Consider the following 50,073-nt stretch of genomic DNA (forward strand, 5'->3'; position numbering starts at 1 on the left):
CCGAACACAGCAGTCAAGCTTTGTGAGCCGATGATAGTGCCCACCAGCGTGAAAGTAGGTATTGCCAGATTTTTGTTCTTTTAAAGAAACCCTCCAGGTTAAACTGGAGGGTTTTTTTATGCGCGGTCGGGCCGGTTCCGACCGGCCTCGTCCGCTCCGATCGGTCACAGCCCACCGGTGCCTACGGCCGGTAGGAACCGGCCCTACAGATGCTCGTAGGGCCGGTTCCCACCGGCCATCCACCTGTCTGGTCCACCGAGATCGGGTGTAGCTCCCCCTGCGCATTCGGCCGGTAGGAACCGGCCCTACAGATGCTCGTAGGGCCGGTTCCCACCGGCCATCCACCTGGCTTGTCCACTGAGATCGGGTGCAGCTCCCCCGGCGCATACGGCCGGTAGGAACCGGCCCTACAGATGCTCGTAGGGCCGGTTCCCACCGGCCGTCCACCTGGCTTGTCTGCTGAGATTGGGTGTAGCTCCCCGGCGCATACGGCCGGTAGGAACCGGCCCTACAGATGCTCGTAGGGCCGGTTCCCACCGGCCGTCCACCTGGCTTGTCTGCTGAGATTGGGTGTAGCTCCCCGGTGCATATGGCCGGTAGGAACCGGCCCTACGTTCGCTCGTGGGGCCGGTTCCCACGGGCCGTCCACTTGGCTGGTCCGCTGAGATCGGGTGCAGCTCCCCGGCGTATACGGCCGGTGGGAACCGGCCCTACGTATGTTTGCTTGCGACGAACACGCGGAACACTCGCCGATTCACTAGCGATCCGATAGGATGCTTGCTCGCGTTCCAACACGCTGCGTCTTATGGAAATGAGTATTGATGGAAACCCGTTTACTGGACTATCTGCAACGAATCCTCAACGCCAAGGTTTATGATGTGGCGGTGGAATCGCCGCTGGACCCCGCCGCTCGACTATCAGCGCGTCTGAACAATCAGATTTGGCTCAAACGCGAGGATAAGCAGCCTGTCCATAGTTTCAAGCTGCGGGGAGCCTATAATAAAATGGCTCATCTCACGGCCGACGAACTCGCTCGCGGCGTGATCTGCGCCTCGGCAGGGAACCATGCGCAAGGCGTTGCTCTGAGTGCTCGCCAGCTCGGGTGCCGGGCCGTGGTCGTGATGCCCGTCACGACGCCTGCGCTCAAGTCCGATGCGGTAGCTGCCCTCGGGGGCGAGGTGACTCTGTACGGCGACAGCTATTCCGATGCGTACACCCACGCGATGGAACTGATGGGGAAGCATCAGTATGTCTTTGTGCATCCCTTTGACGATCCCGATGTGATCGCGGGCCAGGGAACGATCGGGATGGAAATTTTGCGGCAACACCAACGCCCGATTCACGCCGTGTTTGTGGCGATCGGTGGTGGCGGGCTGATCTCAGGTGTTGCGTCCTACATCAAAGCGGTTCGCCCGGAGACAAAGGTCATCGGCGTGCAGATGTCGGACTCCAACGCCATGATTGAGTCCATCCGCGCCGGACATCCGGTTCCGCTCGCTGATGTGGGTCTGTTTTCTGACGGGACAGCGGTCAAGCGAGTGGGCGACGAAACCTTTCGGCTCGCCCGTGAACTCGTCGATGACTTCATTACCGTCGATACCGACGAGGTCTGCGCTGCGATCAAAGACGCATTCGAAGACACCCGCAGTATTCTTGAGCCCGCCGGCGCGATGGGGATTGCTGGGATGAAACGCTACATCTCCCAACACGATCTCGAAGGGGAAGAACTCGTTGCGATCACCTGTGGCGCCAACATGAACTTCGATCGGCTGCGTTTTGTTGCCGAGCAAGCCGAGGCGGGAGAAGGTCGCGAAGCATTGTTTGCCGTCACGATTCCTGAGGCGCGGGGCAGCTTCATGCGGTTGTGCCAGACGATTGGCCAGCGAAATGTGACCGAGTTCAGCTACCGGCTCTCGGATCGGAAGGAAGCTCATGTTCTCGTCGGACTGACGATCGAAAATCATGACGAAGTCCCTGAGATCAGCCAGGCACTCACTGCGGAAGGTTTTTCGACTCTGGATCTCGTCGATGACGATCTTTCCAAGGCACATCTGCGTTACATGGTCGGCGGGCGCAGCCAGCTCGGCGAGAACGAGCGACTCTATCGCTTCGAGTTTCCCGAACGGCCCGGTGCATTGATGCGGTTCCTCTCGGCGATGCACCCCAATTGGAACATCAGCCTGTTCCATTACCGCAATCAGGGCGCCGATTACGGACGCATCTTGGTCGGGATCCAGGTTCCTGATGAAGAATTGCCCGCGTTCGCCGAGTTCATCGACTCACTGGGCTACCGCTGTACCGACGAATCGAACAACCCAGTTTACCGATTGTTTTTACGGTGAACGGCTTGCAAACTGGCGTCGTCGTCCCCATCCTCCAATAGGTCTCTTTGCTTGCGTACGATTCCCGATCTGCCCGACCGAACCAGCGTGTTGGTTGTTTCCTACCTGACGATCCGGCGCGCGATCGGGATCAGTGGCCTGGCGCTGCCGGTAGTATTGTTGGTGGGCGGCTGGCTCGCGGGAATCCCGATCCAAGAGAATATGAGCAGCTACTACCACACCGGGATGCGGGATATCTTCGTGGGAACTCTGTGTGCGATCGGCGTTTTCCTGTTTTGCTACCAAGGCTACGGATGGGCGGAAAACTGGACCGCGAACCTGGGCGGCGTCTCCGCTCTTGGCATCGCGCTATGCCCCTTGGACTTCCACAGCGACCCGTTGATGCAGAAGTCGGTCCATGGATACCTGCATACCCTCAGTGGTGGCGTCTTCTTTCTGACGCTGGCTTTCTATTCCCTGTATCACTTTCCACGCGAGTCACTCCTGGAAGCGGAGCCGCACCTCTGGGAGCGAAAGTGGATCTACCGGACCAGTGGCGTGGTGATCCTGCTGAGCATGTTCACCATGGGCGTCTACTTATTCTTACTCAATAGGCACTGGAAAGAGATCCTGAACTCCTACCACTTTCTATTCTGGATGGAATCCATTGCGGTCTGGTCGTTCGCTGCCGCGTGGCTGGCCCGAGGCCGCGCCATCATCGCCGACATCGCCGTCGATGTACTGGCGTACTCGAGTGAGTTGCTACTCAAGAAAAAGCATACCAACGGGAGCGCCCGCCAAGAGAGAGACGAAGCCTTGCCAGAGGATCCGTGAGGCGAAACCCAACTGGCCCATCGCTGAGTTTCTCAGTAGGGCCAACGTCGCACGAACCACAGCGGCTTCCGAATCCGGTCGAACCAGCTGAACTGGACGCGGATGTACGCCGAACGCAGGGTCACGCGACGGGTCGCGATATTGAAGTGCCCGAATGTATCAACGAGACAGCACGGAAACGCGATGTTGCGAATGCGGTGACAATCGACGCTCCAGAAAGCCGCAGTCAGCGTCTCATCCTGCCCGGCGATTGGAGTAACCACATAGGAGGTCCAGAAGGTGTCCGTGAACTCAGGATCGGACAGTTTGGCAACTGGATCACCAGCGGGCGAAAGAACATGCCATCCAAAGTCGCGACCGTAGTCAGCGTCCACAATCGACAGGCGGTCTGATAAGGATAGCTTGTTTGCCATACGAACTGAGTAATTTTGGCTCATCCGACGGAAGCGTGCGCAGAGCACAGGGGAAGGGTTTTTCTAGGGATGGCTCTCGTACTCCAATAATCTTGCCAAGTCACCGACCCTTCATCGCCCGGTGGATTGCAATCCATGCCGTGCCAACAACGCCAACCAAGCCACCAAAGCAAGGCGGTTGAGCCGCAAACATGTAGGACTCTGCCCCCATGTCGCCGGTGAACGTCATGCCGAGCCAGATTCCGAATAGTGGAAAAGCGACCATCCCCAACAGGTACGGCCGTGGCGGCATCAGCGCAAAGAGCGGCCAGAGTAGGTACAGGAGTGCGAAACCCAAAAATGCAGCAGGACGTGCGTCGCGGCCCATGAGTGCGACACCGCGGTGAAGCAAGAACATGACCACGAAGGCAATGACAAGAGACGCCACGGCTGTACCAACGGCCTTCGCATGACGTTCGGGCTCAGGTTCGTGTCGCGGCGGGGAGTATGCGTTGTCGTTCGTCAATGGCGATGACCAGCTTCGGCTGGCGGCTAGTGATCGCCGTAGGTTGGTGCGGACCAATCGGCAGGGAGTTTGCCTTGGGGACGGACCAGGTAGGCGTCGTCGGGAATGGGATGATCATCGGCCTGGAGCAACGGGAGGTCGTCAGGCAAATTTTTGAGCTGAAAATCTTTGTACTGGATCTTCATCTCAGGGCCGACGTGGACCTGTACCGCCAAGACACCTTCGAGTGAACGGCCTGATTCGTCGAAGTCGATCAGGTCGGTCGTCAGCTTGCCGTCGATCCAGTGCTGGTGGTGGTTGCCCTGAACGAGCACGCGGTAATCGTGCCATTTCTCGGTGTCGAAGTCGATTGAATCCGGGGCGATGGCGGGTGCGATCTCGGAGTCACTGCCCAAAGTCGTGCCGACGACCCAGGAACGTCCCTCTGGATCGACGACGACTTTCTCGCCGGTGTGTGACAGAATACGGCGTCCCCGCTCCTCATACAGCATGCCGTTGTACTGGGGTGTGTTGGCAACGACATCGCATTGATACCCCGTGACGACGTCCAATCCGATATCGGGTCGGGAGATACCGCGGTACTGAATCCCACTATTGCCTCCTTGGCTGACCTTCACCTTCACACGTAGATCAAAATTTCGCACCGTGGAGTCTTTCCAGGTGATGAAGTGGTTTCGTTTCAGTGAGCCGTCCGTGACTCCCGTCAGGGCCCCGTTCTGGACCGACCAATATTTGGAATCACCGGACCAACGACGCAGTGTTTTGCCATCGAATACGGCCACAACGCCATCTGCGTCGACTCGAGCACCGACGTTTGCGGCGATCTCTGGATGAGGCACCGTCGACTGGCTGAAGGGGGCCTTGAGTTTATCCAGCGGCCCACCGAGCTCCTTGACCCGCTCGGCCAGTCGCTGGCGCATGTCGTTCAAGATGGAGGCGTGATCCGGGTCGCCGGCGAGATTGACGAGTTCATCGGGATCGTTTTTCAGATCATGCAGGAACTCGTAGTTGTCGTCGTCAAAATAGACGACGTATTTAAACCGTTCGTTGCGCAGACCTTCAAAGGCGGGGATCCGATTGCGGACGGCGAAGTGTTCGTGGAAGGATTCCGTGCGCCAGTCTTGAGGTGGGTTACCCGCGACGACAGGTGCGAGGCTGTGACCTTGATATCGCTCGGGAATTTCGGCGCCGGCCCAGTCCAAGAAGGTGGCAGGCAGATCGAGGTTCAGACCGATCGCATCGGTCGTCGTCCCGCGCTGAGATTCAGCGGCTCGTGGGTCCATGACGATCAGGGGCACTCGCAGTGCTTCTTCATAGTGCGACCATTTTCCAGCCAGTCCTCGGTTGGCCATGTAGTAGCCGTTGTCGGCGGAGTAAACGATGATCGTATTGTCAGCGAGTCCCTGTTCGCGAAGCGCCTCCTGAAACCGTCCGATGGCATGGTCGATACCGCTAACCATGCGGTAGTAGGCACGCATGTTCGTTTGATATTTCTCATCGGTATTCCAACGCCAGAAAAATCGCTCGCGATTGATAGTTGTTTTGAGAAAGTCAGGCAGTGCCTCGAAGACCTCCGTCGCATTGAGTGGTGGCGGAGCGATCGTGACATCTTCGTACATCCCATTGGACGATTCAGGCCAGGGATAGTGCCCGATACCAGGTCGGCGGTCGCCGTCTTCGGCATGGCAGGCATTGAACCACAGATTCAACGCGAACGGCTTGTCTTTGGGTTGCTCGCTGAGAAATTCGATGCCGCGGTCGACGATCAAATCAGTTTCATGACGCAAGCTTCCGTCGGGCTGTTTTTTATAGTACGGGTTGCGTCCGATCGCTTCGAACTCGTCGAAATGTTCCTCCCGCTGAAAGCCTTTTGGCATTTTTGCATGCCACTTGCCGAAGTAACCCGTTCGATAACCGTGGTCTCGCAGGATGTCCGAGTAGAGCTCAGCGACGGCATCGGGACGCGTCAGTTCGGGGTTCGCCGAGGTACCGTAGCTGCGCCCGGTCAAGCCGGAAAGGATTGTGGTACGACTAACCCAACAGATCGATTGGCTGACAAACGCGTTGCGAAAACGCACGCCATCAGCGGCAAGCGAGTCGATGTTGGGGGTCTGAATGACTTCGTTGCCGTAGCACCCGAGTGTGCTGGTCGTTTGATCATCGGCAAAGAAGAACACGATGTTGGGCGGTCGTGAACGGTCGGAATCGACACTCGAGCGAGCGGATTGTTCGTCAGCGGGCGCAGCCCCTGGAAGGAAGAAACAGGCGGCGACGATCCATGGAGCAAGTTTCACGAAAGGCTCGGGGCGAAAGGGGCAGGGTAGGGCACATGAGAGGTTTGATTTTAACAGAAACTCAGGGCTGTGACGGTCCTGTCGCCATAAACTCAGTGCAGCTTCGCGAGGCTGCCCCGAGAACGATTCCGGTAGACAAGAAACCGGTCTGCAAGGAACGGGCGGACAGGGAGCCTGCAGACAGGGAAGGCGTTGTTGGGGACCGCGAAGGCAAGGGCTCCACCGAGCCACTCGATTGAGCGGCCGGATTTGCTCAGGGTGTGTCCCGCTATCGATCCGCGTTGCAGTATCGGATGGGGTAACCCGGATAATCGTGTCGTCCCGGCCGCCCGGGTTGCAGTGAAATGGCCGATGAGCAAAACGAAAACTTGCTCTGCGCACCGGTTCGACTTACCATGCAAGGTTAATGGCGGGGTCAGATTGGCCGAAAACGATTGGATTCCCATCTGCATTTGATGAGACTTTCCTTGGCCGCCCTCTCGTTTCCTTTCTCGCGAGTTCACACGTGAGCCTTTCCGACGTCGATCGACTTCTGCTGCAGCGTTGCTTAGACCGTGAACCGCGGGCGTGGGAGAATTTTGTCGATCGCTTTGTTGGCTTGGTTGTCCATGTCGTGCACCGGACGACGGCGGGTCGCGGCGTTAAGATTGATGAAGCAACGCGAGATGACTACGTCGCGGAAGTCTTCTTGGTACTGATCCGGCACGATTTTGCGGTCCTACGCCGGTTCCGCAGACAGTGCTCGTTAGCCACCTATCTAACTGTGATCGCTCGGCGTGTGATCGTCCGCCGGCTGCATCAAAGCCAGCGTGATACGGTGGTGGATGGGACACGTGTGCCACCCCAGGTCGCCACCGATCAACAGGTTGCCGGCAGTTCGATCACAGAGATTCAGCGGATCGATAATGCCGAGGAGATCGAGCATCTGCTCAGTCGCCTGGATGCCCGCGAAGCACATGTGGTGAGAATGTATCATCTCGAAGGCAAGACCTACCACGAGATCAGCCAGGCGGTAGGCGTTAACGAGAACACGATCGGCCCGTTACTGCACCGAGCCCGGCAAAAGATGCACGGCCAATCCTGAGTAGTTTCCCGCTCGCCCCACAGCGAACCCAACTAGTTCGTTGGATCGGCGCTGCGATACATTGCGATCCAGTCTTGGATCTTGTCGCCGCTCATGTAGCCGATCTCGTCGTCGAGAATGTTCCCTTCACGCACCAGCATCAGCACGGGAATGCTCGAAATACCATATCGCTGGGCCAATTCCGGGCTCTCGTCGACGTCGATTTTCAGCACCTCCACATCGGCGGGGAGCTGACCAGACAAAGCCTCGAGTTCACGATCGACTTCGCGGCAAGGCGGACACCACGTGGCTCCGAATTTAACGAGGACTAATTTATCGCTGTCAATATCAGTATCGAATTGGGCGGGAGTCTTCGCCGGGGCCGGTTGCGGTGACTGAGGCGGTTCGCAGCCGGTCCCTGCCAGTGCGATGAAGCCCAACAGGGTAGCGGCGATCAGGAAAGAATGGGATGGTGACAGTTGAGGCTTCATTATAGACCGTCCGAATCAAACTCGAAATTGGGGGCGGTGGCACTGGTCGGTTTACCAGAATCATACACCATGAAAATGAACTTTCAGCGATTTGCTCCGCCGAATTTCCGCTGTTCGGACGTCATGGAGTCAATCGCGGTGACGGGAAAATGTGCCGTTGAGCCATTATCAAGATAACGATCCTTCCACTCGTTCCACATTGAAAGCATCCATGCCTGATCCTGTTCGCAATCATACCGCTCCCCAAGAGACCTCGTCGCCAACGAATTCGTCGCATTGGTTGACCGCGTTGCCGGTCTACAACGAGGTTAAATACCTCGACGACGTGCTCGATCAAGTACTGCGGCATAGCGATCGGATCCTAGTGGTCGATGATGGCAGCACGGATGGGACCGCCGACAAGCTCGATGGGCGGCAAAAAGCGATGCCCGATCGCATTGACGTCATCCACCATACCCAGAACCGTGGATACGGTGCGGGTTTGCAAAGTGCCTTTGGATACACGCTCGATCATGGTTACGCGGGCTTGGTCACGTTGGATTGCGACGGCCAACACCAGCCGCACCGAATTCCGAGTTTTATCGAGGCAGCGGCAGCTGCGGACATCGTTTCAGGCAGCCGTTACCTGAAAAAATACGAAGGCGATGACGAACCGCCTGCGGAGCGCATGTCGATCAACCGGCGGATCACCGCCGAGTTGAATGAGCGGTTGGGGTTCGAGCTGACCGACGCGTTCTGCGGGTTCAAAGCCTACAGTGCTGCTGCGCTGCGAGCGATGACGATCACCAACAACGGCTACGCCATGCCACTGGAGCTGTGGGTGCAAGCGGCTGCCGCGAAGCTGCGGGTGATTGAGCTTCCCGTACCACTGATCTACCTCGATCTGGAAAGGTCTTTCGGTGGCTCACTCGACCAGGCAGAAACCCGGTTGAAGTACTACAACGAGGTATTGGAGGGAGCGATCGAGTCGGTTCGTCAGGAAGGGCGGTTGCCCGATACGGTCTGCTGAAGGCGATCGGGCGCGGCTCAAACGGCCGAGCCAAGATGACTAGGATTCCCGCACCGCATCAATGACACGCTGAGCAACCTCATCGACGTCACCTGCTGCCGAGACGACGACGCCTCGCCCGCCCGTCGCAGGGAGCTGGTGCAAGAACGCTTGGCGAACCCGCTCGAGATAGTCGCATCCTCGCGCCTCCATGCGGTCCACTTTTTCACCGAGTCTCCCGTAGGCCTGATCGACTGTTAGGTCCAGCAGCAGCGTGAGGTCGGGGTGCAAACCGCCGCAAGCGAGGTGCCCCATCTGCCAGAGCGTTTCCGCTGATACCTGTGGAGTGCCCTCAACATCGTTGGTGCTCTGATAGACCACATTGGCGAGCAAAAAACGATCTGAGATGATAGTTTTGCCGGCCTCGAGGGCTGGTCGCAGCACCGTCTCGATCATTTCACAGCGACTCGCCATGAACAGCATCGCTTCGGTGCGGCGGTGCATCGTCAGGTCTCCATCGAGCAACATCCCGCGAAGTTGCTGCCCGATCTCGGTCGTGCCAGGGTCCCGGACGACGAGCACATCGGCGCCTTGGCCACGCAGCCACTCCGCGAGCCGTTCGATCTGGGTCGACTTGCCGACACCGTCGATACCATCGAGCGAGAGAAAGCGTGGAAGCGTCATAGGAACTTGCTAAGCGAGGGAGACTACTGCGCCGGATTCGAAAAGTTGCCTGAAGCACCGACGATTGGCAGGTGCTCGTACTGCGTCACGACCCAACCGCCATTGGCTTGATCGGCCTGGCCGTCGCGTTTTTCCAAAGTAAGGAGTAGTCGCCGGGGCACACGAAAATTATGCAAGCCACCTCGCTGGTTGCTGACTTCGACTTTCACTGTCATATCCACGTCCGCCTGCATCGGGACTGTCTCCTCGATCAGGCGAATACTGCGGATGCTGCCCACGTCGGCTTGACTGAATTCCCACTGCGGCAGCTCAAGGAGCGCTCTTCGGCGAACACCTTCGTCCCCGATGACGGCGACAGCCCGCTGGTGATCATTCGCTTCGACTGCGTCGGCCGTTTGATAAATCAAACGCTCGATCTGCTCGCGATCGGTAACCCAATTCTCCGACACAATCCAAGCAACAGGAATCAGGCAGGCAAGAATGGCTCCCGCGATGGCGAGTTGTTTCCGTCCCGATTGCAACCATCCATAGATCAAACTCGCAGCTAGGATTCCTAGCATCAGAGTGATGAGCAGGGGGCTTTCGGCGATCAATCGTGTCATGATGAGAGAGACTCGTCGGCAAGCGATTTTTCGTGCAGAACGCCTTCGGAATCATCTTGGATGTAGGTTTTTTCTTTATAGAAATAACCCACAGGAACGAAGATCACAGCGGCGACGAAAATGCATCCCGTCCAAAACCAGAAGTAGGCGGCTCCTTCGAGCAACACCCGGCCACCGATGGCGTAATTACGGGAGAACGTAGCCTCCGTTCCGCCACCCCGGGCCTGATCGATGTCGGCTTTTGCTGCGGCGATCTTTTCCGGATCCCCTTGGCCGAGCAATTCGATCTTACGTCGTTCCAGCCAGCTGTAGGCTACCTGTTCCTCGTCGTCATTGGGACGCTGCAGAATTCCTGTCAGGGTTTCGTCCCACTTCGTGCCATCGATACCGTCGGCGCCTGTGGAGACAAGCTGGTAGCGATCGCGTGAAATCAGCTTGTATTCGATCGGGTTTCCATGCGCGTCTTGAAGACCTTCGAGCAAAGAGCTGATCTGCGCGACACTCGGCAGACTATCGCCCGATTCGCTTGCTCCAGCGAAGAACGATTGCTCAATCTTGTCCGCAGCATCTTCAAAGATGGGCTTCGATGCGTTGGACATCGATTGCATCAGCCCCTCGTTATCGATGCTGATTACGATGTCGTCGTCACCGCCGGTCGCACCGTCTGGCCCAGCAATCGAGAGTTGTCGAATTTTGGCATCGGCGCTCTCCACGGGCAGGACGGTGGATGTGAACTCACCGTCGGTGATCGTGGCGCCGGGGGTGAGTTTGTCGGGGGTAAGATCGCTGACCAATCCCGTCACAGCGGGGGTTTGGATGAAGTGGTTGACCGAGGCGGTGAAAACATTCCCCAGCGAAACAGAGAGCAGGAACAACGCCATCACAATCGATTTCATGCTCTTGGGCGACTGGGTGTAGGCGAATTCCAATCCGGTGATCGAGACCATCACCTCCGAAGCGGTCAAAACGATGTACGCCAGGAACAGCCAGCCCAGGGAGGGCTCCAATCCCGAGTCGATTCTCTCCTGCAGGATCGACACGATCGCGAAGCCGCCCGCCATCACAAACAAACCGATCGAGATCTTGCGGATCGGTGTGAGCGTGAAGACACGGTTGATCGCGGGATAGATCAAGAACTGAAAGAGCGGAATGAGCATCAGAATGAAGAACGGATTGACAGCCTGAATCTGCGATTCGAGCCAGGTCATCCCGAGGAAGGTGCGGTCAAGATTCTTCGATTGCAGTACCCAGGAGGAGCCCGTTTGATCAAACAGCGCCCAGAAGACGGCGATGAACGAAAAGATGATCATCAATTTCAAGATCGCCGAAATCCCTGTCCAACTGAAGGTTTCCCGGATGAAGGCCATTCCGCCCGGCGGGATGTGAACAAATTTCTTTCGGCCAAGCCAGAACAGAAATGTTGCCACCGCCATCAGGACGCCCGGAATTCCGAATGCCCAGTGCGGCCCATAGTGTTGGAGTACCCAGGGTGTCAGCAACGAGGAAAAGCATGCCCCCAGGTTGATACTGAAATAGAACCATTGGTAGACCTTGGTGAGCAAATGCTGATTGGACTGCCCAAATTGGTCGCCGACGTTGGCAGACACACAGGGCTTGATGCCCCCCGACCCAATCGAGATCAACAACAGACCGATGAACAGCCACATGCCCGCGCTCACCGGTGGCGTCCCCATCAGGGCCAGCGCCGCGTGGCCGATGCAGTACACAATCGAAAGGTACAGGATCGTGCGATACTTGCCTAAGAAGACGTCGGCCAACAACGCACCAAAGACGGGAAAGAAATAGGCCGCGGCGGTGAAAGTGTGGAAATGCTCGGTCGCTTCGGCATTACTCATCCCTGCGCCCGTCGACGGTGCAGAGTTGCCCATCCAGTGCAGATATTCGACCATGAAGATCGTCAAAATGGCCTTCATGCCGTAGAAGCTGAATCGCTCGGCAGCTTCATTGCCAATGATGTAAGGGATCCCGCTGGGCATCCCCGGCTCAGCAGACGGACGAGTGCGATAAGCCAAAGACGATTCCCCCGATTTCGATTCGAGATCGGAGTCCGGAGTGGCTGGGTCGTCTGCGGGTGATGACATCGAGATCCTCTCGGAGGAATTTTTACCGCCTACCCGAACAGGGGTCTGACCCTTGGGAGGCGAAATCATTTGACATGGTTTTCAACAGCCTCGCCGGAGAGGGTCAGACCCCTTTTCGGATAGGCACTTCGGACGCCGGTGACAGAACCGAAGGGACATGGTTGCGTAAACTTAGCAAAAAACGAGCGTCCGCGAGCAAATGCTACTTGGGACAGCGAGATTCGGGTAGATTAATTGCCATGTCCAACGCATCCACCGTCGATACCGCTACTGCGAGCACCACAGAAACGGCCGTAGGGCAACGAGAAGATGCTTCGACGACAGCTTCTCCCGACGCGGTCTCGCGGCCGCTCGATACGACCATCGAGGTCGTGACGCCGGAGAATATCGCCTTTGAGTACCAGTTGGCGGGTCCGTTTCGGCGGTTGCCCGCTTATCTCGTTGACCTGTTGGTTCGCTACGGCATCATGCTCTGCATCGTATTGACGTTGTGGTTTGTGGTCGGAATGCTGGCCATCGAGGTGCTCGGGGCGTTCGCCATTAGCGTTACTCTCGTCAGCTATTTTCTCATCAGCTGGTTCTACGGCGCCGTCATGGAGACCTATTTCAATGGGCGGACGGTTGGGAAATGGATGTTCGGGATCCGGGTGATCGATGTCGATGGATGCCCGATTACCGGTCGCCGGGCCGTCGTCCGCAATCTGTTGCGGGTCGCCGATTTGGCCCCCATGTCGGCGCTCCCTCAAGTCGCGATGGAGGTGCCCCCTGTGTTCTTCATCCCGACAGGAATCATTGGCTTGATCAGCGTCATCTGCACCCGGCGAATGCAACGACTCGGCGACATCGCCGCTGGTACGATGGTGATCGTTGACGAGAAATCTTGGCGGTTGCCGATCACAAAGATTGACGATCCCCGCGCCGCGCCGCTAGCGTCGTTCATTCCCGGAGACTACTGCGTTTCGCGGAGCATGGCCCGAACGCTCGCCGTTTACGTCGAGCGGCGGCACTATTTAACTCCCGGTCGCCGAGCCGAGATCGCTCGCCACCTGGCCATTCCTCTGATTGAACGCTTTGATTTTGTCTCCAATGTCGATTTTGACCTGCTGATGCTGGCGCTCTACCATCGCACATTTCTCGCAGATCCAGCCGATGAACCGGCAAACTTAGGGCCGTTGGCGGGGTACAGCCCCCTGCGACGTGACCAACAACAGCCCGCCCCGGCACGCATTGCAGCCGAGTAACAAGCATTGCCCCCAAGCTCAACATCCCCACCATTTCGAATAGGAAATCATGCAAGTCCAACACTTCTGTCAAGCGATGGCTGAGCAGGCACCTCTGCGACTGGCCGAAGATTGGGATAACGTCGGGCTACTGTTAGGAGATCGCTCCGCACCGGCGTCGCGGGTGATGACTTGTCTGACCGTCACGCCCGACGTCGTCGACGAAGCCGAAGCAGAGGACGTCGATCTCCTGATCGCCCATCACCCGCTGCCGTTCCAGCCCCTGCGAAAAATCACCACCGATGCCGCTGCAGGGAAACTCGTGTGGAGACTATGCCGAAATGCAACGGCTCTCTATAGCGCCCATACCGCCTATGACTCCGCGCCGGGCGGCATTAACGATCAATGGTGCGAGTCCTTGGCCTTGAGTAGGTTGGGAGTGTTGATTCCGGCAGGGGAGAAGCTTCCCGCGTCGCAGCTGTCCGCTGAGGATGGGGCAGGGCGGTATGGAGAAATTTCTGCAGCACGGCCCGCACACGAAATTTTAACAGCCGCGGCTGTATTTTCTGGCGCGACGCGGACGCGGATGGTGGGCGACTGCGATCGCGCAGTCCAACGAATTGGCATCGCCTGTGGCAGTGGTGGCAGCTTTGTTGGCGCCGCCCACCGCCTCGGTTGCGACATGCTGCTGACGGGCGAAGCCACCTTTCACACCTGCTTGGAGGCGGAAAACACGGGATTAACGCTCGGCATGCTTGGACACTATGCTAGCGAACGGTTCGCGATGGAGAGTCTGGCCCAGCGTTTGCAAACTCTGCCATCGCTAGTCAAAATCCATGCCAAATCGGCTCAATCCGATGACTTTCGCGTCTGGGCGAGTCGTCGCGAGCGTGATGTGATCGCAGTTGACCCAATTTCGCCAAACCCGTAACGTGGAACATTGGCACGGTTTACGCAAGAATCTATCCGAAATCCCTGAGCCGACAGTGTCCACTGCAGGTTTTTTCGAGGTTTTCCGATGGGTTCTTCACCGCAGGTTTTTGCTTCCTTTCGGCACCACCGCGCCGCTTCGCCCACGACATTCTTCACCCTTAAAAAAACTCTATGTCCATTTTCGAGCGTCTCTGGGACCTCCTCGGTCTCGTTTTCGGCGGAACCTTTGAACGGGTCGGCCAGCTTGCCACCAGCGTTTTTGGCTCGGCCAATGCGCGGCATGTCGCCAAGCTACAAGAACGTGTCGAACAGATCAACGCGTTGGAATCGAAGTACGAGGCCTTTTCCGATGAGGAGCTGCGCGCCCAGACGGAGTTGTTCCGCAAGCGGCTGCGCGAAGGCGAAACGCTCGATGATTTGCTCGTAGAGGCCTTTGCCGTCTGTCGCGAGGGCGGCAAGCGATTTCTCAACATGCGTCACTACGACGTTCAATTGGTTGGGGGCATGGTGTTGCATGCTGGCGGAATCGCGGAAATGGTCACTGGGGAGGGGAAAACCCTCGTGGCGACGTTGCCGGCCTACCTCAATGCCCTCGAGGGCAAGGGCGTTCACGTCATCACGGTCAACGATTACCTAGCCCGCCGCGACATGGAGTGGATGGCACCATTGTGCATGAACCTCGGACTGACGATTAACGCCATTCAGTCCGGTATGAGCACCGCCGAAAAACAGGCCGCCTACCAGTGCGACATCACCTACGGAACCAACAACGAATTCGGGTTCGATTATCTGCGTGACAACATGCGGCCGGCCGCCAAGGGCGACGACCGCTTCCCCAGTGATGCGCAGCAGTGCCAGGGCCCGCTCAATTTTGCCATTATCGATGAAGTCGACAATATTCTGATCGATGAAGCCCGTACGCCCCTGATCATCAGCGGTCCAGCCGATCTCGATCTCGGTCGCTACGCCGAGGCGGATCGAGTCGCCCGGCAGCTGCAAAAGGAGCTGCACTTCACCGTCGATGAGAAACAACACAATGTGACGCTCACCGACGATGGCGTTCGCGCCGCCGAGGAACTCGCCGGTGTCGAGAGTTTCTACACCGCAGGGAACATGGAGTGGCCGCACCTGATCGATAATTCGCTCAAAGCCCACTATCTCTACAAACTCGACGTCAACTACGTCGTCAAAGACCAACAGATCGTCATCGTGGACGAATTCACCGGCCGCCTGATGGAAGGGCGTCAGTGGTCCGATGGATTGCACCAGGCTTGCGAAGCCAAGGAAGGGGTGCCGATCAAGCAGGAAACGCAGACGTTCGCCACCGCGTCGCTGCAGAACATCTTCAAGATGTACAAAAAGCTATCGGGCATGACCGGCACGGCAATGACAGAGGCCGACGAGTTCTGGAAGATTTACAAACTCGACGTGGTCGCGATCCCGACACACCGAGAGCTGCAGCGAATTGAACATGCTGACTTGATCTATCTCAACGAGAAAGACAAGTTCCGCGCGATCGCCGATGACGTCGAACGCGCTCACAAGTGGGATGTGCTGTCCCTCAAGGACGGTTCTGAAATCTGGGGTAAGATCCAAAGCGAGACGGAGGACGCCGTCTCCATGATTGCCAAGAACGAGAAACAGCCCGAAAGCATTCCGCGGGCGAAAATCACGCAGGTCGAACGCGCCGGTCGGCCCGTTCTCGTTGGCACAGTCAGTATCGAGAAGAGCGAACGGCTCAGCCATATGCTCGAAACCCGCGGCATCCCACACGACGTTCTCAACGCGAAACAGCACGGCCGGGAAGCGGATATCGTTGCCCAAGCCGGCCGGATCGGCGCCGTCACGATCGCGACGAACATGGCCGGACGCGGTACCGACATTATCCTCGGTGGTAACCCCGAGACGATGGCATGGGCCCAATTGCAACACACCTATCCGACCCGGCTGGAAGTGCCCGACGACGTCTGGAAAAAGCTCGTTGACGAGATCGATGAGAAGGAACAGATGAGCGCCGAAGGCGAGGTGGTTCGCGATCTCGGTGGCCTCTACGTGCTCGGCACCGAACGACACGAATCACGCCGGATCGACCTGCAGCTTCGTGGTCGTTGCGGTCGTCAGGGCGATCCCGGCGGCAGTCGGTTCTTCTTGTCGCTCGAAGACGACTTGATGCGGATCTTTGCTGGAGATTTCGTCAAAAGCGTGATGGAACGCATGGGTATGCAGGAGGGCGAAGCGATCGAATCCTCGCTCGTTACCCGCCGGATCGCGGCAGCTCAGAAGAAGGTCGAGGAACGCAACTTCGAAATTCGCAAAAGCCTGCTCGAATACGATGAGGTCATGGACGAGCAACGCAAACGCGTCTACCGCTATCGACAGAATCTGCTCGATGGTCACTCCTCACGCAACATGATTCTCGGCCTGATCCGCTCCGAGATCGATACCCACGTGGAGACTTTCCTCGATCCGAACTATGGGATCGAAACCTTCGCGACTTTTGCCGGCGGGCAACTGCAGTGTCAACTCGATGCCCGCGATTTCTCGAACATGGATTTCGAGATGGCCGATAGCTACGCCAAGGATCAAGCCGAGCGTAAATCAGAAGTCACCATCGCCGAAGCTGTCGAAGAAAACCTGCCCAGCGGCATGGAAGACGAGTGGAACTGGAAAGCGATGGCCACGTGGGCAAACACGCGTCTGCAGACCAATTATCAAGACCACCAACTCAAGCGACTCGAACGCGAGGAAATGGTCGACGATTTCATCGCGAAAGCCCATGCCCTGATCGAGAGCACCGATCTTAGTGAAGGCGAACCACTCCTCGACGCCGAGTACGGCCTCCGTGTTCTGTGCGCATGGATGCGAAACAAGTTTGGTATCGAAACCACACCGGATGAGTTCCGCGATACCGAGGATACTCGCAAGGTGTCCGAAACACTGATGCAGCGCGCCGAAGCGGCCTACACCGAGAAGGAAGCCGAGTACCCCGTGCTGACAGGGATTTCTCGATTCACCGAGAACCAAGGCTCGCAAGTCTCGCTCGACCGAGAAGGTTTGATCGAATGGGTCAAGGGTCGCTTCGAAACCAATCTGTCAGTGGATGAGATCAAACTCAATCGCGACGATCTGAAACAGCAACTGATCCAGCACAGCAAGTCGTCGGCAGGTCAGTCTCTCGACGCCCAAGAACAAGCCAATGCGAAGGTCGCTGAGATCTTTTCAGCCGCGGACGACGAATCCACCGCCTTGCTGGCCAGTGGCGACAGCGGGCGACTGGAGAGGCTCGTCGAGTGGCTCGGCAGTGAACTGAATCACGACACCACGGTCGAGGATCTCGCACGAATGGATCGGGGCGAATTGATGCTCGCAGTGCAAGGCGCCGTCGACGACCGGTTCTACCCAGAAATGCGGCGAATGGAACGGCAGATTCTGCTCAATATCGTTGACGATGCATGGAAAAATCACCTGCTGACGATGGATCATCTCCGCAGCAGTGTGGGGCTCAAGGGCTACGCCCAAATGGATCCCAAAGTCGAATATAAACGCGAAGGGATGCGGATGTTCGAAACGATGTGGGGATCGATCGGCGAGCGTGTCTCCGAACTGATCTTCCGCATGGAATCATTCAATGAGGCCTTCATTCGCAGCACGTGGGTGGATGCCCGGCCACGTCACGACGACGCCAACCAGGCCGGTTCGGTCGCCAGTATGGCGAGCGACACCGCCGCACAGCGAGCCGCATCAGGCAGCGAAGGACGTGGCGAAGGAGAGGAAATCAAACCAGAGCCCATTCGCAAAGACGAACCTCGCGTCGGCCGAAACTCGCCATGCCCGTGCGGCAGTGGCAAAAAGTACAAATCCTGCTGCATGAGAAAAATGGCTTAGCGACGCGCGATCAACCGGTGAGACATCTCCCCGTGGCCGATCCTGCAAAAGCTGTCAGTTACCAGCAGGCGTGCTCGTTCATGTGCTTGTCACACGAGCGAGCAATGCTTTGAAATTAGAAACGACAAAACTTGGATGGTTGTCGGACAAGCCGACTGCCGATCCGCTAGGAAGCACGGATGTTCCTCAACGTTCTCTACGCGACTGCCCTGACGCTACTCTCTCCGGTCATCCTCTATCGGCGTGTTCGCTACGGACGATACCGCCGCGGTGCCTCTGAGAAGCTGCTCGGGCTATCACAGCAGCGAGCGAGCGAACTCCTTGCCGGTTGTGAGGAATCCATTTGGCTGCACGCCGTCAGCGTCGGCGAAGTCAATCTGCTGCCTGAGCTGGCGCGGCTGTTGGCGATCCGCTCGCCGCAGGCGGCAGTCGTGATCAGCACCTCAACGGATACCGGCTACGATCTCGCCGTCAAACACTTTGGACACGAGCGAGTGTTCTTTTGCCCGCTCGATTTCACGTGGGCGGTCCGCCGCACATTGCAACACCTCAAGTGTCACCAATTGGTGCTCGCAGAGCTCGAACTCTGGCCGAATCTCATCTCCTCGGCAACTCGGTCAGGTTGCCCGATCAGCGTGATCAACGGACGGCTCAGTAAGCGGAGTTCCGACCGGTATCAGAAGTTTTCCGGGCGACTCCGCAGCTCGTTCGCGTCGCTCACTGCGGTCGGATGCCAAGACGAAATAACCGCTGAGCGGTTCATCGCTTGTGGCACCGAGCCGGAACGCACTCGGGTGACCGGCTCACTGAAGTTTGACAATGCACCGCGTTCGCGAGATACACCGGAAGTCGCCGCGCGAATCAACTGGGCAGGCGTCGACGCTTGGCATCGGGTTTGGTGCTTTGGCAGCACCCAGGCGGGCGAAGAAGCCATGGCGATAAGAGTCTACCATCGCTTGAGAGCTGATCATCCCGAATTGCGACTGATCCTCGTCCCACGCCATCCCGAACGGTTTGATCAGGTCGCCGAATCAATCGTCAGCGCGAGCGACCGGGTGATTCGACGCAGCCAAAATGAAAGCCAATTCGCTGATTCATGGGATAGCGACGAGGTTATCCTCATCGATACGATCGGTGAACTGCGACACTGGTGGGGCGTGGCCCAGATTGCGACCGTTGGTGGTAGCTTCGGCGACCGTGGTGGGCAAAACATGCTCGAGCCCGCTGGGTACGGCTGTGCCGTTTCCTTTGGCCCGAACACGAAAAACTTTGCGACGATCGCAGACCAGCTGATCGAGGGTCGCGGCGCTGTTCGTGTCGCTGATGAGCAGGAACTGGAGTCCTTCGTCCGGCGCTGCCTCGAGGACATCCCCGCAGCAGACCGTCTCGGCCACGCAGCCCAGGAAATCGTTGACCAACACCGAGGTGCCTACGACCGCACGCTTGAGCTGCTGGGAATGCGCTCGATCCCGCAGGACGCCCAACAAGATGTTGCCTGATAGCGCCGCGTCAATTGGCAGGGCAGGGCGGTTAGCCTTGAGGGCGAACGATCCACCACACCCGCTGTAGGATCAATGACTCGTCTACCCCGGCCTCTCGCATTTGCGAGGCGAGCGTTTTGACGTCCTCGGGAACATCGCTGAGCCCAGCGAGATTCGCGATGTGTTCGAGCCGGCTATCGAAGTCGGGTAACTTACCCATCCAGGCTGGCATCACAATCGTCGCTCGAACTGGCAGCCCTGCCACCATCGCTGGCGACGGTTCGGGCAGCTCAGCGGGCAGGAATTTCTTCGGGCCACGCAGCGCGTCGATGCTGAGGTCGTCACGGCCCAAGGGCTGAGCGAGCAGGGCGTTGGTGGGGTCCACCGAACCAGTGCTCGGCAGTTCATTGAGCACGAGACTCAATCGATCGCTCCGTGAGGAGGGCATGGAAGCAGGCGGCGCCGCGGCGAATGATTCAACCGCCGTGACAGCGTGAACCCACTCATCACTGCTCGCCGTGAGCAGACCGCTCGGCGTCATCGCCTCAGGGGTGCTGCGGCCGACGATAGAATTCGTCGTGATCAGTGAAATCGTACGGAGCAGATCAAAATCGCTGGCGATGAGATCGTCCGTCAACTCAGCGCGGAGATTCCGCAAATCCGAACCTTCGGCCGTACCCGAAAGATCATAGGGCGTCGACGTCAACGGACGCCCATAGACCAGTTTCCACATAGCTCCTACGAGACCGTCGGCGAGCGTCCGAGACCCCACGAGTTGCTCAGACCACTGCATGCTGTCGTCTGCTTCGGCCAGCCGACGGCGTCCGTCGAGCTGGTCGTAGAACCATCCCGAGGGTGCATTTGTCTGCCATCCCAGCGATGGAGAGAGATTGGCGGCGAACTGCCAATAGTCCTGTTGGGAGTCCGCTGTCTCGCCGCCGGTGGACGGCAAATCATGACAACGGATACAGCGGGCGTCGGTGCCGAGAACGAGGGACGCGGAACTGACAACGGATTCGTGTTGGCTGAGCGGGCGCAGTAACTGGCCGATCGCTGAAACAGTCGGCGCGTCATTGTCCTGGCCCTTGTCCTTGGGAGGCTCACGGAACCAGGAGGCCACCAAACGATCAAAACCGCGGCCTTGGCGGAGCGATTTGGTGACTTGGGTCATCATCTGCTTGTCAATTGGCCGCGTCAGACTCGATTCTGGCCGAGACGAGATGGCTGCCAAGACCGGACCGGCGAGCGATTTCGTATTTCCGCTGGTGGCGAGCCGGGACCGCATCGCTTCGCTGTCCCCGATCGCCTCCGGACCAACCTTCACATGCAGTCGCCCCGCCAACCGCTGGGCCGTTTCCTCGGGCGGCAGCAACTTCGTGGGCTGCACGCCGACGCGTTCCCAGTGCTGATTGAGATGTTTTGAAAGCGAGGTCGAGACCAACGTCAGCGGCCGGACAGCCGGCTTGGCGGCAGGAACCGGCTCGATCCGCGGCTGCGATTGTTCGCCGAGCATCTCGAGTGGATCCCGATGCCTCGGCTCGGAATCGGGTGTCGCATCAGCGAGTGCGATGGGTGAGGCTGGTGAGCGATTTTGCTCGTTAGCACCGCCTGATTTGCCACTTCGGGCCTCTGCGTCTTGGGGCGATTGAACGCCATTACCCGCACCGGGCTCGCTCGAGTTTCCTGCAACGCCGGAGTTCTCAGCGACTTCGACGCCGTTGCGGTTCTGGATCCCGACGGCCACGCCCACACATACCAATAGCGTGGCGGCGGTAGCGGCGGCGATTTTCCAGCCGGGAATGGTTTGACTGCGAGTGGATCTTCGGTTCCTCGAGACGCGGGAACCCACCCCAGACTGGGACACCCGACTGGTGATGATTGGCTGCTGCAAGCGACGGAGAATCACATCACTCTGATCCGGAGGGGTTTGCCCCACCAGCACCTCCTCGAGCAACGCATCGAGCACTGCGTCGGCGATTTCCACATCGCCGGCACTCTCGTCAGATGAACTGCGGTCAGTTGGTTCGGGAAGTGTCATTTTGGTCCGCCTCGCGGGACGGGGATCGTGATCAGACGGTGCGGGACAGACTCATCCGTTGTACACTATCCATGAGGGGCATCGATAGTTTTTTTCAGTCGTTCACCCACACAATCTCGTAATTGTGCCTTGGCCCGCTGCATTAAATTACGGGCACCATGGTCGGTAATACCGAGCGACGCACCGATTTTAACGCGTGGGATATTTTCAACAAAACGCATCCGCAAGGCTTTACGAGCCCGGTCGGTGAGCAACGCTAAGCACTCACGCAGGGCGTCGACCGCCTCATCACCCGTCAAATCTTTGCCCGCCCACTGCTGCCAGCTCTCGTCCAGCACGGCTTCAGACGCAGTAATTCGCATCCGACCGAGCTTGCGGTGGTTGGAAACCAGGAGGTTGTAGGCGGTTCGGCGGAGATATTCCGACGTCGCTTTGTCTGAATGTTGAACGAAGTTCTCGCGGCGAAGTACCCGCAGAAATGTCTCCTGCGTCAAATCGTCCGCTGTGTTGGTGTCACATCCGAGGGCACGAAGGTATCGCCACACTCCGTTTTGGTGCCGCTGTATTAGTTCGGCCGTCGAAAGTTCACTCACGCAAGCAATTCATTGATCAATTTGCCACCTCCGGCGATCTTCATCGGACGACCGTTATTACTGGTAAACGTGGTCTCAGTGGAAATCCCCAATCCCTTGCAAACAGTTGTCATCAAGTCTTCACTGCTGTAGGGCTCTGTTTCCACGGCGCTGCCGTCCCGGCTGGTTTCGCCAACGGCCAGCCCGCCCTTGAGGTTACCACCCCCGACGACGCAAGACCAGGCCCGCGCGAAGTGGTCGCGCCCCGCCCCCTGGTTAATTCGGGGGGTTCGACCAAACTCCCCCATCCAAATGATGACGGTGTCATCGAGCAGCTCTCGCTGGGCCAAATCCTCGGTCAGGGCGCTCATTGCTTTGTCGAGCTGCGGCAGTTTCTGGTCTTTCAGGGTCGGGTGAATCCCGCCGTGATTGTCCCATCCGCCCAGGTCCACCTCGACGAACGGCACCCCAGTTTCGACCAATCTGCGGGCCAACAGGCAGCCCTGGCCGAACCCATTGGTCCCGTAGCGTTCCTTGACCGCATCGGGCTCTTCAGCAACCTTAAATGCTGCCATCTGGTCGCTGGTCATCAGATCGAACGTCTTCTCGAGCACTTTGGCGTGTTCCATTGCCGGCGTGTCCCGCGTCCGGCTGGCGAATCCATCTTCGATCATCTTCAACGCCGCCATCCGCTGCATCAGCCGCTGATCGCTCATCTTCATCTCGAGGTTGCGCACCCGCCCGCTGCTGGTGACTGAAAAGGGCGACCAGGCCATTCCGAGGAAGCCCGGTCCGCTGCCGGCGCCGCCAACCGAGACGAACGGGGGAATCTCGAGCTCGGGGCGTTGGTCGATCAGCTCATGGGCGACGACGCTGCCGTAACCGGGGTGTTCCACATTCGGATTGGGGACGTAGCCCGTATGCATGTAGTAGCGTCCGCGAGCATGGTCGGCTTCCCGTGTGGACATGCTGCGCACAACCGAAAGATGCTTCATCTGCTGCGCCATCATGGGCATGTGCTCGCAAATTTGCATATCGCCGGTTGTCGAGATCGGCATGAACGGACCGCTCGTGGGCGCGCCGGGCTTGAGATCCCAAATGTCGATGGTCGACGGGCCGCCACCCATCCAAAGCAAAATCGCTGACTTGCGATTCTTCTTCAACTCTTCCGCATTGGCTTGGATCGAATTGCCCAGCGTGAACGCTGCTGCTGCCGCTGCCGATGAGCCAGCCAAGTGGCTCATGAAGTGGCGACGGGTCATGCCGGTGGGGGTCGAGAGGTCCATGGATTTTCCTTCCAAAGGCGGAGAAGTGAGTAGGGGGTGCGGAGGTTTTCGAGAGAGAATGATGCCAGGATCGACCATGCTTAATGTTGCATGATGAACTCATTGCTATTGATGATCGCCCACCACAGATCTTGCAGCATTTCCTTTTCGTCGCCGCCGCGAGCGACCAGCAGTTTCCCGGCAATCGCAGTTTCATTCTTCGTCGGCCGACGTGCCAAGCCCGTTAGATAGAGTCGCGTCAGTCGCTCGCGCGGTGAACGTCCGGTCTTGGACAAGCGGTCGATGAAGGCACCGGCTTCCTTGCTCGTCGCATTCTTGCTCAGCTCGCCGTTGAAGAGCATCAAGGCTTGAGGGATCGAGCCGTTGAAGGTCGTCGTTTCCCCGCCCTCGTCGGTACCGAAGGCCGTGACGAACTGTGACAGCCACTTCCGCCGCTCGGCTTCTTGGTCGGCATAGCTGCCTTTTCCCTTGGCATCGGAAGCCGCCACCAGCGACTCATAAAGTTGCTCGGCGCTCATCTGACGAAGGTAGAACCGCGAAAACTTGGGTGATTCGCCGATCGTGGGATCGTCAATCTTATTCTGCTTACCCAGCACCGCTTCGAGCTGGTAGGGCCGGCTGAGCGTGATCCAGGTGATCAATTCTTTCAGGTCGTAGCTGGCCTTGCGGAACTCCTGGCCAAGCGAATCCAGTAGCACGGGGTGCGACGGGGCTTGGTGAGGCCCGAGGTCGTCTACAGGCCGCGTGAACCCGTAGCCGAGGAACATCGACCACATGCGGTTGATGATCATCTTGTCGAGATACTCGCTCTGCAGCATCAACTGGGCCAGTTCATCGCGCCGATTGACGTCCTCGAGATAGCCGCTCTTGCCAATCTCGGTGCCGTCGGTAAACACCGGATAAGCGACTTTCTGCAAACCGTTTCGCATCTCGTAGAACACCAATGCGTTCTCGGGCGTGCCGGCTTCCCCGGCGAAGTCTTCGTTGACGAGTTCTGCCGACTCAATGTCGTTGGTGCCATCAACGAACCGCCGCAACGCGCGGGTTTGCCGAAAGAAAGCATTGAATTCCCAGAATTTCTGCTGTTTCCACTGGTTGAACGGATGGTTGTGGCACTGGGTGCACTGCACCTGCTGCCCCATGAAAATCCGTGACACACTGCTGGTCGCGAGGGTCGCCTTTTCCGTGTTGACCTTGCCGATGAGGAAGTTAACCGCACCATTGAAGTTTGAGTTGCCCGGAGTCGATGAACCGGTCGCCGACACGAGCTCATAGGCCAACCGGTCGTATGTTTTGTTCTGCGCAAAGCTGTCCCGGAGATACTTCTGCAGCCCCGAACGGTTCGTTAGATCGCGGCGATCGGTCCCACCGCTCCGCCCGATCAAAAGATTGGTCCACACCGAGCTCCAGTGATTGGCGTACTCCTCGACATAGCGGTCGTCATAAAGCAGACGCTGCACCAACGCGGCTCGCTTGTCGTGCGAGCGATCAGACGTGAACTCAGTCAGCTCATCGTAGGTCGGAATGCGACCGATCACGTCGAGATAGACCCGGCGACACCACTGGGCGTCGTCCGCTTCTCCCGAAGGCCGAATCTCGTAGTCCCGCCAGACCTGCTCGACCGCATCATTGATCAGGCTGACTTGCGGTGGCACCGTGGGAGGGGCTGCCTGCGTCGCCGAAGCGTTTGCCAGACAAAATGCCATCGCGAGGCCGGCACCCAATAAACACTTGGCCGTCAGCCCGCATTTGGCAAGACGTGCAGCACGGGTCGGGCGTGTAGCGCGGGGCAGGGCAGGGTGATATAAATGCATCGGTTTCGACTCGAGCGGGTGTGAATTGCAATCGCGGAGATGGCCTGCATGAACTGCGCGGGTGTCCCCTTGACAGCCCATTGACGGATCGTCGCCGCGGCTACCCTCACAAACGCGAGTGCAAACGGGATGTACTCAAACCCCCGCATTCTAACCCAGATCAAAACCTAAGGGAAAAAAGCTCCCTCTGCCCGCATCATCCGGCGCTACGATTGATCAGTCCCAGCACTTCCGACCGCGATTTCGGGTCGGTTTTGAAAGCCCCCCGCATGGCGCTGGTCAAGCACAGACTGCCCGGTTTACGAATGCCGCGCATCGTCATGCAGCTATGGGTGGACTCCACCACGACGGCTACCCCCCGGGCGGATAATCGATCTTCGATCAAGTTGGCGACCGTGTGGGTCAACCGCTCCTGCACCTGCGGCCGGCGTGCGACTTCTTCGACCACGCGGGCGAGTTTGCTCAGCCCAACCACCTTGCCACTGGGCAAATAGGCAATGTGGGCCTTGCCCGTGAACGGCAGCAAATGGTGCTCGCACATGCTGCAAAAACTAATGTCTCGGACCAGCACAATTTCGTCGTAATCCTCCTCAAAGACCTTCTCAAGATGTCGGCCTGGATCGGATTTCAACCCCGCAAACATCTCCGCGTACATCCGCGCCACACGTGCCGGAGTCTCCAATAGCCCTTCTCGATCGGGGTCTTCGCCCACCGCACCCAGGATCACGCGGACGGCGTCCTCGATGGCTGGATAGTCAACCGCGTCGTTCTTGGGCGCGTTCTTGTCCACGAAAAACGGAGTTTTTTCGGGCTTCGAACTCGCGTCCGAATCGGGGTTGGCGTCTTTCGATGAAGCAATCATGCAGAGCAATTCCAAGTGAATTGAAAGAATTAACAACAAGATTATAAAGCATCTCGGTGCCAGCTGTCGCCCTCAAATTCCCTGCAATGCATCCTGATAAGCGCCCGCAATCATCATCACGATCTGAATGATGAAGAAAATCAGGAACCCTGCCACCAGCAACCAAATCGTCCCCGTGGCAAACCCCGCGATGACGCGCATCGCCGACTTTGCCCGCACGTCGTAATCGCGAGCGACGTGCGAAATGGACTCGGCGTCCGTCCCCGACAACTCAGCGACACTGACCTGAGTCAAGAACTCCTCGGGGAAAACAGAGGTCGCTTCGAGTGCTCCGGTCAGGGTAGCCCCCCCACGGATAGCCGCTTCGGCGTCGTCGGCCCCGCTACGATAAAAGTCGCTATCGGTTGAATCGAGGGCCAGACGAATCGCACGAATCGGGTCCAAGCCGGTTTCCAACGCCAGCGACAGGGTCCAGGTGAAGCGAGAAAGCGTGATCGTTTGCAGCGAACTGCCGATCCCGGGGATTTTGTAGAGCAATGGAATCGCATTCTGAATTCCACCGACGTTTTTCTGAAACGCTACGATTGCCGCTGCCACGGCGGCAAAGAAGAGCAGTAAAATCCCCCAGAATTTGAGCACGCCGGACGTCCCGGTCAGGCCCAGACCCAAGATGTCAGCCATCTGCCGGCCGCCCGAATTCATGATCCCCATGATCCAAATCACCAGCGAAAGCACACCGACCCCGATCACAAACTGGATGGCCGGCCACGCGATCGCACGCTGAAAGTTATTCCGCAGCGTCAGCTGTTGGTCGTAGTACTCGGCGAGCTTGAACAGTGTGCGTTCGAGCGTTCCTGTCGTCTCGCCCACGTTCGTCATCGACCGCAGTAGCGGCGGAAAAAACTGAGGACGTTTTCGCATCCCATCGGCCAACGTCGAGCCGTCTGCCGCTTCGGCGCGAAGGTCGGCGATCGCTTCACGCTGGCGAGGCGGACCGATCTTCGATTCGCTGTCGAGCAGGCGCAGCATGTCCACGCCCGCATGCATGCCCGTGCCAAAACGCTGGCAAAAGTCGCGTGCCGCCTTCAGTCGCATCCGCTGACCGATCAAGGCCGCACCCGCCGATCATCGTCGACCGACGGCTCCGCCCGTCGCGAGTTACGAACCGCACCATCGTCGACCGACGGCTCCGCCCGTCGCGAGTGAGTGGAGGCGTGAGTGCGGTGTGTGTTGAGTTCGGACCGTCGGAGCGGTCCGACTACATTGTCGACCGTCGGCTCCGCCCGTCGCGAGTGAGTGGAGGCATGATTGCGGTGCGTGTTGAGTTCGGACCGTCGGAGCGGTCCGACTACATTGTCGACCGACGGCTCTGCCCGTCGCGAGTGAGTGGAGGCGTGAGTGCGGTGCGTGTTGAGTTCGGACCGTCGGAGCGGTCCGACGACATTGTCGACCGACGGCTCTGCCCGTCGTGAGTGAGTGGAGGCGTGAGTGCGGTGCGTGTTGAGTTCGGACCGTCGGAGCGGTCCGACTCCATTGTCGACCGACGGCTCCGCCCGTCGCGAGTGAGTGGAGGCATGATTGCGGTGCGTGTTGAGTTCGGACCGTCGGAGCGGTCCGACTACATTGTCGACCGACGGCTCCGCCCGTCGCGAGTGAGTGGAGGCGTGAGTGCGGTGCGTGTTGAGTTCGGACCGTCGGAGCGGTCCGACTCCATTGTCGACCGACGGCTCCGCCCGTCGCGAGTGAGTTGAGGCGTGAATGCGGTGCGTGTTGAGTTCGGACCGTCGGAGCGGTCCGACGACATTGTCGACCGACGGCTCTGCCCGTCGTGAGTGAGTTGAGGCGTGAATGCGGTGCGTGTTGAGTTCGGACCGTCGGAGCGGTCCGACTACATTGTCGACCGACGGCTCCGCCCGTCGTGAGTGAGTGGAGGCATGATTGCGGTGTGTGTTGAGTTCGGACCGTCGGAGCGGTCCGACTACATTGTCGACCGACGGCTCAGCCCGTCGTGAGTTCCCCTCCCCAACAACATCCAAATCACCAAGGCGCTGCGCTTGCTCTCCTACCAAATCCCCCCGAAACGCACGCGCGTACTCCGCCTCGGCGTATTCGAGTAGATAAGCCGCCTCCCGGTAGCGTCCCAGCTTCGCAATGGCCAACGCGTACATGTTTTTCGCTGAATCTCGCTCGCCCCCACCAAGGGCTCGGCGAGCGTTCCGAACGAGCGACTTCGCCTCGGCAATCTCCGCCTCGGCCGACACGACGGTGCTGCCTCGTTGCCTCGCCCGGCGGGCCTCCCGCGGATCGTAGCCCAGGATCTGCCGATCCATTTCGTCAAGATCGATGATGGTTGCTGAAACGGTCGCACCGCCAGCGCTCGTTTGCGAGCTGCGCCGAGTATTGCCCGGCAGTCGATTGATCCCCGGCAAACCCCGCGAGGACGACCGGATCGCCGAAGAGGAATTGCCACCAAGGTAAGCTGATCCCCGGTCGGGCACGAGCACGCCGCCGCGGTAAGAGTACTGCCGGATCGCCGGCAGCTCAACGGTCTGGGCGGCCGCCGTGTTGATCGGGATCAGCACCAGCAGCGCGACGGCTCGAAAGTGAATGGGTTTCATTCTCGCAGTCTACCCGATTGAGCAATCGCCGGCCTGCAGTTTCGCTGCCAACAACGTGTTGTGCAGCAACATCGCGATTGTGAGCGGCCCAACACCACCGGGAACGGGCGTGATCGCCGCGGCGACCTGTTCGGCTTCGGCAAAGGCCACGTCACCGACGAGCCTATCGCCGACCCGGTTGATCCCCACGTCCACGACCACCGCACCGGGCCGGATCATGTCGCCGCGAATCATCTCCGGTCGTCCCACCGCCGCGATTAAAATATCGGCCGACCGACAGACCTCGGCGAGGTTGCCCGTCCGGCTGTGGGCCAAAGTCACGGTCGCATTTGCCGTCTCGGGACCACAACTGCCGTCCTTTTGAGCCAACATCATTGCCATCGGCTTGCCGACAATCTCGCTGCGCCCGACCACCACGACATGCTTGCCCGCGGTCTCGATTTTGCTGCGATGCAGCATTTGAACGATCCCGTGCGGCGTGCAGGGCAAAAACCGCGGCCGGCCCTGCATGAGCAAGCCCACGTTGATGGGCGAAAACGCGTCGACATCCTTGATCGGATCGACCGCATCGAGCACAGTGCGTTCATCGAGCGCGGGCTGGCCCGCGGGCGCCGCTGGCAACGGCAGCTGGACCAAGATCCCGTTGACCGATTCATCCTGGTTGAGCGAATCGATTCGCTCGAGCAGCTCGTCCGGCGTCGTCGTTGCAGGCATTCGGTCCAACCGGCTGGCAATCCCCGCTTTCGCGCAGGCTCGTTCCTTGTTCCGCACATACACTTGGCTGGCTGGATCTTCGCCTACCAAAACCGCTGCGAGCTTCGGCGGAGCATGACCAGCCGCAACGTACTGCTGGACATCCCGTGCGACCTCGCCGCGGATTTCCAGAGCGATTTGTTTCCCATCGAGCCGCGTGGCGGGCATGTTCAGACCTTCGTGTTTTGGATTGGGGCAGGGCAGGGCGGTCGTTTTTTTAACCGGGCCCAGGAGCCTGGGCGAGGGTAGTTTACACTGAGACACGGCCACCCCAAAAGGAGTTCCAGCATCTGGACAATGCCATCCTCAGATCCGCGGGCGTTTGGAAACGCTGGCCAGAACGGCCACGCTAGCGATCAGAGACGCTGTGATCGAGCCGATCCAGGCGACGAATTCAATCGTATCTCGCGTCGATCCGTGATCCGGTTCGTCTTGGAACAGCTGCTCCGAGAAATCACCCCAGCCGTGCAAGAAGATCGGCACCGCGATCGCTGCGATCATCCATCCTGCTTTGTGTTGAAGCCGCCACCGCGCCAGTGAATACCCCATCACGAGCTGATAGCTCGGATGACCTGCGAGCAGTGTCATTTGCCGCGATAACGCCATCGACGTGGGTGAGGGCGCCGCCGTGATTGCGATGAGATTCTCCACCGTCATGAACCCAATCGCGATGACAAGGGCGCATGGGACCGCATCCCAAGGATGAGCCCCGTTTTCGCCCAACGATGTTCCTTTGTGCCGTGTCTTGTCGAACCATTTTAAAATCCCCATCACACCGGCAAATTTGATCCCTTCTTCGCAGCAGGCCGCGCCGATGACTTGCTCGAGAAAATCACGCGACCATCGATGCTGAGGATCCGCCAATTGATCGACCAGCGTTTCGGCCAACCAAACGGGAATCGCTAAGCTTGCGCCAGCAAATAACCCCACGATCAAGAGCTTGAAGGCCCCTGTCGCAGGACGAATCCAAATCCAGATCAATACCCAGACCAATGTGGGAAAAAGGGCGAGCAAGGATGGGAGCTGATTCATCGTTACCTGCATCTCGCTGAGGTCAGAGCAAGGAGCTAAAGCCGAATTCTAACTCGATTGCATCCGACACATGCGTGTAAGACGCTTTCGAAACGGACAGGCTGAGTGAGCACTGCCAGCCATTGGGCGAGAGCCAGCCCAGCACACACCGATGTACCGCGTTCCAGTAGAATGCCACTGATCATTTGGAGACACCGAATGTTGCGCACCTCTCTTTCAAGGCTCATCCGACGGAAGCGTGCGGCCGAGGTTTTCAAGGCATGGCTCCCGTATCGAAGGATTTATTTGTGGGATGTGATTATCAATGTTAGACTGGCACTGCCGGGAGATACGGAGCCGAGCTCTGCAGAGGTGCCGGCTTGGCAAGGGATATCTCGGTCGCCAGCGTTTCCCTGCAAAAGCGGTACGCCAATGGTGTTGTCGGCCCCTGGCGAGCGTTTGTTCGTCAGGGACGCATTTTTGAACGATCATTGGATACGAGAGCTATGCCTGGTATGTCCCCAAGTTAGCCTAAAAAACTACCAGGGGCGCATTCTGAGTGCTTTCATTGAAGGAATTCACTTTCCCTTCAATCAAGGAACTCCGATATGGCAATCGCCACCAAGAAACGTTCGTCAAAATCCAATCAGGCCCGTTACATCGGCAAGCCAGCTGGGGTGATTCAGCAGCGAGTCGAGGCGGTCGGTCCCTCTCACTTTGGTGTCGTTTCGGTCGACTGCGCCAAACGCAGATCCAAGTCAATCCATCAAGTCAGCCGCAAGAGGCTTTCGTTCCTTCGCCAACTACCGACTCAGGATTCTGTTTTACTGCGGCAAACTCGATCTGATGCCGGAAAATACGTGCCACTAAATTCCGAGAAGAACCTGTGAATAAGCCATCGCGGCCGTGACAAGCACTATACCAATGGCAAAGCAATTTCTATCCATGAAGGTATCTCTCATTGAGTCAACGAACGGCGGCGTTGACCGAGACGCCGCGAATGTTTTGGTTCATCCGACGGAAGCGTCGGATGAGCCAATGTTTTTCAATTTGAGAGGAGCTAGCTCGGCGTCTTCGGTCCAACGCATTGTCCTGGCTCTTTTCGATCGCACTCGTACTCCGCCTCGCGGTACTCGTACTTGTACTTGTACTCGACTCCAGCATTGTACTTTGTCGCGGTCTCACGGGCGACATCGGATCGTGCGACCAATCGCGTCAACATCGAAATGATCCGATACAACATTTGTTTGAGTTGGCGATGGCGTTCGTCGTTCAGTCCGTCGGTCGCTGCAAGCACGTCTTGAATCGCAACACATTCCAATGCCGAACCACCTGCGATGTCCAACAGACGACTACGATCTTTGAGGCTTCGCTTCCCGTTGCCCTCGGCGATGTTCAGCGGAATCGACTGGGCGGCGCGGAGCCATTGAACTCGGGCGTGACGGTGGCATCCGTTCAAGTCCTTTGCGATCGTGAACGATGATGCGACGTATTCACTCGAAAGACGGTAAACGTCAAGTCGATCATGGTCGAAGATGGGTTCGGTCATTGGCGCCCCGAGTCGAGTAGGAGTACGAGTACCGGCTGACGCCTGAGTACGAGTACGATGTCACTTCGTGCCAGAACGAAGTAGTTGTCGCCGGTTGTGGGGGCAATAAGCTGCCGTTCCAGGGGATTACCGCCGGTTGGCGTCTGCTGAGTATGGGGAAGCTGGATTCTTCGGTCAAACAGAAATCCTTGGGCAATTTAGACACGAGAGGATTTAGCAAGCTGCCGTTCCGGTCCGAATGCAGTCGACATAGTACCGTGGAACGCCGTCGACCGTTTCCTCCACGAGGCCGTGGATGTCGGTGTGAAAGCCTGGGAATTTCGCATTGAACTTGCGGGCGAATTGCAGGTACTCGATGATCGTTTGATTGAAACTTTCACCGGGGATCAACAGCGGGATGCCGGGCGGGTAGGGGGTTAACAACACGGCTGTGACCCGGCCGAGCAGATCGTCAATTTGCACACGATCAATTTCCCGGTGTGTCATCATGTCGTACGCATCGGATGGTTTCATCGCCGGCTGCATATCGGACAGGTACATCTCGGTCGTGACCCGAGCGATATCGTTTTCCTTGTAAGTCTCGTGAATGGATTGGCAGAGATCGCGCAGTCCGATGGCCTCGTACTGCGGGTGCTGTTGGGCGAATTCCGGCAGGATCTTCCACATCGGCAGATTCCTGTCGTAGTCATCCTTGAACTGCTGCAGGGCGCTGACGAGCGTATTCCAGCGGCCTTTGGTAATACCGATCGTGAACATGATGAAGAACGAATACAGCCCGGCCTTTTCGACGATCACACCGTGCTCGGCGAGGTACCGCGTGACGATCGACGCGGGGATCCCGGTGCCTGCGAATTGGCCATTGAGATCCAGCCCCGGGGTGACGACCGTACCTTTGATCGGATCGAGCATATTCAGTCCGGGGGCGAGGTGCCCGAATCCATGCCAGGGGGCATCCGCCTCCAGCATCCAATCCGCTTGAGTCCCGATCCCATCGCTGGGGATTTCGGCTGGCCCCCAGACTTGGAACCACCAGTCGTCGCCCCACTCGGCGTCGACCTTCCGCATAGCGCGGCGGAAATTCATCGCCTCGAGTATGGACTCCTCCACCAAAGCGGTGCCACCGGGCGGCTCCATCATCGCTGCGGCGACGTCACATGACGCGATAATCGCGTACTGCGGCGACGTCGACGAGTGCATCAGATAGGCTTCGTTGAAGACATGACGATCGAGCTTGCGAGTCTGCGGCTCTTTGACGAGAATCTGAGACGCTTGCGAGATCCCAGCCAAAAGTTTGTGGGTCGAGTGGGTGGCGAACACCATCGATTCCTTGCACGTGGCGCGGCCATGGCCGATGGCGTGCATATTCTGATAGAAGTCGTGAAAGGTGGCATGGGGCAACCAGGCTTCATCAAAATGCAGCGTGTCGATCTGGCCGTCGAGCAGCTCCTTGAGCATCTCCACGTTGTAAACGATCCCGTCGTAGGTCGATTGGGTGATCGTCAAGATACGAGGTTTGCGATCGGGATGAGCAGCTTGGGCGGCGCGGGCGAACGGGTTGGCTTGAATCTTCTTCTGAATACTATCGGGATGAAATTCTTCCAAAGGAATCGGTCCGATCAATCCCAGGTGATTGCGTTTGGGCGTCAAGAAAACGGGCACGGCACCGGTCATGATGATCGCGTGCAGGATCGATTTGTGGCAATTGCGATCGACGACCACGATATCGCCCGAGGCGACCGTCGAGTGCCAGACCATTTTGTTGCTCGTCGAGGTACCGTTGGTGACAAAGAAACAATGATCGGCATCGAAGATTCGGGCGGCGTTGCGCTCCGAGGCGGCTACGGGACCGGTGTGGTCGAGCAACTGCCCGAGCTCCTCGACGGCGTTGCAGACATCCGCCCGCAGCATGTTCTCTCCAAAAAACTGGTGAAACATTTGGCCGACTGGACTTTTAAGAAACGCCACGCCACCGGAGTGGCCCGGGCAATGCCAGGAGTAAGATCCGTCACGGGCATAGTCCAGTAACGCTCGAAAGAAGGGCGGGGACAAACCGTCGGTATAGGCACGAGCTTCGTGCAGAATGTGACGGGCAACGAACTGCGGCGTGTCCTCGAACATGTGGATGAACCCATGCAGTTCCCGCAAGATGTCATTAGGAATATGCGCCGACGTGCGAGTTTCCCCATACAGATAGATCGGGATATCGTTGTTCTTGAACCGAATCTCTTGGATGAATTCGCGGAGCTTCTCAATCGCCGATCCTTCTTGGTTCTCTCCCTTCTCGTCTATCTCGGACAATACCTCTTCGTCGTCGATCGAGAGAATGAACGCGGAGGCGCGAGATTGCTGCTGGGCGAACTGGGACAAGTCTCCGTAACTGGTCGCGCCGATCACCTCCACTCCCTCAGCCTCGATCGCCTCGGCCAACGCACGAATCCCTAATCCTGACGTGTTCTCTGAGCGGTAGTCCTCGTCAATGATCAGAATCGGAAAGCGAAATTTCATACAGGACCTTTGCGATGCGATCCGCGAATCGGTTCAGCAGCAGCTCAGAGGAAGAAGCAAAGCTGAAGTCTACGCGTCGGCGGCCGTTCGTCAACGTGCGCCAGTACAGATGATTTTCGCTAGACTCGACTCCTGTCGCATTCAATCTTCATGAAAGACGATGGCCTGCAATCGATCGATGGAGGTCAAGGTTTGGCTGGAGGAACGCAGTGGCGGAATCCGCTGCATGAATTTAACGTTGACGCCCTTGGATTTTAGAAAGCGGTGGAGCCGTTTGGGGTCGTCGTCCCGGTACCGCTCGGCGACTTGGTAGAGGCGGACGCCATAGGTGGCATCGACGAGTCGTTCGATCACGCTCGTCCACCATGTCATCCAATCTGGCTCTCCATTGACATCGGATTGGCTGGACTGATGAGGTTGGTTCTGAGATGAATCCGTATCCACTTCCGTTCGTGCTTGCTCGGCTTTCCACTGCCGGGTTAACGCTGGAGGTAGGCAGGGGTCGAGGGTCGTCGCTTCGAACTGCAAGGCGCCGAGCAGACTGTCCTGGGGGCAGCGTTGTACGAAAGCGTCCAGTAGCGCCCCACGCCAACTGCCGCGTTCAATCGGCAGCCCCGTCGTGATCTCCATCGCAACGAGATCGGCCAACTCGATGTAGACCGCTTCCACGGTGGCTTCGAAAATGGCAGAAGCTGGCGGTGCCTGACGGGCCGTCAGAAGCGAGGTGGTCACCCGTTCGAGCAACCAGATTCGCTGTTCAAGTTCCCACATGGAAAACCAGTGAGGAGGCAGGAATCCGTAGCCGCCCGCCGCCTCGTCGAGCGCGGGCTCCGAGCCCGGGTCGGTCGGCTCCGTGTGGAATTCCGATGTCAACTGGTCGAGCATCATGCCGACCGCGCCACGGAATAACGCCGCTTCGGCTCCCGTGAGGCATCGCATGCCGTTGGTCAGTGGCCACATGGTTGGTTACCGCAGGAGGAATGATCCATTTCAACTCACGCTCAGTCTATTTCGGATTTTTTCGGTTGCACTGATTTTACCAGATCGCCAGCGAGGAATTCTTGCCCAGGCCAGCCGCCTGGGTTCGTCTGCAGCCAGCGGGGAACTATTTTGCAACGGCGGGGGACGCTGGCAGAATATCGGGGCTATCGCCTGTTTTCGCTGGCTCGCCTAAAATCCATTCGCTCGTTCAAGAATAATCGTCCGATTGGTTTGCCCTCCTTCATCGAGAGCTAGCAGTTCGTCGCTAGTAGTTCGCAGCTATCCGCTCTAACCCCCCTCACTGACTTGCAATTTCGCCCCGCTCTGACGCAGATGAAACCGTATGCTCCAGGGGAGCAACCGCCGCCGGGCAAGTTCATCAAGCTCAATACAAATGAAAATCCGTACCCGCCTCCCCCGGCGGTCATCCATGCCATCACCGAGGCCGCGAGCGGTCCGCTGAACCGGTACCCCGATCCCATGTCGACGAGCTTTCGCCGCGCCGCCGCGGAGGCACTCGGGCTGCCCGGTCCGGAATGGGTGCTCGCAGGAAATGGCAGCGACGAAATTCTGACGCTGCTCGTTCGCGGGTTCGTCGGCGAAGGACAATCGCTGCGTTTGCCCTCGCCGAGTTACATCCTCTACCGCACGCTCGCCGATATCCAAGGAGCGTCATGGGAACAGGTGGAATTCGACGAGGACTGGCGACTCCCAGCTGAATTCAGCCAATCACGCGACGACCTGAGATTGGTGTTGCTGCCCAATCCGAATAGCCCCAGCGGCACCGTCGTGCCCCCTGCAGAAATCGAATCGATCGCCAATTCGCTGGCGTGCCCCCTCGTCGTCGACGAGGCCTACGCTGACTTCGCCGAAGAGAATTGCTTGGACTTGGTTCAACGCAACGAGCACATCCTCGTCACCCGAACACTGAGCAAGTCCTACGCATTGGCGGGCATCCGCTTCGGATTCCTCGTCGCCCAGCCGCAGATCATCGCGGAACTGACGAAGATCAAGGATAGCTACAACTGCGATGCGATCTCGATCGCAGCGGCGACAGCAGCCATGCAAAGCCAAGCTTGGTTGGACGAAAACGTGGCAAAGGTAAACCAAACGCGATCCCGATTGGCGAGCGAACTCGCTGGACTCGGATTCGACGTCGTCCCCTCGCAAGCCAACTTCGTCTGGTGCACGCACCCCAGCGGCCAACACCGGGCCATCTACGAGTTCCTGAAGACCAATCAAATCTTGGTGCGATACATGGACTTTGGTGACTGGGGTGATGGGCTCCGCATCAGTGTCGGCACCGACGAACAAATCGACGCCTGTTTGTTGATGATCCAGCGTGCTCTGACGCAGTTGCCTGGCAACACTCAGCGTTGACGCGTGGACGTTCGCTCCGCGGTTTCCCGCTAACCCTCCCACCGATCCCCGAATAGCACTTACTTTCGTTTGCGAAGCGGTCTTGGTAACCCGACGCGTGAGCGAGGACGATCTCTTGACCACGCAAAGCACTGCATTTTCCTCGCTGACGCATCGGGTTACCAACCTAGTCATGCCCCAAACGGGGCCAAAGCAAGTGGCATTCGCCAAGCCCCTCCCTTTCTCCACCCTCATTTGAAAAAAACGATGTCACGCACCGCTTCGATCGATCGCCGCACCGGCGAGACTCAGATTCAACTCTCCGTCGATCTCGACGGCAGTGGGGGCGGCACCCGCCAAAGCGGAATTGGGTTTCTCGACCACATGTTGGACCTGTTCGCCAAACACTCGCTGATCGATCTCAACGTGGATGCGACCGGTGACTTGCACGTCGACGATCACCATACCTGTGAAGATATCGGCATCGCCTTAGGTAGCGCGATCGATGAGGCACTCGGTGACCGCGCCGGCGTGTATCGCTACGGGCACTTCACCTTGCCCATGGACGAATGCCTCGTGACGGCGGCCGTCGACATGGGAGGACGCTACGCGTTTGAGTACCGCGCACCGATTGCTGCCGATAAGATCGGGACATTCGACAGCGAGCTCGTTGAGCACTTCTGGCAATCGTTTGCTGCCAACGCGAAGTGCAATCTGCACGTCGTGCTGCACCACGGCCGCAACGCTCACCACATTTCGGAGTGCGTTTTCAAAGCGACCGCACGAGCGATCCGGATGGCGGTCGAGAAGGATCCCCGCAATCAAGCCATCCCCAGCACCAAGGGCGTGCTGTAGACCATCGGGTTGAATGTTCTTCTTAGCAACACACGATGACTCAGTGTCGGTTTTAGTAGGGAACGAGGCGACGGGCTGTTGATTACCCACAAGTTTTCCTACGCCGGAGGCGTTGAAGAAAATAGGCGGTGGTCGAGCGCAGCGAACACCACCGGAAACGCCGAGATACACGCGTGCCAACCCCGAATGGGGTTGCAGATCATCCACGACGAGGTCTGCGACCCACTTCGGGGTCGACGCTCCACTGCCAATGAACAACCTTAGGTGACGCTGCGCTGACCTACGGCTATTTTCTATCATCCCTTTCGGGATACTTGTGGCTCATCCGACGGAAGCGTGCGTCCGAGGTTTTCAAGGCATGGCTCCAGTATCCAAGGATTTATTTGTGGGATGTGATTATCAATGTTAGACTGACACTGCCGGGAGAAACGGAGCCGAGCTCTGCAGAGGTGCTGGCTTGGCAAGGGATATCTCGGTCGCCAGCGTTTCCCTGCAAAAGCGGTACGCCAATGGTGTTGTCGGTCCCTGGCGAGCGTTTGTTCGTCAGGGACGCATTTTTGAACGATCATTGGATACGAGAGCCATGCCTCAAAAAAACTTCCGCTGTGCTCTGCGCACGCTTCCGTCGGATGAACCATACTTGTGGGTAATCGAGGACTCGTCGCCTCGTCCACTACGACAGAAATTGATCGTGCGTTGCTTCGCGCCGCGGAGGTCGTGCCGTTTTTAAGTGATGATGACTCAACGATTTCCTTCACCCGCCCGGCGAAGCTGGGAGGGTCGGATAACGAGCCTTTCGCGAGCCTTATGGGGAGGGCCGACAGCGCACCGAAAAGGCCCAAACCAGCGTGCGTCCCCTCCCCGAACCTCCTCGCTTCTTCAGGATCAGCATGACCAGAATTCTTTCGCGTGCGACGTTGGCGATTTTTGTGTGCCTGTCTCCAATTCAATCCGCAGTCCATCCAATCTGGGCGGCCGAGCCCCCGGCCATTGAAACTCCGGGTCACATCCCGGGCACGACACAGACGCAAACCCTTTCGCAGACCATTCAACTGGAACAGTTGCATCAAGAGCTCCAAAAGAAGTGGCCCGAGAACCGAATGGTGCGGATTGTCTTTCATGGTCACAGCGTTCCCGCAGGATATTTTCGAACCCCGGCAGTGAGGACGTTTGATGCCTATCCAAGCCTGTTTCACCGACAGCTTTGCGATCGCTATCCGACCGCGGTGATCGATGTCAGCGTCACGGCGATTGGAGGCGAGGATTCCATCAGTGGCGCCCAGCGATTTGAACGGGATGTGTTGTCGCTGCGCCCCGACTTGGTGTTCATTGACTACAGCCTCAACGATCGCCGCGTCGGGCTTGAAGAGGCGGCCGGGGCATGGCGGGCGATGATTCGAGCGGCGCAGAGAAAAGGTGTCCCCGTTGTGTTGTTAACACCAACTCCCGACACTCGCGAGGATATTCTTGACGACACCACATCGCTCGCCCAACATGCCCGGCAGGTCCGCGACCTCGGGGACGAGTTTGGATTGCCGGTGGTCGACTCCTACGCTGCGTTCGCCCGTCGCGCCCGCGCCGGTGAAGACATCGAGCATTTGATGGCTCAGGGGAATCATCCCAACCGTGAGGGGCACCAGATCGTCGCCGAGCAATTGATCGAGCTGGTCGAAACTAGCCGATAATCCCCTGATCGCGGAGGCGGGACTCAACGTTCCCGAGCCATGCCTGACGCTCCGGATCCGATGATTGCAATTCGATCACGCGCCGAGGCTGCGGGGTGTTGCCGAGGGCATTCTCAGACGGCGCATTGGCGAGGGGGGAATCATCCGGGATCTCAATCCGGACCCAAATCGTATCGGCGGGCAGGCAATCGGCAAAGCGATCAGCCCACTCCATCAGGATCCACGCGCCCGGTGTCTCCCACAGCTCATCCATGCCGAGCTCCCACAGCTCGTCTTCGTCGACAATGCGGTACAGATCGAGGTGGTGGAGCTGGATCGTGGCGGCGGGACGATCGCCTACCGCGGCGATGGGGTAGCTTTTGATCAGTGTGAAGGTCGGACTGGTGACCTCAGCGGGATCGATCCGCCAAGCGGAAGCGATCTCTTGGCAGAACCGAGTTTTCCCGGCCCCCAAAGTGCCAATCAATCCGAAACAGAGTGATCGAGGCGAGCTCGCAGGGATGCTGTTTTCAGCATCCTCCGCGACCAAGGCGCGAGCCAATTGGGCAAGCTGCTCGACGCCGACACCTGTTATTCGCATGGTCCGAAACTAGGGAGTTTCGCTGCCAGCGGTCATGTTGTCCGAAGGGATTTCGGTGACGCCGGTCATGTTGTCCGAAGGGACGTCCGTGACACCGGTTGTGTTGTCACCAACTTCGGGGGTGACTTCAACAGCCTCAGTGCTGATGTCGACTTCTTCGCCACTGGGTTGTGCTGGTGGAGGGCATCCAACCGTAGTGGTCAAAAGTGCCAATGCGAAGACGCTGGAGATGATTTTCTGAGTCATAGCTATCGTGAAAAAGGGTGGGACGGGACGGTAGGACGGATCGTTCGCAAACAGGTCAGGGCACCAGTTGAGCACCCACGAGCCAACGCCTGCGTTCCAACCTAAGATTAGCACAGTCTTCGAATTTTGCACCCACACACTGTGTTTTTTCTTCTCGGGCGGCGCATAGGAAAGCGTCCAGGAGACGCCTCATAACCAGCACGCCGGGCACAACCGACACCAGGGATCCGCTCAGAGAAGGAAAATCACACACTGTGCCTTGATTGCTGGCGAGGGTGCCGACGATAGCTCCTCCGGACGCCACGCATTCTATCGGGCTATGAATCATGAATCGACGACTATTTTCTCAGCGATATTTCCCACCACTGGCAGCGACTCTTCTCATTTTGACAGCCGGGTCGACGACCTCCGCTCAAGGAATTGAGGAACTCTTCGGTGATTCCGATGACACGAGTTTGATCTTCTTCCAAGACCCCAGCGGTACTGAGGAAAAGCCTGCTGATCCGTTCTACGAAGACGCTAGTGACGAACGCGAGAATTTTGAATCACTTCCTGCACCGTCGAAGTCAACCCAACGCAGCAAATCAGAATCGCAGCGCAGCGGCGGAGACGTCCACAGTCCGTCTGACCTGCGCCTCACCGGCCAATCAGGATCGCAAGCCGAACGGCGACGGGCTAAGGCGATGCAACTTCGTCAGGCGCGAGCGCTAGCGGAAATGCGGTCTCGGATGGCACGATTGGAAGCTCAGCGGTGGGGGCTGCGACCTTCTCTACGGCCGTCATGGCCGGCTGACCCGATGACGGCCAGCCGTTCCCCGGCCAACATCACCTACATTGTCCCGGTTTACGTCTGGGGGCCCTGAGACCTGGTCATTACCCACAAAACCGGATCCCCTGCAAGCTGTGTCGATACCGCGGTTTTCTAAATTGAAAACGCCGCTTCGGCGTGTGACAAGCACACGGGGGAGCAAACTTGTGGGTAATCAACAGCTCTAAGACCTCCACGGCAGCGGTGCGAGAATCGTCCGATTGGCTCCCCAGGAGCTCACGCGATGTCCCTCACCAAGCGGAAAGTGCTGCTCTGTTGGACAAGTCGCTCTCCCCCCAGGATTTGGTTTACTGAAAGCCTCGTCGGAGAGGGTCAACTCCCTTTTCGAACACGATTGACCGCGAATCAACCTGTTGGTCTGGACCTGCCCAGTATCGATTCAGTAACGGAGGGAAGAACTGCCCGTGTCGCCCAGAGCCGACACTCCTTTTCGGGCAGCAACTTCTCATCATTCCTGGAGTATCGATCAAGGTGCTACACAATCACGATCGCCGTCGATTTTTGATCAACATGTCGCTGTCGGTGTCGTCGACCACCCTTGCCGGATGTGGATCGATTCTTCATCCCGAGCGCATTGGCCAGCCGCGCAGCGGACCGATCGACTGGAAAATTGCGGCCCTCGATGGCGTCGGATTGATGCTGTTCTTTGTCCCTGGTGTGGTCGCTTTCGCGATCGACTTCTACAACGGAACGATCTTCCTGCCCTCTCGCAACTACGGTGAGATCGACGCCCAGCGCGAAGACGAATTGCTGGCGATCGAGGTTGAGAAGAATGAGCTCTCTCAAGAGAATGTCGAGCGCGTCGTTTCGGAGCATACCGAGCAAGACGTTGTCCTCGGACCTGGGAAGTACCACTTCGAGCCACTCCCTGCGATCGAACAATTTTGGGGGCTCGCCGGCCGCATGCGAACCGCGCTGAGTTAAGCAGGTATGGGTAATTCTTTCGGTGTAACTCAATTAGCCGGTGGGCGCTAGCCGAATACCGCTTACTTTAGTTTGCGAAGCGGTCTTGGTAACCCGACGCGTGAGCGAGGATGATCTACTGACCTCGCAAAGAACGGCATTTTCCTCGCTAACGCATCGGGTTACCTACCTCGTTATGTCCTCTCCAGGGGCCAAAGTAAGTGCCATTCGGCGCTAGCCGCGGTTTTCTCGCGTTAAACGCAAAGCGTCAATGGAACCGGAGCTAGCGCCCACCGGCTAATATACCGAACAATTTGTTCATACCTGCTTAGCGCCTATCCAAGACACAGTTCACGGCTCAAGGCATCGGTGAGCCGATGGACTTGGTCGAGATCGTTGTACGCCTGCAGGGACATTCGCAGCAACCAGGCGTCACCCGCGGGGCTGGGCACGACGGGTAGCTCCAAGCGGTAACACTCCCGCAATCGCTGCTGCAGCATCTCTCCCTGCACCGGCGACTGGGATGTCATTGGCAGTGGGATCGCTACGAGGCTGCCGATCATCGCGTCAGGCACGGGGACTTCAATGCCGAGCGCATCGACAACGATATCTCGCGCAGCGATAGCCTTGCTGTGGTTGGCATTCATCAGGCCTCGTATTCCATCGCCAGCGAGCGAATCGAGAAAGTCGATCGCGGTCGGCAGCGCGAGGATGGGGGAAGGGTCGTAGGTTCCCGTCCAGTCGAATTCCGCAAGGAAGCGAGATCGGTCCGGTTGCGAGCGATTCGCTGCGTGGCTGATCACGGTGGGGCGAACCTCTTCCTGCCACTGCGGGGCCACCCACAAGAATCCCGAGACCTTGGGACCGCACAGCCACTTGTGGTGATTGGCCGTGTAGTAGTCGGCTCCGAGTGCGTTCAGATCGAGCGGTAGCATCCCGGGGCCATGAGCACCGTCGACGAGGACCCGAGCGCCAGCTTGATGCGCCAGGTCCACGATCGCATCGACCGGGTAAATCATACCCGTTGGGCTGGTGATATGATCGATCAACAGCACGCGTGTTCGCTCGTTGATCTCCCGCTCGATCGCGTCGATCACCGCATCGGCACTTCGTAATGGAAAGGGGACGTTGGCAACACGCACCACGGCACCACTTCGGTTGGCCACATACTCGGCCGCGTTGATGCAGGCGTTGTAGCCATGGTTGGTCACCAAGATCTCGTCACCGGCTTGCAGCGGCATCGACTGCAGGACCGCATTGACGCCTTCGGTCGCATTGCGAACGAAAGCGAGATCGCTGGCGTTCGCACCGACTAAATCCGCCATCACCTGACGCACCCGATCGAGCTTGGGGTTCAAACTGCGTTCGGGCGCGAGAAACTCGATCGGATCTCGCTCCAATTCATCCTGAAACGCACGCTGGGCAGCCAGCACCACCCGCGGTGTCGCCCCAAAGGACCCATGATTGAGAAAGTCGAGTGTGGGATCGAGTTGCCAGTGTTCGTGTCGGTTCACTCGTCCCCCTGATCAGCAGACGTCGCGTTGGGTGAATTCACAGCATCCCCTTCGTCATCAAGGGGTGCTTGAGCACTTGGTATTGGCAGTTCGACGGTGACCGATGCTGGGAAAGCCAAATTCGGATCGCCACGCGCGATCAATGTGGTCGCCAGTTCACCGATCGTCCGTTCCACCAGGGATTCGTGCAGGATCTGTCCATCACTGACGATGGTGACCGGTCGATCGAGGTCGACGATCCGGTCGTCGAACCGGACCTGAACTCGCTCAACACCTTCGGCGAAAACGGAAATCGTTTGCTCCTCGACTTCGGCAATGATTTCACAGCGCGGCTGACAATCGGCTTCGTCGACAGCCAGCCAATAGAAATCGGAATGCGTCACGTCGTCTTGCACCCACACGATGCGATTGGGGGTGGGATTTCGCGTGTGTTCTGACATCCATTCAATCGCGACAGCATCCTCGCGGTCCATCCAGTGCCCCTTGTCGGGATAGATCTTGACGAAATGCTCGTATCCATCAGGGTCGTCGGCGCGCAGTTTCTTGAGTTTCTCTTTCCACTCTTTCGCGATTCGATTGCGATCGTAGGCAGCATCTTTACCGCCGACCTGCAGGGCGAAGGGAACATTTCTCAGGCCCCGAGCAGAGGTTTCGTTGGGATGCCCAGCCATCATTGCGGCGGCGGCCCAGGTGTCGGACATCCGCGGGGCGATCTGATAAACCCCATCGCCACCGGCGGAATATCCCATCACATAGACCTGGTTCCAATTGACGTCTTCGATGGCCACCATGTCTTCAATCAATCGTCGCAGCAATCCATCGATGTGATCTCGATGCCATAGGTTCCAGGTGTCCGACGGCGCACGCGGTGCGACATAGATACCTTGGTCGAGCGAATAGAGTCTTTTCTGGTTCTCCCATTGGCGATCGTTGACGACTTTCGGTGCGCCACCTCCACCGTGCATCGAAATGTACAGACTCCATCCATCGGCGGGCTTCTCCCCAAACGTTTTGTACGAAAACGGCATCTGCCATTCTCCCTGACGAATGACACCGGATTCAAATTCTTCTTTGCGGTCGCGGCGAAGTTGAGCGAGATGCTTCTCGGCCAAGATCTGGCGTGCCGTGACAGTGTCTTCTTTCGTGAGGGGAACCTTGGCAAAGTCCTGCCGCGAGAGCGATGTGAGATCGGAATCCATTGCCAACCACGCGCGCGTTTGCTCAAGGGCATGGCGCGAAGCGTTCTCGTTCACTTTGTGCCTGCGAAGGGCCACGTATCGCTGCGTCACATCGACGGCCGGGATCGAATCGTTCTCCGGCGCCCACACACAGGGAAAGGAGAGCGAAGACTGGCCGAAACGGGTCGCGTAGATCACGTGCTTCGGGTCGTCGGACGTTGCCGCAGCGGCGCGGCCGATGAACCATCCATCGTTGAGATGATCGCCTGTGGGTTCGGCAGCACCCGTGAAATGCCAGCCGTCATCCCAAATCTCCACCCAGGAATGATTCCCGCTACCATCGCTCCACAGTGGTGTGCCAACGAATCGTGCCGGGACGCCGACGGCGCGGCACGCGTCGATCAACAACACCGATAGACCCGTGCACGATGCCGTCGAACCCTCGATGGATTCATACGGACTCTGGTCGGCCTTGGCACGCCGGGTTGAGTACCGCACGTCGAGCAGCGGGAAGATCTGCTGGTTCAGAATCACCGCGACTTCGCTCGCTGTTTCTGCCTCCGCGACAAGCGGTAAGAACCGTTGGCGAAAGTCGGCACGCCAATTATCTCGACGCTCGTTGATGCTCGCATACGGGAGGACATCGTTGTAGAAAATGGGGAGCGGCACCGACTCCGCCCAGGGATCCGACGCGCGTGATTGGTAGGCAAGGTCGACATTCTCGAGCAAGAACTCGGCCGAGAGTGATTCTAAATCGGCCTCGGGCATGTTCTTGATCAAGAACTCCATCCCGCCTCGCTGGGCGTCGGGAACGTTGCTGAGTGCCTCTTCGAGCTCAGCTCGATTTTCTCCCGCCGCCGACAATTGCGTTTCCAGCTCATCGGGCGCCGCCGCTTGGCTGGTGCTCATCCCGATCATGCTGAGTATCAGCAGTAGCCATAGCTTGCTGGCTCTTCGGCCCCACCGCGGAGTATTCCAGACGAACTCGGCGACGGGTCGGGTGTCCGGCATCTTCAAGATCAGAGATTCATGCATGGGAGACAGCTTTTCCAAGTAAGGAATGCGGGAACCATAAGTGAGCGAATCGATTATCATCGGGTGCGTTCGAGTGATCGCGATTGAGAAATGTCATCCTATCATGACTGTCAGCTTCCGAGGCCCATCATGCATTGCAAACTTGTTTTAATTGTTCTAGCGGCCAGCTGGCTCGCCGCACCGCCGCTTCACGCTGAGAATGACGGTCGCAGCAAACCCAGTCATTCGGAGGTGGCGTCCCCCGATATGCTCGTGCCCGGCTGGATCATCGAGTCGGTGGCGTCCGAACCCGAACTGGTCACGCCAACGGGCTGCTGTTTCGATGAGGCAGGTCGACTGCTGGTGATTGAGTGCCACACGCACTTCCCACCGGACAAGTACCCAGGCCCGACAGTCGACCGTGTGTATCGGTTTGATTCCACTGAAGAGGCCCCCAACGCGGGCCGGCAGCGTCTGTTCTACGAGGGCGGGCAGGCGACGATGGCAATTGCAGATTTGGGGGATGGCTGGATCGGTTTGCTCTCTCGAGATGGGCTCCGGCGGGTCCGCGACAATGATGATGATGGCATGGCCGATCAAGTGGAGACGGTGTTACAGCTGAAGACCAAGGCGAACTACCCGCACAACGGTTTGTCCAGCCTCACCGTTGGCCCGGATGGTTGGCTGACGATTGGTCAGGGCGAAAACTTTGGCGAGCCCTATGAACTCATCGGTTCGGACGGTTCGAAACAAGTCGGCGGCGGTGAAGGGGGCAACCTGTTTCGGTGTCGCCCGGATGGTTCCCAGGTGCAGCGGATTGCCACGGGGTTCTGGAACCCCTTTGGATCTTGCTTTGATCCCGCCGAACGTCTGTGGGTGGTGGGGAATGATCCGGACTCGATGCCTCCCAATCGCCTGCTGCACATCGTTCCCACCGCCGATTACGGATTTCAATTTCGTTTCGGTCGGGCTGGCACCCATCCCCTGCAGTCCTGGGACGGCGAACTGCCGGGCACTCTACCCATGGCCGCTGCGGTGGGCGAAGCGGCCTGTGATATCGTCGTCCGTGGCAAGTATCTGTGGGTGACGAGTTGGGGTGATAACCGCATCGAACGCTATGAGATGCATCCCGATGGCGCGTCATTGACGGGCCGCACCGAAGTGGTCGTCCAAGGCGACGCCCATTTTCGTCCCGTGGGCCTCGCCCTTGCTCGAGATGGCAGTCTCTACGTCACCGATTGGGTCGACCGCAGCTACCAAGTCCATGGCAACGGTCGACTATGGCGGCTCACCCCTCCCGCCGACCAGGATTTTGCTGCAGGCAGGTCCAGTTCAGATGCATTTCCGGGCCTCAGCGAGGAGGAGCAGCGCGCCGCACAACTGCGCACGAGCGACTCCATCAGCCTGCAGCAGCGGATCGAGGCACTCGGCAGCGACGATGCCTTTCTCCGTCAGGCTGCGATCGCGGGATTGATCGATTCGGATCAACTGAGTGAAGTCGAGCTTGCCACGAAGCTATCACCGACCCAAGCCACCGGGGTGCTGGCGGCCTGGCGTTGGATCACGCTCACCGCTCCCAACGAGACCGCCGCCGCGAAACAACTCCATGAGTGGATCGCCTGGGGGTTGGATCACCCAAGTGACGAAGTGGTGATCGCGGCGATCCGCTATGCAACCGAGGCCAGTGCCGACGAGCACCTCGCGGCGGTCGAACGCCTGCTGACTCGTCCGGCACTCTCGCCGCGTGTTTTCGCAGCCGTCGTCTCTTCGATTGCCTACCTCGAGACCGGATCGGCAGCGGGTTCGGTTCGGGACCCAGCGACTGAGGAACGATTGATCAAGATCATCAGCGATTCGGCGCAGCCCGCGACCACTCGCGCCTTGGCGCTTCGCTGGCTCTCGGAGCAGGCCGAACAGATCACCGCGTCGCAGCTCGCCGAGTGGGCCGGGGAGCTGAACTCACGTGAGTTCTCCTTGGAGGTCACCCGGCTGCTGGCGGCGCGGCAATCCGAAGCGGCGAGCAATGTCCTGGCGGAGATTGCCGCCAATGAGGCACTCGACGACCAAACCCGCGCCGATGCTCTCGCTGGGCTGGCTCGCAATGCCGGAGCCCACGCAGCGATCATCAACAAGCTTTCGCTGCCACGACAATCCGAAACGCTACGCACCGAAGCGAATCGGATCTTGAACCGGCCGACCGGTGAGCCGATCGACCGCGTCCCGGGCAAAGAAGATTTCCAAGAGTGGGATGCGCTCGTGGGCCATGGCGGCGATGTCGATGCGGGCAGACGAGTGTTCATGCGCAAGACATGCATCCACTGCCACGCCCACAACGGGCGGGGGGCGCGGACAGGACCTGACCTGTCAACGCTCTCGGGCCAGATCACGAGCCGGAGGGTGATCGAGTCGATCTTGACCCCGAGTCGCGAGATCGGGCCGCTTTATGTCCCCTGGAGAATTCTGACGGTGGATGGGCAAGTACTGACCGGGCTGAAACTGCACGCCCCAGGCGTGGGCAATGCCCTGCGATTCCAGGGCGCCGACGGCAACACATTCGACGTTCGACTCGAAGACATCGAGGAACAGAAACCGATCGATCAATCCATCATGCCAGCGGGTTTGGAGCAAGCGATGTCAGTGCAGGAGTTTCAAGACCTCGTCGCGTTTCTCACCGAAGAGTCTCGCTGAACGAGATCACTTCCAGTTTCTCTTCTGCCGCCGGGCCTATGGTTTCAATGCAGCCCATTGGACTTGCCAGAAGTGATATGCAGCCGATAGTCTAGCGAGTCGGTGCCGCGTTTAAGCGATGAATTCGATTGCGACACCGCATTCTAAGAGACACCATGATACGCAACCAATCCAGTCAGCACTTGAATTGTCTACGGGGATTCCCTCAGCGATGGGTTTTCGTCGCGCGACCATTGCTGACCCTCTTGGTTTTCGCTGTTGCTCTGATGCAGGTCGTCTCTGTTGGTTTGACTGCCTCACGCGACGTGGCGGATCACTTTCCCAACTCGCTATGGAACCAATCGCTCAACGCCGCCACCCATGTGGCGGAGCATTGGGCAACCCAGCCAACGGCTGTGCCACGAGCGACGGGTGAAAAGTTAAACGAGCTGGAACCGCTCAGCGGTAGCTTGGCAACGCTGGCTGCGAACGGGGCCATCCCGAGCTTTCTGCACCGAGAGAAAACTCATTGCGACCTGGATGGACACCGCCACCATTCGAAGACTCTCGTGAGTTTGAACGTGCGACTGCAGATTTAAGAGCGTTCGACGCTTCTTTCTTATTTCTACCAGTGCATGTTTTCAATATTTCATGAAAGTACAGACGATGTCTGCGCAGACCCAAACAAAAAAAACAATTCAACCATCCGACTGTTCTGCCACCACTGCTCGGCATGACAATCGTGCAGCGACACCACTTAACCCAGCGATCCAGAGGGCGTGGAAACTCATCAAGCAGGACAACTATCTCGGAGCAGCAAATGTACTTATCACCGCTGGCCGTGATCCTCAGGTTCGCAATACCTTGGGCGTTTGTTTCATGCGGGCAGGCCGCGCCGAAAGTGCTGCTGAGCTGTATCGCGGATTTGTGCTCATGCAGGGCAGCCTGCGCGAGCGGCCGAACATCTGCAATGCGTACAAACGGAACTTCGCCACTGCGTTGTTCATGAACGGACTGCCAAGCGGCGCGTTGTCGGTACTGAGAGACACCCGTGAGCCAAGCCACCCGCGGGCAATCCAACTCTACGCGGCGATCAAGGACTGGGAAAAGTCGTTGCCCTGGTTCCAGCGACTGGACTGGATCCTCAACGGAGTCGAACCAGCTAACAGCTCCATTTCGCTGCAGTTTGAGCCGGGCGAGTTTGATTTTGATTGACCACTCAGTCAGACAACGCCCCAACGGGGCAGTCCTATGATAGCCCCAGGCAACGCCTCTCTTTATCCTACACATCTTTTTTTAGCCCGTTCCGAATGCAATATAGGCTTCGCGGTACGCCTGCAGTCGCCGCAGTCCACGCCAGATTACGGTGGAACCGGGCGGTCCTTGCCCTGTTTTGTTCAAGTAGCCGCCCAACTGCGCCAACACCAGCATGAACTCG

General features: G+C 58.3%; 40 protein-coding genes. 17 read left to right on the forward strand and 23 right to left on the reverse strand.

All coding sequences use genetic code 11. The features are described from left to right. Positions 1-821: 821 nt before the first annotated feature. Positions 822-2,342 (forward strand): threonine ammonia-lyase, biosynthetic, encoded by a 1,521-nt coding sequence (ilvA, locus tag CA85_RS05990; protein WP_146390359.1) that lies wholly within the window; start codon positions 822-824, stop codon positions 2,340-2,342. A gap of 51 nt (positions 2,343-2,393) precedes the next feature. Beyond that, positions 2,394-3,155 (forward strand): hypothetical protein, encoded by a 762-nt coding sequence (locus CA85_RS05995; protein ID WP_146390360.1) that lies wholly within the window; start codon positions 2,394-2,396, stop codon positions 3,153-3,155. Positions 3,156-3,187: 32 nt separating this feature from the next. Here the strand turns inward: CA85_RS05995 and CA85_RS06000 are convergent, their stop codons facing one another. The 3 genes from CA85_RS06000 to CA85_RS06010 form a co-directional block, all read right to left on the reverse strand. Further along, complete coding sequence (locus tag CA85_RS06000; RefSeq protein ID WP_146390361.1) at positions 3,188-3,568, reverse strand: hypothetical protein; 381 nt, start codon at positions 3,566-3,568, stop codon at positions 3,188-3,190. A gap of 100 nt (positions 3,569-3,668) precedes the next feature. Then, positions 3,669-3,995, reverse strand: a complete 327-nt coding sequence (locus CA85_RS06005; protein ID WP_246112544.1) for a hypothetical protein — start codon at positions 3,993-3,995, stop codon at positions 3,669-3,671. A gap of 104 nt (positions 3,996-4,099) precedes the next feature. Beyond that, on the reverse strand, positions 4,100-6,367 hold the full coding sequence (locus tag CA85_RS06010; RefSeq protein WP_146390363.1) for a sulfatase-like hydrolase/transferase: 2,268 nt from the start codon (positions 6,365-6,367) through the stop codon (positions 4,100-4,102). A 505-nt stretch (positions 6,368-6,872) separates the two neighbouring features. Here CA85_RS06010 and CA85_RS06015 point away from each other — a divergent pair. Continuing rightward, positions 6,873-7,451 (forward strand): RNA polymerase sigma factor, encoded by a 579-nt coding sequence (locus CA85_RS06015; RefSeq protein WP_146390364.1) that lies wholly within the window; start codon positions 6,873-6,875, stop codon positions 7,449-7,451. Positions 7,452-7,483: 32 nt separating this feature from the next. Here the strand turns inward: CA85_RS06015 and CA85_RS06020 are convergent, their stop codons facing one another. Beyond that, positions 7,484-7,921: a thioredoxin family protein gene (locus tag CA85_RS06020; protein WP_146390365.1), complete on the reverse strand. Its 438-nt coding sequence runs from the start codon at positions 7,919-7,921 to the stop codon at positions 7,484-7,486. Positions 7,922-8,132: 211 nt separating this feature from the next. Here CA85_RS06020 and CA85_RS06025 point away from each other — a divergent pair, with 211 nt between their 5' ends. Then, positions 8,133-8,930, forward strand: coding sequence for a glycosyltransferase family 2 protein (locus CA85_RS06025; protein ID WP_146390366.1), 798 nt, complete (start codon positions 8,133-8,135; stop codon positions 8,928-8,930). Positions 8,931-8,969: 39 nt separating this feature from the next. Here the strand turns inward: CA85_RS06025 and tmk are convergent, their stop codons facing one another. Genes tmk through CA85_RS06040 form a run of 3 tightly spaced genes read right to left on the reverse strand, consistent with a single transcriptional unit; the run spans position 8,970 to position 12,297 of the window. Next, positions 8,970-9,593: a dTMP kinase gene (gene tmk, locus CA85_RS06030; RefSeq protein WP_146390367.1), complete on the reverse strand. Its 624-nt coding sequence runs from the start codon at positions 9,591-9,593 to the stop codon at positions 8,970-8,972. A gap of 23 nt (positions 9,594-9,616) precedes the next feature. Then, a complete protein-coding gene (locus CA85_RS06035) occupies positions 9,617-10,195 on the reverse strand; it encodes a hypothetical protein (protein WP_146390368.1) in 579 nt (192 codons plus the stop codon). Continuing rightward, on the reverse strand, positions 10,192-12,297 hold the full coding sequence (locus tag CA85_RS06040) for a POT family MFS transporter (RefSeq protein WP_146390369.1): 2,106 nt from the start codon (positions 12,295-12,297) through the stop codon (positions 10,192-10,194). Before CA85_RS06040 ends, CA85_RS06035 begins: the two co-directional genes overlap by 4 nt. Before the next feature lie 239 nt (positions 12,298-12,536). Here CA85_RS06040 and CA85_RS06045 point away from each other — a divergent pair, with 239 nt between their 5' ends. From CA85_RS06045 to CA85_RS06060, 4 genes are all read left to right on the forward strand, one after another. Beyond that, positions 12,537-13,538: an RDD family protein gene (locus tag CA85_RS06045; protein WP_146390370.1), complete on the forward strand. Its 1,002-nt coding sequence runs from the start codon at positions 12,537-12,539 to the stop codon at positions 13,536-13,538. A 49-nt stretch (positions 13,539-13,587) separates the two neighbouring features. Further along, entirely contained in the window at positions 13,588-14,448 is an 861-nt protein-coding gene (locus CA85_RS06050; RefSeq protein WP_146390371.1) for a Nif3-like dinuclear metal center hexameric protein, read from the forward strand. Between the two features lie 173 nt (positions 14,449-14,621). Beyond that, positions 14,622-18,335 (forward strand): preprotein translocase subunit SecA, encoded by a 3,714-nt coding sequence (locus CA85_RS26015; RefSeq protein WP_146390372.1) that lies wholly within the window; start codon positions 14,622-14,624, stop codon positions 18,333-18,335. A 179-nt stretch (positions 18,336-18,514) separates the two neighbouring features. Next, entirely contained in the window at positions 18,515-19,834 is a 1,320-nt protein-coding gene (locus tag CA85_RS06060) for a 3-deoxy-D-manno-octulosonic acid transferase (protein ID WP_146390373.1), read from the forward strand. 31 nt (positions 19,835-19,865) lie between these two features. Here CA85_RS06060 and CA85_RS06065 read toward each other — a convergent pair whose 3' ends face one another. The 9 genes from CA85_RS06065 to CA85_RS06105 form a co-directional block, all read right to left on the reverse strand. Further along, positions 19,866-21,854: a hypothetical protein gene (locus tag CA85_RS06065; protein ID WP_146390374.1), complete on the reverse strand. Its 1,989-nt coding sequence runs from the start codon at positions 21,852-21,854 to the stop codon at positions 19,866-19,868. A 65-nt stretch (positions 21,855-21,919) separates the two neighbouring features. Then, positions 21,920-22,447, reverse strand: a complete 528-nt coding sequence (locus CA85_RS06070; RefSeq protein WP_146390375.1) for an RNA polymerase sigma factor — start codon at positions 22,445-22,447, stop codon at positions 21,920-21,922. After that, on the reverse strand, positions 22,444-23,712 hold the full coding sequence (locus tag CA85_RS06075; protein WP_146390376.1) for a DUF1501 domain-containing protein: 1,269 nt from the start codon (positions 23,710-23,712) through the stop codon (positions 22,444-22,446). Before CA85_RS06075 ends, CA85_RS06070 begins: the two co-directional genes overlap by 4 nt. A gap of 80 nt (positions 23,713-23,792) precedes the next feature. After that, complete coding sequence (locus CA85_RS06080) at positions 23,793-25,418, reverse strand: DUF1549 domain-containing protein (protein ID WP_146390463.1); 1,626 nt, start codon at positions 25,416-25,418, stop codon at positions 23,793-23,795. 304 nt (positions 25,419-25,722) lie between these two features. Further along, on the reverse strand, positions 25,723-26,388 hold the full coding sequence (folE, locus tag CA85_RS06085; RefSeq protein ID WP_146390377.1) for a GTP cyclohydrolase I FolE: 666 nt from the start codon (positions 26,386-26,388) through the stop codon (positions 25,723-25,725). 72 nt (positions 26,389-26,460) lie between these two features. After that, a complete protein-coding gene (locus CA85_RS06090) occupies positions 26,461-27,483 on the reverse strand; it encodes a type II secretion system F family protein (RefSeq protein ID WP_246112545.1) in 1,023 nt (340 codons plus the stop codon). Positions 27,484-27,494: 11 nt separating this feature from the next. Further along, the gene (locus CA85_RS06095) at positions 27,495-29,006 is read right to left on the reverse strand and encodes a hypothetical protein (RefSeq protein WP_146390379.1); all 1,512 of its coding nucleotides are present in this window, start codon (positions 29,004-29,006) and stop codon (positions 27,495-27,497) included. 9 nt (positions 29,007-29,015) lie between these two features. Then, on the reverse strand, positions 29,016-29,927 hold the full coding sequence (gene folD / locus CA85_RS06100; RefSeq protein WP_146390380.1) for a bifunctional methylenetetrahydrofolate dehydrogenase/methenyltetrahydrofolate cyclohydrolase FolD: 912 nt from the start codon (positions 29,925-29,927) through the stop codon (positions 29,016-29,018). Positions 29,928-30,065: 138 nt separating this feature from the next. Continuing rightward, positions 30,066-30,791, reverse strand: a complete 726-nt coding sequence (locus CA85_RS06105; RefSeq protein ID WP_186774766.1) for a PrsW family glutamic-type intramembrane protease — start codon at positions 30,789-30,791, stop codon at positions 30,066-30,068. A 587-nt stretch (positions 30,792-31,378) separates the two neighbouring features. Between CA85_RS06105 and CA85_RS24760 the strand changes: the two genes are divergently transcribed. Continuing rightward, positions 31,379-31,660 carry a hypothetical protein gene (locus CA85_RS24760; RefSeq protein ID WP_186774777.1) on the forward strand — a complete coding sequence of 94 codons (282 nt, stop codon included), beginning with the start codon at positions 31,379-31,381 and terminating at the stop codon, positions 31,658-31,660. Positions 31,661-31,830: 170 nt separating this feature from the next. Here CA85_RS24760 and CA85_RS06115 read toward each other — a convergent pair whose 3' ends face one another. The 3 genes from CA85_RS06115 to CA85_RS06125 all read right to left on the reverse strand — a co-directional run bounded on the left by CA85_RS06115 (position 31,831) and on the right by CA85_RS06125 (position 35,784). Further along, positions 31,831-32,319: a four helix bundle protein gene (locus CA85_RS06115; protein WP_146390382.1), complete on the reverse strand. Its 489-nt coding sequence runs from the start codon at positions 32,317-32,319 to the stop codon at positions 31,831-31,833. 213 nt (positions 32,320-32,532) lie between these two features. Further along, positions 32,533-34,824, reverse strand: a complete 2,292-nt coding sequence (locus tag CA85_RS06120; protein ID WP_146390383.1) for an arginine/lysine/ornithine decarboxylase — start codon at positions 34,822-34,824, stop codon at positions 32,533-32,535. 141 nt (positions 34,825-34,965) lie between these two features. Then, positions 34,966-35,784, reverse strand: a complete 819-nt coding sequence (locus tag CA85_RS06125) for a hypothetical protein (RefSeq protein WP_146390384.1) — start codon at positions 35,782-35,784, stop codon at positions 34,966-34,968. 327 nt (positions 35,785-36,111) lie between these two features. Here CA85_RS06125 and hisC point away from each other — a divergent pair, with 327 nt between their 5' ends. The 3 genes from hisC (at position 36,112) to CA85_RS06140 (ending at position 39,704) form a co-directional block, all read left to right on the forward strand. Further along, positions 36,112-37,185 (forward strand): histidinol-phosphate transaminase, encoded by a 1,074-nt coding sequence (gene hisC, locus CA85_RS06130; protein ID WP_146390385.1) that lies wholly within the window; start codon positions 36,112-36,114, stop codon positions 37,183-37,185. 246 nt (positions 37,186-37,431) lie between these two features. Further along, positions 37,432-38,019, forward strand: a complete 588-nt coding sequence (gene hisB / locus CA85_RS06135; RefSeq protein ID WP_146390386.1) for an imidazoleglycerol-phosphate dehydratase HisB — start codon at positions 37,432-37,434, stop codon at positions 38,017-38,019. An 890-nt stretch (positions 38,020-38,909) separates the two neighbouring features. After that, positions 38,910-39,704, forward strand: a complete 795-nt coding sequence (locus CA85_RS06140) for an SGNH/GDSL hydrolase family protein (protein ID WP_146390387.1) — start codon at positions 38,910-38,912, stop codon at positions 39,702-39,704. On the opposite strand, the gene tsaE is transcribed toward CA85_RS06140, so the two are convergent. Together tsaE and CA85_RS06150 are read right to left on the reverse strand one after the other, a co-directional pair. Further along, positions 39,694-40,284, reverse strand: a complete 591-nt coding sequence (gene tsaE, locus CA85_RS06145) for a tRNA (adenosine(37)-N6)-threonylcarbamoyltransferase complex ATPase subunit type 1 TsaE (RefSeq protein ID WP_146390388.1) — start codon at positions 40,282-40,284, stop codon at positions 39,694-39,696. The two genes, CA85_RS06140 and tsaE, sit on opposite strands and share 11 nt — an antisense overlap. Positions 40,285-40,293: 9 nt before the next feature. Next, positions 40,294-40,530 carry a hypothetical protein gene (locus CA85_RS06150; RefSeq protein ID WP_146390389.1) on the reverse strand — a complete coding sequence of 79 codons (237 nt, stop codon included), beginning with the start codon at positions 40,528-40,530 and terminating at the stop codon, positions 40,294-40,296. Positions 40,531-40,856: 326 nt separating this feature from the next. On the opposite strand from CA85_RS06150, the gene CA85_RS06155 reads away from it, so the two are divergent. Together CA85_RS06155 and CA85_RS06160 are read left to right on the forward strand one after the other, a co-directional pair. After that, the gene (locus tag CA85_RS06155; protein ID WP_146390390.1) at positions 40,857-41,393 is read left to right on the forward strand and encodes a malate synthase; all 537 of its coding nucleotides are present in this window, start codon (positions 40,857-40,859) and stop codon (positions 41,391-41,393) included. Between the two features lie 437 nt (positions 41,394-41,830). Then, positions 41,831-42,283 carry a hypothetical protein gene (locus CA85_RS06160; RefSeq protein ID WP_146390391.1) on the forward strand — a complete coding sequence of 151 codons (453 nt, stop codon included), beginning with the start codon at positions 41,831-41,833 and terminating at the stop codon, positions 42,281-42,283. A gap of 314 nt (positions 42,284-42,597) precedes the next feature. On the opposite strand, the gene CA85_RS06165 is transcribed toward CA85_RS06160, so the two are convergent. Together CA85_RS06165 and CA85_RS06170 are read right to left on the reverse strand one after the other, a co-directional pair. After that, on the reverse strand, positions 42,598-43,776 hold the full coding sequence (locus CA85_RS06165; RefSeq protein WP_146390392.1) for an aminotransferase class V-fold PLP-dependent enzyme: 1,179 nt from the start codon (positions 43,774-43,776) through the stop codon (positions 42,598-42,600). Beyond that, on the reverse strand, positions 43,773-46,049 hold the full coding sequence (locus tag CA85_RS06170; RefSeq protein WP_246112546.1) for a transglutaminase domain-containing protein: 2,277 nt from the start codon (positions 46,047-46,049) through the stop codon (positions 43,773-43,775). The genes CA85_RS06165 and CA85_RS06170 overlap by 4 nt, the downstream gene beginning before the upstream one ends. 69 nt (positions 46,050-46,118) lie before the next feature. Here CA85_RS06170 and CA85_RS06175 point away from each other — a divergent pair, with 69 nt between their 5' ends. The 3 genes from CA85_RS06175 to CA85_RS06185 all read left to right on the forward strand — a co-directional run bounded on the left by CA85_RS06175 (position 46,119) and on the right by CA85_RS06185 (position 49,850). Beyond that, positions 46,119-48,656 (forward strand): PVC-type heme-binding CxxCH protein, encoded by a 2,538-nt coding sequence (locus tag CA85_RS06175; RefSeq protein ID WP_186774767.1) that lies wholly within the window; start codon positions 46,119-46,121, stop codon positions 48,654-48,656. 155 nt (positions 48,657-48,811) lie between these two features. Beyond that, positions 48,812-49,234: a hypothetical protein gene (locus CA85_RS06180; RefSeq protein ID WP_186774768.1), complete on the forward strand. Its 423-nt coding sequence runs from the start codon at positions 48,812-48,814 to the stop codon at positions 49,232-49,234. 67 nt (positions 49,235-49,301) lie between these two features. Continuing rightward, positions 49,302-49,850 carry a tetratricopeptide repeat protein gene (locus tag CA85_RS06185; protein ID WP_146390395.1) on the forward strand — a complete coding sequence of 183 codons (549 nt, stop codon included), beginning with the start codon at positions 49,302-49,304 and terminating at the stop codon, positions 49,848-49,850. Positions 49,851-50,073: the final 223 nt, after the last annotated feature.

The organism is Allorhodopirellula solitaria (assembly GCF_007859855.1).
GTDB classification, from domain to species: Bacteria; Planctomycetota; Planctomycetia; order Pirellulales; family Pirellulaceae; genus Rhodopirellula; species Rhodopirellula solitaria.

What these genes read in the sequence shown, in the direction of transcription:
- ilvA (WP_146390359.1), top strand. Translation starts at nt 822, where the DNA reads ATGGAAACCCGTTTACTGGACTATCTGCAACGAATCCTCAACGCCAAG.
- CA85_RS06000 (WP_146390361.1), bottom strand. Translation starts at nt 3,568, where the DNA reads ATGGCAAACAAGCTATCCTTATCAGACCGCCTGTCGATTGTGGACGCT.
- CA85_RS06020 (WP_146390365.1), bottom strand. Translation starts at nt 7,921, where the DNA reads ATGAAGCCTCAACTGTCACCATCCCATTCTTTCCTGATCGCCGCTACC.
- CA85_RS06025 (WP_146390366.1), top strand. Translation starts at nt 8,133, where the DNA reads ATGCCTGATCCTGTTCGCAATCATACCGCTCCCCAAGAGACCTCGTCG.
- tmk (WP_146390367.1), bottom strand. Translation starts at nt 9,593, where the DNA reads ATGACGCTTCCACGCTTTCTCTCGCTCGATGGTATCGACGGTGTCGGC.
- CA85_RS06035 (WP_146390368.1), bottom strand. Translation starts at nt 10,195, where the DNA reads ATGACACGATTGATCGCCGAAAGCCCCCTGCTCATCACTCTGATGCTA.
- CA85_RS06040 (WP_146390369.1), bottom strand. Translation starts at nt 12,297, where the DNA reads ATGTCATCACCCGCAGACGACCCAGCCACTCCGGACTCCGATCTCGAA.
- CA85_RS06045 (WP_146390370.1), top strand. Translation starts at nt 12,537, where the DNA reads ATGTCCAACGCATCCACCGTCGATACCGCTACTGCGAGCACCACAGAA.
- CA85_RS06050 (WP_146390371.1), top strand. Translation starts at nt 13,588, where the DNA reads ATGCAAGTCCAACACTTCTGTCAAGCGATGGCTGAGCAGGCACCTCTG.
- CA85_RS26015 (WP_146390372.1), top strand. Translation starts at nt 14,622, where the DNA reads ATGTCCATTTTCGAGCGTCTCTGGGACCTCCTCGGTCTCGTTTTCGGC.
- CA85_RS06060 (WP_146390373.1), top strand. Translation starts at nt 18,515, where the DNA reads ATGTTCCTCAACGTTCTCTACGCGACTGCCCTGACGCTACTCTCTCCG.
- CA85_RS06065 (WP_146390374.1), bottom strand. Translation starts at nt 21,854, where the DNA reads ATGACACTTCCCGAACCAACTGACCGCAGTTCATCTGACGAGAGTGCC.
- CA85_RS06075 (WP_146390376.1), bottom strand. Translation starts at nt 23,712, where the DNA reads ATGGACCTCTCGACCCCCACCGGCATGACCCGTCGCCACTTCATGAGC.
- CA85_RS06080 (WP_146390463.1), bottom strand. Translation starts at nt 25,418, where the DNA reads ATGGCATTTTGTCTGGCAAACGCTTCGGCGACGCAGGCAGCCCCTCCC.
- folE (WP_146390377.1), bottom strand. Translation starts at nt 26,388, where the DNA reads ATGATTGCTTCATCGAAAGACGCCAACCCCGATTCGGACGCGAGTTCG.
- CA85_RS06090 (WP_246112545.1), bottom strand. Translation starts at nt 27,483, where the DNA reads ATGCGACTGAAGGCGGCACGCGACTTTTGCCAGCGTTTTGGCACGGGC.
- CA85_RS06095 (WP_146390379.1), bottom strand. Translation starts at nt 29,006, where the DNA reads ATGAAACCCATTCACTTTCGAGCCGTCGCGCTGCTGGTGCTGATCCCG.
- folD (WP_146390380.1), bottom strand. Translation starts at nt 29,927, where the DNA reads ATGCCCGCCACGCGGCTCGATGGGAAACAAATCGCTCTGGAAATCCGC.
- CA85_RS06105 (WP_186774766.1), bottom strand. Translation starts at nt 30,791, where the DNA reads ATGAATCAGCTCCCATCCTTGCTCGCCCTTTTTCCCACATTGGTCTGG.
- CA85_RS24760 (WP_186774777.1), top strand. Translation starts at nt 31,379, where the DNA reads ATGGCAATCGCCACCAAGAAACGTTCGTCAAAATCCAATCAGGCCCGT.
- CA85_RS06115 (WP_146390382.1), bottom strand. Translation starts at nt 32,319, where the DNA reads ATGACCGAACCCATCTTCGACCATGATCGACTTGACGTTTACCGTCTT.
- CA85_RS06120 (WP_146390383.1), bottom strand. Translation starts at nt 34,824, where the DNA reads ATGAAATTTCGCTTTCCGATTCTGATCATTGACGAGGACTACCGCTCA.
- CA85_RS06125 (WP_146390384.1), bottom strand. Translation starts at nt 35,784, where the DNA reads ATGTGGCCACTGACCAACGGCATGCGATGCCTCACGGGAGCCGAAGCG.
- hisB (WP_146390386.1), top strand. Translation starts at nt 37,432, where the DNA reads ATGTCACGCACCGCTTCGATCGATCGCCGCACCGGCGAGACTCAGATT.
- CA85_RS06140 (WP_146390387.1), top strand. Translation starts at nt 38,910, where the DNA reads ATGACCAGAATTCTTTCGCGTGCGACGTTGGCGATTTTTGTGTGCCTG.
- tsaE (WP_146390388.1), bottom strand. Translation starts at nt 40,284, where the DNA reads ATGCGAATAACAGGTGTCGGCGTCGAGCAGCTTGCCCAATTGGCTCGC.
- CA85_RS06150 (WP_146390389.1), bottom strand. Translation starts at nt 40,530, where the DNA reads ATGACTCAGAAAATCATCTCCAGCGTCTTCGCATTGGCACTTTTGACC.
- CA85_RS06155 (WP_146390390.1), top strand. Translation starts at nt 40,857, where the DNA reads ATGAATCGACGACTATTTTCTCAGCGATATTTCCCACCACTGGCAGCG.
- CA85_RS06170 (WP_246112546.1), bottom strand. Translation starts at nt 46,049, where the DNA reads ATGATAATCGATTCGCTCACTTATGGTTCCCGCATTCCTTACTTGGAA.
- CA85_RS06175 (WP_186774767.1), top strand. Translation starts at nt 46,119, where the DNA reads ATGCATTGCAAACTTGTTTTAATTGTTCTAGCGGCCAGCTGGCTCGCC.
- CA85_RS06180 (WP_186774768.1), top strand. Translation starts at nt 48,812, where the DNA reads ATGATACGCAACCAATCCAGTCAGCACTTGAATTGTCTACGGGGATTC.
- CA85_RS06185 (WP_146390395.1), top strand. Translation starts at nt 49,302, where the DNA reads ATGTCTGCGCAGACCCAAACAAAAAAAACAATTCAACCATCCGACTGT.